This window comes from Coprococcus sp. OM04-5BH, assembly GCF_003482105.1.
Lineage (GTDB): Bacteria > Bacillota > Clostridia > Lachnospirales > Lachnospiraceae > Coprococcus.
Map to the genome: position 1 here is coordinate 115,343 of NZ_QULM01000005.1, position 57,671 is coordinate 173,013.

Here is a 57,671-nt window from a genome sequence, read left to right on the forward strand (position 1 = left end):
CATCCACATTTCCCTGGATGATCTCAGGAGTGATCTCATCTGCCGCAGTGCTTATTGAGTACTCGATATTCACGCCGGCATTGCCTGCGTCTGAATCCGTAAGAAGCTTTGAAAGTCCCATGGCTGTAGGTCCCTTTAATGCAGCAACACGGATGGTTACATCATCATTTGCCGCGTTGTCGTTCTCCTCTGTGGCTACTTCCTCACTTACAGTGTCAGCCTCATTGGTATCCGCCTCGCTCTGGGTGTCCTCTGTAGCTGTGGTCACCTCTGATGTTACCTCTGTAGTTGCAGTTTCTTTGCTTCCGCAGCCTGCAAGTGCCATAACTGACATTGCCACTGCAAGTGCTACTCCTAATATTTTCTTTTTCATTTCTGTCTCCTTTCTGTTTCATGGCACAAACCACCAAGTGATATTGTGCTATGTTTTACTACACAGCCCGCTGAATAATATTGTGCTATGTTTTACTACACAGTCACAAAGTAATGGCGTGCTATATTTTTATATGTCATCAGGCACTTCTCTTTCGGTGCTAATATACGCACTGCCTGAGTCCTTCCATGTCAAGTATCAGGATCTCGCCGCCCCTGTCCTCGATCAATTTCTTATCCTGGAACTCCGTGAGGGTTCTGAACAGGCTGGCTCTGCTGACATTTAAAAACTTTGCGAATTGCTCTTTGGACACTTCAAGCGCCACCCGCCCATCCACTGCATTGTGGAGCAGATAAAAGGCAAGCTTGCTGTTGCAGCCTGACATTCCCATAAGCTCGATCTTGTATGCAAGGTACATGATCTTCTTGTTACACAGGGTCAGATAACGCTCAAGCAATCTCGCATCCCTGCTTAACAATTTCCTGAAATCTGCCTTTGACATGAATGCCACCCGACACTTTACCTTGCAGATTAGCTTTGTGGGCATTGGTGTAGGACAATACACATTGCATATCCCGAAGATATTCCCCTCATGCTGGGTTGACACATTTACACTTCCCGTGCAGGCTTCCTCGTGCCGGGACAGGGCGTACACATCTGCCTCGCCGCTTCCTATGACTCCTATGCAATAGGTTTTCTCCTGCAGTTCAGATATCTCATCCCGACGCTTAAACTCCTTCACGAACAGGTCGATACCTGACAGATCTACCTCTGCAAATAACGGGTTCAACCGCAGGATTTCCTCTGCGGAAGCCGAATTTTTTATTTTTCTGTTATCTCCCGAAACGCTCTCCGTCATAATGTATCATCCCCATCGTTCTTATCATTTCTACCATTACAAGCAATTAAACTCATTACACATATATTCTCTTATCATCATTGTTCAACCATATATGAAGGAGTAATTATGATCATGAATTAACCAGCCAAGCATAAACTTATCCGGCATGTCCGGGCATAAGCAGGTGACTTATATTCGTCCAGCCTCAATACGCAAAAAACAGTATCATATGATACTGTTTTTTGCAAGTACTCTATTTGATTTTTTATCTCATTACCATAACATATCTTTGAATTTCAGCCATTACTGCTTGATCCTAAGCTCCGGCATGGATGACGCAGCCTTGGTATTTGCAGGGATAGATTTAATGACAAATGTATTACCTGCAACTACTGAATTCTCACCGATTACTGTCTCGCCACCTAAGACTGTGGTATTTGCATATATTACCACGTTGTCCTCAATGGTTGGGTGACGCTTGACACCTGCAAGCTCCTGTCCCTTTCTTGTGGAAAGTGCACCAAGGGTAACGCCCTGGTAGATCTTCACGTTATTTCCAATATTGGTTGTCTCTCCAACTACAATACCGGTTCCGTGATCTATGAAGAATGAAGAACCTATGGTTGCTCCCGGATTTATATCTATTCCTGTCTGACCATGGGCATACTCGGACATCATTCTCGGAATGAACGGAATGTTCATATCATAGAGCACATGAGCGTAACGATATACAAATATCGCATAGAGTCCCGGATAGGAAAGTATTATCTCCTCTTTGCTCTTGGCAGCCGGATCTCCGTTAAAGCCTGCCTCTACGTCTAACAGCAGAAGTGACTGAACCTTAGGGATCTCTTCAATAAACTTAAGGGTCTTCTCCTCTGCCTCAAGTCGTACCTTCTCGTACTCTCCCTGCTCTCTGCCGTAGTTAAGGGCTGTCTTTATCTGGTGATATAACTTGTCATATACCAGTGACAGCTCGTGTCCTGCGAAATTCTTCTTCTCCACATATCCCAGGTTCTCCGCACCGAAAAATCCCGGAAATGTAATCCTTCTCAGATCATCTATAATAGTGATCACAATGTCACGGTTCGGCAGCTTACGTCCAAGATCCACATCGAAGATCTTCTGCTCCTTGTAAAGTCCGCTGAGCTTCTTTGAAGTCTCCTTGATCACCGTCTTAATATTATTATCCATGTTTATGCCTCCAACTCTTGCTGCTATTATATATAGTATTCATCAATCTTCTCTTTTTGCCATTCCACCAGTGTAGCCAGTGTAAGATTATCCACCACATTGTTGATGGCATCACCGATCATGCCCCATATCCTCTGGGTTACGTGAAATGATGGCTTTTCTATACTTTCAAGGTCAGCATTCACCGCCGAACTTGTAGGTGCAAGGTTGCCCTCTGTAACTCTCAAGACCATTCCCACGGTACACGCCTCAGGCTTAAGTGCCAGAAGATATCCTCCCTGGGCACCACGGAAGCTTTTTATAAGCCCAGCCTTAGCAAGCATATTCATGATCTGCTCAGAATACTTCTCCGATATTCCCTGTCTTTTTGCAATATCCTTAAGACTTACCGGGATACCTGTATTATTACATGCAAGATCCAGCATAAGCTGTATGGCATAATCTCCTTTTGTAGATATCTTCATTACAGTTCCTCACCATTTGTCTCGATAACATGCTTATACCAGAAATAAGAGTCCTTCTTTATTCTGTTTAAGGTTCCTGAGTTCTCATCCTCTTCCCTGTCCACATACACAAATCCATATCTCTTCTGGTATCCGTTGAGCCAGCTTAACAGGTCAGTATATGACCATGTACAATATGCCAGAACTCTGCATCCGTCATCAATGGCATCTTTCAGTGCCTCTATGTGCTTCTTAAGATATTCTATACGATATGGGTCATGGATCTGACCATCCTCAAGCTTGTCAAATGCACCGAGACCATTCTCTGAGATCACTATCGGAAGGTCATATCTTGATGTGATCTCACGACAGCATATTCTTATTCCCATTGGATCAATGGTCCAATCCCAATCAGTTGTTGAAAGGAACTCATTCTGTGGGTTCTTGTAAAGTCCCGGAACTCCGGACACCTTGGCAGTCCCCTTCTTTCCTGTGGTGTTCATCTCCATGCTCATGCCTACACCATCAATAGGATTGTGCTCTACCACGCAGCTCTGATAGTAGTTGACTCCCATGAAGTCCACCTTAGCGGCAGCCTCCTTAAGCACCTGCTTGTCTCCTGGAGCAAATTCCGGTGCAACGCCCTTACTCTCAAGATATTTGATAGCAGCTCTTGGATATCTGCCAAGAGCATATATATCCATCCAGTAGAAATTCTTCAGATCATTGTAGTCCTCCAGTGCCATGGCATTTTCAGGGTGTCTGTCATATGCATAGCCAGGAGTATAAGCGAAGCTTGAGCCGACCTTTGCGTCAGGGTACAATGCCTTAAGGGCAAGCACCGACTTGGCAAACGCTATATTTGCATGGTGGTTTACCTGATAGAACAGCTTCTCCTCATTCTTCTTTCCAGGTGGATGCATACCGTTCATCCAGCCAAATGTAGTGAACACATTCTGCTCATTCATGATGATCCAGTACTTAACCCTGTCACCAAGCTTCTTGAACAGAACCGTTGCATAGTTCACAAAATCATCTATGATCCTGCGATCCTCAAATCCATGATACTGATCCTCAAGTGCCTGTGGCATATCCCAGTGGTATACTGTTACCATCGGCTCAATGCCGTACTTGAGAAGTTCATTTACAAGGTCATCATAAAACTGAAGTCCCTTTTCGTTTACAGGACCGTTTCCGTCAGGAATAACTCTTGACCATGCTATGGAAAATCTGTAGGTCTTAAGGCCCATCTCTGCCATAAGCTTCACGTCTTCCTTATATCTGTGATAATGATCAACTGCCTTATCTCCTGTTGTCGCCTTAAAAGTCTTGCCCGGTATCCTTACGAACTTATCCCAGTTTGAAGGTCCCTTACCGTCAACATCCCAGGCACCCTCTACCTGATATGCTGCCGAAGCTGATCCCCAGAGAAAATTCTTTGGAAATCCCTGTGTCTTTTCAAAATACATAGCCTTCCTCCATTCTTATAATTTAACATTCTTATAATTTAACATTCTTATAATTTAACATTCTTAATAAATTGTCATTTTTGATAATCACACTGCAAGTTATATATATGTCTACACATGTATCTGATCCAGTACGGATCCGATCTTGTCAGTTATAAGCAGATCGGCTTCTCTGTCAGACTGTGTTGGGGACATATTTATGACCACCAGATGTCTGCCACGGAAATATCTTATTAAGCCTGCCGCCGGATATACCACCAGAGAAGTCCCCCCTATTATAAGGGTATCTGCCTCTGATATATAATGTATGGCATCCTCTATATCCTGATTGTTAAGTCCTTCTTCATACAGAACAACATCAGGCTTTATGGTTCCGCCACAGGAGCACTTAGGAACTCCCGGAGCGTCGATCACATACCGGAGGTCATAGAACTTATGGCAGCGTTCACAATAATTTCTGTGTACCGAACCATGAAGCTCAATAACCCTTCTGCTTCCTGCCATCTGATGAAGCCCATCTATATTCTGTGTTATTACAGCCTTGAGCTTTCCTGCCGCCTCAAGCTCCGCAAGCTTCATGTGTGCCTTGTTGGGTTTTGCCTCAGGAAACAGCATTTTATCCTTATAAAACCTGTAGAATTCTTCCGGATTCCTGCGATAAAAGCTGTGGCTGATTATAGTCTCCGGCGGATATTTATATTTCTGGTTGTACAATCCGTCCACACTTCTGAAATCCGGTATTCCGCTTTCTGTAGAGACTCCGGCGCCTCCAAAGAACACAATATTGTCGGACTCATCTACGATACTCTGTAATTTATTTATCTCTTCCATACCCATGTCCTGAACACCTCCATATGAAACACACATATTTTTATATGCACAAGACCCATCCTGAAAATATCATCCGGGATGGGTCTCTATGTACAATTCCAAATATTTTATGGTATATCTGTTACAGTTATAAGTACCTTACATACTGATTTTACTGTATATTTCTCTCCATCCGAAACGGTAAGCTCCACTGTATTCTCGCCCATTGAGAGACTGTCAGCATCTATTTTTATCTTAAGGTCACTGCCCTTAACCTTGCTTATGTCGTCTCCAAGACCTACTATCTCAACAACATTCCCGTCAGGGAAGGAAATCTCATAATTCTTGTCCTCATTCTTGTTAAGGATAGTAATATCACCGGCATTCAGCGAAATGCTTCTGGTTATGTTATGTTCAATAAGTACTCTTACGTTTATCATGTTGTTGCTCTTGTCTGCCAGTACAACATTATCCGGCAGGTAAGGAGTTATATCAATATTCGTCTCGTAATTCTCTGTAGCTCCGGAAATGTCTACATCCGATATAACTATCTCATCTAACGCCTCAAGTTCATCATTAGGTGCACCCACCACAACCGTCTCAGGACCATATTCAATGCTACCTATAAGATATCCCTCTCCCGGAGTACCTGTAGTGGAAACCCTCACCGGAACAGCTTTAGTCTTGTAGATTGGTATCTTCACCGCAATGGTATCATTGTCACAGGTAATCTTACTATCTGCAACCGCCTGTCCGTCCTTATCATAAAATACAAGCTTGCCGGTTGTATTGACCTCCCTTGTGCTTCCGCTTACATCTACAACCACCTGGGCTGTTGCTATACTGTCCACAACACTGACCGCCCCTGTAATATTCACAAGGTTTGGAGTTGTCACCGGTTCACCTGCGGTATATCCCGACTCAGCTTCACCCTCAACCTTAACAGTTACAGGTACAGAGGATGTCTCCTCCTTCTCAAGTTCCACTGTAACCACACTGTCCGTCATGGAAACAGATACTGATGATGCTATATTCTTATTAACCGCCTCCACCTTGATAGGTACCGAGTTTGTGATAGAAAGCTGTGAAAGATCTGCAGATGCCTTGAAATCATCGGCATTAAGCTCCGCAATCACCGAACGTCTTCCTTTAACTATTATATTCACGGTATCACCGGATTTAACATAATAAAGCTGTCCCTGACTTGTGATGGCATCCTCATTCAGCATCTGTACCGGAATCCCCGATATCTGCTTGGACACCACATAGTCGTCAAGATTAAGTACAATGACCCACACGATAAAGGCGAAGACCACAGCTAACAGCTTCAACCCTATATTGGAGAAAAGTTTGTCCTTCATCTGTGACTACCTCCTTTTCCGCCCTTGTGCTTTCTTATCTTTATAACCTTCTTATCTTCTTTGGTACGTTTGCCTTCCTCGCGATGCAGGGTAAACAGGAACTTTCTCAGAGCTTCGGCATCGAGATTTCTGTATATCTGACCATCCTTAGCCACTGCAATAGAGCCTGTCTCCTCAGATACAATAACGGTTATGCTGTCAGACATTTCACTGACACCGATACCTGCTCTGTGTCTTGTGCCAAGTTCCTTGTTGATGTCGTTATTTGCCGAGAGGGGAAGATAGCAGGTTGCAGCCTCAACCCTGTTATTTCTGATTATGACGGCACCATCATGAAGAGGCGTATTATGCTCAAATATATTCACCAGAAGCTGGTTGGTAACTATGGCGTCAACACTGATACCTGTATCAACAAAATCCTGGAGAGATATCTCATTCTCGATAACAATAAGTGCACCTGTCCTGGTAGCGGAAAGAGCCGTGGCGGTCTTAACTATCTCATAGATAGTCTTGTCGGTAAGTCCGTGCGGGTTTTCCGTATCCCTTATACTCAGATAACTGGACAGCTTCTTCTTACCTAATTCCTCAAGTCCCCTTCTGAACTCCGGCTGGAACAATATGATAATGGCAATAATACCTACACTGAAGGCGTTCTTCAATATATACAGTATGGTATTAAGCTGCAGAACCGCTGCAAATACCATGAACAACAGAATGATGACGACACCCTTAAGTAATGTCCACGCTCTGCTATTCATGAACCACTGCATAACCTTGTATATGGCAAGGCTCAATATTGCTATCTCAATAATGTCTCTTATGCCGGGCACTGCTATATAAAATTTTTCAAAATAGCTTCTGAAATAAGCGAAAATATTCTCCATATCCAACCCCAACAATCTATAGGCTTAATACTCAAACGCCACCCGCTTAGGAACTGTCATGCAGTTTTTAATGGGTGGCGTGATGGTACTAAATCCTAATAATCTTATTTTTTAGTATCTGTATTTGAAAATGCGCTGTCTGTCTGCCCAACAAATGCACTGTCAGCTTGTGGTCTCGGGCGTCTGTTCTGTGCCTGCTGACGCTGTGGCACATTACCTGCAGGTCTTCCATTCTGGTTCTGTCCCGCCTGTCTGTTATGTGGAGCCGCATTTCTGTTCTGTGCATTATGTGCTGTACCTGCTGATGGTCTTCCACTCTGTGATGCACCTGCTGATGACCTTCCATTCTGTGCTGTGCCTGCTGATGGCCTTCCATTCTGTGGTCTGCCGGCTGCCCCTCTGTTCTGTGGCTGTCTTCCTGCATTTACAGAATTTCTTGCAGGCTGTCTGTTCTGCTCCTGACCTGCCTGTGGTCTTGGACGTCTGTTCTGTGAAGGAGCCTGTCTTCTTGCAGGGCTCTCATCCTCTGTAAGATACTCATCAAGTTCCTCATCATTATATGATGTAACAGTTCTAAGGTTCTGTGGCTTCTTTCTGTCAAGGAACTTAGGAACTGCCTTAACATAATAATAATACTCATCATCCTCAAACTGTGTCTTCTCAACCTTTGAATAGTCAACAACCGTCTTCCAGAACTGCACAACTGCCGCTACAATAACAGAAACAAGACTTCCTATCACTACTGATGTAAGTGACATATCTGCACCTGTTGTAACATTTCCCACTAAAAACAGTATTATCTCAAATACGCCACCAATAGCAATGGCAACATACCATGAATAATCAAATGACAACTTATAGATTATAGCTACAATAAGTACTATCACAGCGAATACCACCACTGTAAGCACAAGCTCTTTATTTCCCTTTAATGCTTCAAATATAAACTTGTAGCTGGCTGCGATCTCTGCTCCGCCTGCCGATGCAAGGGCATCCACATAATCTCCTGCTGCAATCATAAAATAATAAATTATGCATCCTATACCTACGCTGAACATTGCTGCCGGTCCAACCAGCATACCTGCCAGTATAGGCAGAAGGAACTGCAGCTTAACCAGGAAAAACACCGGTGCAAATAATACAATCCATATTGTCTTAGGGAAAAATCTTATATATGCACAATAAAGCACCAAAAACAGCAGGATGAATACAGCACCGATCTCAACATTCGCCGAGAACAACTGTCCTGTAAGAAGAAGTGCGCCAAGCCCCAATCCGATACCATCTGACGTAACAGCACTGATAACAGCCATGAGCACTGCAACCTTAGCACTTCCAAACGCCGTACTGTATCCGGTCATACTGTTTAATGTCATATACATAATAAGATATAATATAAATCTTACTACAGGCGTTATGATCATGTCATACTTGCTGCAGAATTCTTTCACTGACTGACGAAACTTTAATATTTCCTTCATAACTATCTCTTCCTCCCGGAGTTCTTAATGGTATGCCCATCTTCATCATAGAAGTCTATGAGCGCCTTTAGATTCTGATTATACCTGATCAGTCCCGGCTTCGCCTTACTGTAGCGGTATGTGTAAACCAGCCACGCAATAATAAAATACACAACGCAGACTGCCACATACGCTAACAGCACATTTCTTGCCAACTTGCCGTAATCATATGTAGTAAGGTTCTCTATAACCTTTGCAAGGTTATAATACACATACATAGCTGCAACTCCCCAGAAGAGAATCGTAGTCGATACCAATGTCTTGAGGCAGTTCAGTCTCACATAATCGCTCTGAAAAAACCTCGCTTTATTCAAATCTTCTTTTCCTGTGGATTCCTCGTAAGTACTGAGCTTAGTCATAAGAATCACTTTTTCTTCATTGATCATTTTGTTTCCTCGCCTTATAGTGCCCAATAACAGCTCTAAACATTATATCAAAGTGTCATGAATTAAGCAATAAAGTAATTATGAATTTATTGTGGTGTCTTCCTTAAGATATTCCTTGCATATTCCTTGAACATCCCTTGAAACTCTTCACGAAATAATTCTTGATAAATTCATCTTGAAAAATTCACTATGAATTAGCCTGGGCTTTAAGCTCCTCAAGCATCTGCGGAAGTCTGGTGTCCATCTCGTCATCCTTAAACTGGCAGGTGCCGACCTTCCTGTGTCCGCCACCGCCGTACTTAAGCATAAGACTTCCAACATCCATGGTGGCTGTGCGGTTCAGTATACTATAACCGACTGCTGCCGAACATCCCTGTCCACCTTTTCCGCTTACTATCCAGGCTGACACGTTCTGTTCAGGGTACATGCTGTATATCATGAAACGGTTTCCTGTGTAGATCGGGTCAACGCCTCTCAAATCACTTATGATAAGGTTTCCGTCAACGATGGTGTGGGCCTTGACCATTTCCTTAAACTTCTCTGTCTGCTCATTGTAGAGTACTATTCTTTCCTGAATATCAGGCATTGCAAGAATTTCGTCTGTAGTCATCGTCCTGCAGGCGTCTATAAGCCTCTCCATGAGCTGATAATTTGATATAGTGAAATTTCTGAATCTTCCGAGCCCTGTCCTTGGATCCATAAGGAAGCCTATAAGTATCCACCCCTTAGGATTCTGTACTTCATCTATTGTAAGGTTTCCTGAGTCCACCTTATCTACAGCCTCCATCATATCATCAAACTGAGGAAATCTTTCCTTTCCTCCATAATATTCATATATTATCCTTGCACAGGATGGTGTTATACGGCTCTCACCCTTGTACCTGCCTTCAAGTGCAAGTCTCTCGTGCTCACTTGAGTGGTGGTCGAACCACAATCCGCAGCCCTCTACAAACGGAACATTTGCAAGACAGTCATCCTCTGTGATATCAATAAGTCCATCCTGGAGATCCTTTGGATGTGCAAATTTCCAATGGTCTATTATACCCGCCTCCTTAAGAAGCGCACCACATGCAAGTCCGTCAAAATCCGATCTGGTAACTAATCTCATAAAGTACTCCTCCCTATTTCAAAAGCCTTCTCTTTTGATTATATAAAATGCTCCTTGGCTTTTCAAGTAATTGTTGGTGCATGCCACATATGGCAGAGCCCTGCTTACTCTAATCCAGCTTCACCACAAGCTTAAGTGGATTGTGGTCTGTGTTCTTAAAGCCCTCATTCAACGTCTCCAGGGACTCTACAGTCACATTATCCGATACAATAAAGCCATCAATTACATAGTACTGGAAATCCGAACCCTCATATGTGTCTAAAGGCTGATCAAGAGATCTGCAGGTAGGATTTGCCGGGTCTGTCAGACAGGAGAGATGCTCCCCAAATGCCTCTGTATCAATAAGTCCCGGTGCCCACAGGTCATCCCGCTGTAATGGATAGTCAGATATATCTACATTGGAAAACGCCTGATTGAAATCCCCACCGGCAATAACGTAATTCCCGGCCTCCTGCTCCTTCTTAAGAAGCTCTGCGAGCATCTTTGTCTGGGCCTCCTTGCCCTCGCCCGAGTCATATGCCTCAAGATGAACATTCACTATCACAAGCTCCTTGTCACTTCCTGCCACAGGTATCCTGGAAACCAGAAGACACCGTTTAAGATTGCACAATCTCACCGGGTATGAAAACGGACACGGCAGCTTTATCCTCACTGCACTGTCCACCGAATATGCTGAAAGGGTCATTATTCCCGACGCCACCTTCCCTATAGGTGGCAGAGGATACGGCACCATAAGAGTCTTATAATTATACGCAAATGATGTGTAATACCCTGCAAATGCTTCCTCGTAGCTTTCTCTCTCATTTATCCCATAACTTCTTGTTGAATTCTCATCAACCTCCTGGAGCATGATAATGTCAGGATCTATGTCCTTTATGGTGTCCGTTATCCCTGTAACATTGGCAAGTACACGATCCTTGTCAGCGGTCTTCACCATCTCGCCGCCATCCATGAAGAAATCCGCATTGTCACCTAAGGCTCCGTAGCCGGTATTCCATGTCAGGACTGTAAGTGAGTCTCCCTGATGTATTTCATTTGTCCCGTTGTTATCTTCCGATGAAGCCTCATTATCTGCAGATGTATTTGGATTACCGCTTGTCTGCCCTGATCCGCCTCTCACTTCAAGAGTCTCAACATCCTCCGGACGATACTCGGTTACGGTGAGTACTCCTACAAATATCAGTACAAGTGCCACTATCACAGCAAGCACTATCAAGATTATTTTCATAGCTTTTTTCACAAGATATATCTCCTATCTTTGTTTTAATTTTTTTTGCTGTATCTCGCCAAACCAGAGAGAGGTTTTTCTGCCGGCCTGATTTTATTTTCTACGTAAGAACCGGTTCCTATCATTTTAGTGTTTCAAGCTTTCAATATCTCGGACAGATTTTTCTGGATTCCATAAGCAACATCAGGCTTATTCATTGAATATACATGGACGTGCTTCACTCCGTTTGCCATAAGATCTATAATCTGGTCTGTGGCGTATGCTATTCCTGCCTGACGCATTGCCGCTTCGGTGTCACCAAAGGCGTCCACAATGCTCTTAAATCTCTCAGGCACGTTGCAGCCTGAAAGCTTAACCGCATTCTTAACCTGGACACGCTTTGTAATAGGCATGATACCCGGAATTACAGGAACCATAACTCCTGCTGTCCTGAGTCTGTACATGAAGTTAAAGAAAATAGTATTATCAAAAAACATCTGGGTTGTGAGATATTCACAGCCTGCCTCAACCTTTTTCTTAAGTCCCTCTATGTCAGCCTTCTTGTTTGCCGAATCCGGATGAACCTCCGGATAGCAGGCTCCGCCTACGCAGAAATCACCTGTCTCCTTTATTAACCTAACCAGTTCCGAGGCATGCACAAAATCTGTAAACACCTCTCCCTCATAATTCTTTGGAACGTCGCCGCGAAGTGCAAGTATGTTCTCAATTCCTGCGTCCTTCATCTCTGTCAGTGCCTTTCTTATGGTCTCTTTGTCTGCACATACGCAGGTAAGATGAGCAATGGTTGGCACATTGTACTTTTCCTGTATTTCCTTTGCAAGTCTTATGGTATGTCCCTTTGTGCTACCTCCTGCGCCATAGGTCACACTCATATAATCCGGCTTGTAAGCTGCAATACTGCAGGCTGCCGCTTCTACATCTGCAAAGTCTGTATCCTTCTTAGGTGGGAACACCTCGAATGAAAGAGTGGGTCTGTCCTGATTTATTATGTCTATTATCTTCATGTAATGCCTTCCTGTTTTCCTTTGATTTTGTATTATCACTATAAGATTTTATAAGATATGTGTTCGTAAATAGTGTAACCGTACCTTTTATTATATACCCTGTGGGGATTATTTACAATTATCTGATACGGCTGAGTGTTTATATTTTGTTTGTTTTGATGGATTATAAGTTGTTTGTTTTGAGGCTTTGTTAGGAACGACTAACCATGTGGTTTTTAAAAATCGTGTGGCACATATGTAATGCACCACACGATCCTGTAATCTTATGCCTTACCTACCTTATACTGCATACGTCCATTCTTAACATACCACAGTGAGCCTTTATACTTAACATTACCTGTGTACTTGAAATCAGCCTTTCCGTTATTCACATAATACCAGCTGCCTCCATATTTGACGAGGGTCTGAGACTTGTCAATCTTGCCGCCCTTGATATAGTACCATGTGCTTCCGTATTTGCACAGAGTCTCTGCTGTCTTATCCCATTTGCCGTTTTGTACGAAATACCAGGCATTGTTGTACTTGCAGAGGGTTCTGGTCTTGTTTATCTTGCCGTCCTTTATGTAGTACCATGAGCCATTGTATTTGCACAGGGTCTCTGATGTTTTATCTACCTTACCATTCTGCACGAAATAGTATACGCCGTTATATCTGCAAAGGGTTCTGGCATCATAATCCACATGTCCCTCATTTATGTAATAGTAACTATTGTTGTATTTTACCAGGATATCTGATGCATTGAAATCAACCATGCCCTTCACAATATACCACCAGGTGCCATCGAATTTGACAAGTGTTGTTGCTGTCATGTCCCTTTTGCCGTACTTTGTGTAATACCACTTATTATCGCTTTCCTTGTCAATACCCTCTATCGGATTCTGCGGAGTCACAATAAATGTCTTCATATTATCAGCGTCCAGATATTCAAATTTTGTATCCACCAGATAATTTCCAGCACAGATAAGAGCATTAAGTTTTTTATTATTTTCCAAATCAAGTTTCCTTAAGCTATTGTCCGAACAATAAAGCCTCTTCAACTCTGTGTTTCCTGACACATCTAATGTCTCCAGGCCGCAGGCAGTACAAGCCAGCTCCTCTAACTTAAGATTATTGCTCACATCAATAGAGCCCAAATTGTTGTTGCTCACTATAAGGTATGTCAGTTCAGAGTTACCGCTCACATCAATGGACGTAAGCTGGTTCTTATTAACTTCAATTCGTCTGAGTTTCAGATTCTTACTTACATCAATCTCCTTCAGTCCACAATCATAAGCATACAAATATACCAGTTCCCCATTTCCGATTATATCAAGATCATTAATATTATTCTCGCTACACTCAAATGTGGTCAATGCAGTGTTAACCGAAACATCAATATCTGTAAGTTTATTAGCATTACACCTAAGAATCTGCAGTGCCGGATTTTTGCTGACATTCAGTTTATCCAGCTTGTTATAGCTTACATCAACAGTTTCTAATTTTGTATTATTGCTCAGATCAAGGCTTGTCAGATTATTATTGTAACACCTAAGCACAATAAGCTCTTTGTTATTACTTATATCAAGGCTTGAAATATTACACTTGCCACAGTTTAACTCTATAAGTTTCGTATTATTGCTAATGTCAAGTGACTCAAGCAAGGTCCCGCTACATGTAAGTGACTCAAGATTCTTAAACAGTTCTATTCCTTTTAGAGTAGTCAGTTTTTTATTATTTATGGATATTTTTGTCACTTTGTCCGCGTTTATTGACCCTGTATTTTTTCTGTCATAGTTTTCAGAAAGATACGCCCTTAAAATAGCGTCCGGGAAATTCTTCTCATTTATCGCAACTAAAGTACCTGTTTCATCCATAATGGATGTATCCTCTGACTGGCCTGAGACTGTCTCATCTATGTCTTCACCATCTGCCTGAACCAGGACCGTCTCTTTGCCGTCTTCACCATCTGTCATTTCTGTTGTCTCGTAAGCAGTCTGCTGATCCTCTGTAGCCGCCTCAGCATTTGCCGGTATAGCTGTCATAAGTCCGCTTAATCCCATAGTTACCGCCAGGGCAACTGCAACCCCTTTTCTTCTCATATAATTTTCTCCTCCCATTGAACATCCATTGAACATCAGCCCATTTAAAGTTTGCCTGTTAAACCATAGACACTTTGTACATATATGATGCGATTATATCTTATACCATCATAATTTTCAACCTGTCTCCTACTCTTTGATCCCGTCACACAGATTGATCTCAATATGCTTTCCTAATGCCCCGCATACTTCTGCAATACTATGATTGTAGGCACCCTGGTTCCTGTTTCAAACCTGGCTATATTAGAGGTTGCCATGCCGGTGATCTCGGCAATATCAGCATTAATTTTCATACTTTATATTATTTATAAAATCGTATGATAAGCCCTTGAAAAAATAGGAACTGAGGGTAACATACTCATAGAGGGTGCTACCGATATGCGGCTAGCCCGGAATATTTTGATATCTTTCCTTATACCACTCTATAGTTTCCCTGATCCCAGCTTCAAAATCCACTTCCGGATGCCATCCCAACTCGTTACGCAGCTTAGAGCTGTCTATTGCGTACCTCAGATCATGCCCCTTTCTGTCGGGCACAAATGTTATCAGGCTCTCCGGCTTTCCAAGTGTCCTGCAAATAAGCTTCACAATATCAATATTTGCCACCTCATTGCTGCCACCAACATTATAGATCTCTCCGTCCCTGCCATGATGGATTATCATATCCACCGCCCGGCAATGGTCATCTACATGGATCCAATCGCGAACATTTATTCCCTGTCCGTATACAGGTAACGTCTTGTCCGAAATGGTATTAAACACCATAAGGGGAATCAGCTTCTCCGGGAACTGGCGTGGTCCGTAATTATTCGAACATCTGCTGATAGTCACCGGTAAACCATAGGTTCTGTGATATGCCATGACCAACAGGTCTGCAGCCGCCTTGGAGCTGCTGTATGGCGAGCTGGGTCTAAGAGGCGTCTCCTCTGTAAATAGCAGCTCCGGCCTGTCCACAGGCAGATCTCCGTACACCTCATCGGTACTTATCTGATGAAACCTCTTAATTCCGTACTTTATACATGCGTCCATCAGCACCGCTGTTCCCTTGATATTCGTGTCCAGGAAAACTTCGGGATTTTCAATGGATCGATCCACGTGGGACTCCGCAGCGAAATTCACAACAATATCCGGCTTCTCCGACTCAAATATTTTGAAAATATTCTCCCTATCGCAAATATCAGCCTTGTAAAACTGAAAATTTTCCTTATCCGCAACCGCGTTCAGATTATCCATGCTTCCCGCATAGGTAAGCTTGTCCACGCAGACTACCCGGTAGTCCGGATGTACCCCCATTATGTAAGATATAAAATTGCTTCCGATAAAGCCGGCTCCACCGGTTATCAGAATGGTCTCAATCTTGTAATCGTCTCTGTCTGCCATACAACACCTCCGCTTTGAACGTCAGTTCATTTACAATTTGCTTATGACAAATGGCTGACGCTGCATGTGAAGTTTTTCACATAAAACTTGACACATCACATACCATCATTTACATAGCCCCAAGTGTGCTTCCTGGTCAAGCCCCGCAATATATGTTTCACCCTTTTTTCCGTCTCTGTAATCTGGTTTCTGGCCTCATTTATCCTGTTTTGGGCATAATAGTCCACCAGAAGTCCGTCCCAGAATACATCTGCAAACGACACAAACTCACTTACTTCCAGCTTAACTTCTGTAGGCACATCTGTGTTCCTAAGCCCCCACTGAAAGTGTCTCAATGCCTTTTCCGCGTCTTCCATATATCCCCTGGCGTCATTCATCCGCGAACGCTTCAACAAAGACGGCAGCATGCCGCCTCCAAATATATCCCACCTGCCATATCCTGCTGCCTGCTCCAGTTCTTCATTTGCAGCTTGAAGGCTGGCAAGTGCCTGTTCTCCAGCTCTTATGGCGTCATTTATCTGTCTCTGAGTTTCATTTGTCCCCATGTTTTTCTCTGTTCCTCCAGCTTACCAGCTTCCTGCATGCCCCAAATATCAGGGCAGCCACAACATACCCTATGGCGTCAAGCACCAGATCAAACGCGTCAAAATGACGTCCCACAATAAATATCCTTATGGACTGATCCACAAATGACACCGCCATACATGTAAACAACGCTGCTGCCATCATGCTCCAGGTATGCTTCGTTATAAAAATATATAACACAGAAAAGCCTATGCCTACAATAAAAAATTCAAATACATGTGCCCACTGACGCACCGACCAGCTCACATAAGCTCCCATCCGCTCCAGGAATGCTGATACAACCGGCAAATGTGCCACTCTGTTTGAAAGCTCAACCGTATCCTCCGGTTTCTGAAAGGTCAGATAAAATAGGGAAGCCAGGATGATCAATATTGCAGCTGACGGTATAAGCAGGGATTTTTTCATTTTAAAACGCCACCTTTGTCTAGTTATGACTAATATTATAGCTTAATACGCCAGATTTTTCCAATAGTCATAAGTAAGCTTAAGCACTTATTTTTATCGTTCACAGGTACAAAAACGATTTCATTCACTTGTTGAGCAGACTTACCAGGCGTAACCTAGCCTCATATGTGATTTCTGTCCGTCGGACCAAGAGTTTGCTTACAGCTTCCTTCAGATTCTACCATACGATAGACACCCTTGCTGTTCAGCTATACACTTCCCCACAAACCTAAAAATACCCTGCCAGTCTTCACCGGCAGGGTTGCCCGCATTGTTTACCTGTAGAGATCCTCCAGCGTTATCAGCCAAACTTCACCTCGCTCCTGTGCTTGAAGAAGTCCATCCGTGAATCCGCCTTTCGAGAAGATATAATAATGATAGTTGTTGCCTTTTCCAAATACCGATGCATAATCCCGAATCAAATCGAGTTCATCCACACCAATTTTTTCATTTCTGTACTTGCACGAGCCGATGATATAGTCCTTACCCTCAACAGGTGTTCCAACAATATCAATCTGTATCTGCTTTTTCTTTTTGGGATCTGTACCCCACCACTGACCGATTTCGCTCAGTTCAATGGGGAGATTATCCGAATAATAGAGCAGATAATCCTGACACATCTTCTCAAAAATCAGGCCCATGTAATCCGGAAGATACTGTTTTACAGCATGCGGATAGGACCTTGCGATTCTTCCAGAATCAATGGCACTCATATTGACCGGAACAAACCGATACCAGAACCGGAAGAAATTATCAGCCAGTAAATAGATCGTTTTCTTACCCGATTTCTCTGTAATCGGTGTTTCCTTTTTGACAATGCCAAGGTTAATCAGTGTGTTCAGATACTTCGATACGACTGAATTCTCCTCACCGACTTTCATCTTGATATCGTTCATTCGGGAAGCACCTTCTGCAATCGCTTTGATGATTGCATTATAAATGGCCGGCTCCCGAAGTTCCTGTTTCAGCAGATTCCCCGGCTCCTCATACAGATAGCTGGAACGGTCAAAGAAATTATCCAACAAGGCTTCATCCACACTGTCTCTCACATCCAACTTGTTGATATAATGAGGAACTCCACCCGTAATTCCATAAATCAGAGAGTTATCCTCTGCAGACAGATTCGGATGGAATACAACCGTTTCCTTATAGTCCAGTGGTTCGATTTTGAACTGGCCTGTTCGTCTGCCATACAGCGGACTTTCTTTTCCAAGCACCTGACTCTCCATAAAGCTCATAGATGAACCGCAAAGAATCAGGTACATCCTGGACTCTGTCCATTTGTGGTCGATGATGTGCTGCAGCATCGCTGAAATAGCTGGTTTTGCTTTTGCAAGATAAGGATACTCATCAATGACAAAGACAATCCTTTTTTCCTTTGAAAGCACTGTCAGCTCATCCAAAGCTGCATCATAGGACCTGAACTCCGGTGCAGACTCCATATCCGGCCGCTCATAACTCATGATCGACTTTGAGAGAGCTGCCAGATTTTCCTTTCCTGTCGTGTTCAATGCAGAAAAGAAAATGGTAGGCTTATCTTTGCAGAACTCGTTGATCAGTGCCGTTTTACCAACACGCCGTCTGCCATAGATGACAATGCACTCAAACTTATCATCTGCGTATCGTTTATTCAGTTTCCGCAGCTCATCCTCACGGCAATAAAACTGACTCATCCGCCCGCCTCCAATAATTATACTCGTAAGTTAGTAACTCGTAAGTTACTTTCTTACAAGTATAATAAATTAGATAATTTGCAAAGTCAAGTAAAACAAGTCGAGCTATTGTATGATGCGGGGTAATCTCACCATTGACAAGCTGCTGATTGGTCTGCTGTGCGGCAGTCTTCAGAGCTGCCAGCTTTTCCTTAGTGGCTTCAATGGCATCCTTGAGCATCTTCTTGAAGCTGTCCTTTACTGCCGCGATATCTTCATGGCAGGTCATACCATACCATGTATCGTTGGTTTTCAGAACCTTCACTGACATCTTTCCCTGCTACGGCAGTTCACCAATGAAGATAGGGATCAGATACTCTGCCTTCATAGGATTGCCGGGTACTTCTTTCTCAAAGAACGCCTTGAAGCCTTCTTACAACACACCCAGAAAATCAGGAGTCAGCCCCCACATATTCATGGAAACCAGAGAATCAACATCAATCACTTTTCCAGATTTGTCTGGCTAGCTTTTTCTAGTATTGTTATATTCAATTTATCAATCAGTTGCTCTCTATCATCAGCTATCTTCTTGTGAATCTTCTTCATGTCTTTAGCCTTTATATAATCATCCGTCAATTTTCTGCCGTCCATAATAGAAAATGAACCAAAATATTCATGTCTTACATCTACATGAACATGTGGTTCATTATGTTTTCCATCTGCTCTTCTTAGTACCTCAAGACATCAAACTCCGGCTTCAGCTTCTTCCTGACACCACCGAGCTTACGTGCTTTATTTCTTTTCTCTCCCCTGATTATTCGTGCAGTTCCAGTGGCAGACCGTCCGGATCATGGAAGAAAGTCATCTTCTTACCGGTATAATCGTCAACCCGGATCGGCTCACTTTCAATTCCGATCGCTGCCAGTTCTTTCACCGTCTGCTCCACACTCTCTACGCAGAAAGCAAGGTGACGCAGACCGCAGGCCTCCGGGCGATTCACACGCCTCGGCGGGTTTTCCTCAGCGAAAATCTCCAGTTCCGTGTATTCATTGACACGAAGATCCAGCTTCCAGTCCTTACGCTCCGGGCGGTAGTTTTCTCTGATGACAGAGAATCCCAGCTTGTTCACATAGAAATCCTTTGCTGCTTCGTAGTCAGATACGATGATTGCAATATGATGTATTTTTGATAAATTCATTTTTCTCGCACTCCATTTCTTTTATTTTAGTTTTTCGAGGATCTCATCTGCACTTGTACCATGTAGAATTCTACACAATTCGCCAATGGGAAAATCTTTATTTTAACAGATCTGATAAACTATATGAATATTCTTGTGCGGCAGAGCCGCCTGTCCAGTATTGAGCGAGCCACCTGCCCAGATGAAATGAGCCACTTTCAAATTTTCATATCAGTTTAATTGTGCATGCATCTTTTAATCCCAAAATTCACTAGATGGTATATAATTCACCTTAAAAAACTTTTCTATTTTTTCAACACTCATTGCATGCTTCAACATATTGAATGCCTTATCATTATAATAATACACATCCCACACTGTTTTTTTATCCACATTTTCTCGAATTTTTCTAAGATATGGTAGATCAACATCTCCTGCACTCCATCCTATTACCACAACATGGTCAACTCTATTCAACGCTCTCCAAAAATGAGTGTTATACAATATCATTTCTGTTGTATCCTTGTAAACAGATGACAAATACCATGCAATAGCTCTGTGTATACTGGCATTCCCCTCATCCATCTCTTCATCTGCCAGTTTTGCCAGTTCTATATGCTTATCTATATCTTTTTTATTACAGTGTCCCATGATTGGAGCAATATCCGTAACTGATTTCACCCCACCATGTATATGCAAAACATCTTCTATCTTGTAAACATTCTCCAAAGTATCGGTATAGTTAAAATTCAAAAAATAATCCGAACTATTAACTATCTTTTTACATCTTGGTTTAACTTTACTTGTATCTATTTTTTCAATCCATTCTTGTACATATTGCTGAAACATACTCATATATCCATATTGTTCTTTCCAATATTCATCCATTGTATCCTCAATATTTATGAGTCCTCCATCCAAATCCATATCTTCAAGTAAGCAATCAGAAAAATTCATCATCTCAACAATATCCGGCATACCCATTTTATACTCAAATTCCCGCCACAAAGTTTCATCAATAAAATCCGACCATTTCTTTTTAGATACTTAAGATATTCTTGGATCTTCCAAATCAACTTGTGCAATGTTGTAAAGATGTTCAAACTCAATCAAAATATCCAGATATTTTTCCTCTAAATATTCTCGAAAATCTCGATACGACGTCTTCAATCCATGTTGCATCTCAAAGCCATTACCAACTATATATAATGTTTTTATGATACCACTCCTCTATTTCAAATAAATTGTTCTATATCTATTTGCTCCTGCCCCCATTTCTGGTTCATCATATTCTTCAACAATCTCATCGTACTCTAACAAATCATATTGAACCGCCATTTCAATACACGTCCATAAATCGCCAAAATCAATTTCTTTATCATCAAATTGCCAATATATACACTCAGCATAATCGTATGTTGTATCTCCATGTTCAGGAACTGCATGTCCATTTATAAGCCCCTTGAGCTTCTGATAAAATTCCGATTGCACAACCGCTTTCTTATAAGAAAAAGACTTCAGTTCTTTGTTTTTTAATTTATATCTCACAAATTCTCCAAACTCTTCTCCCCAATACGGAAGTAAAGAATAATAGTGGAGTATTCTACCAAAAACAATCATAAAATTATGGAGCTTTTCAAACTCTATATCCACAAGAAATCCTATTTTTCCAATATAAAAATGAGCTTCATCATTTCGTAATCTTCCCAACAATAAAAGAGCTTGATCAACAATATTTTTATCCTTTTGATGTTCTCCATAGTATTCTTTAAAGAGCTCCTTAGTCAATTCACGTATTTGATTATACTCTACAGAGTAAAACTGCCTCATTTCATCATCAGGTATATGTTCAAAGAAATAATTTAAGTCGTCTGCATCAAAAAAATCTACTAATGGATGTCCCTCTGGATCCTTTATATTTTTTACCCGGCACACTCTATGATCATTATTATCTAACATCAACTGCTTTACAAATAATTCAACAGCATTATGTAATGATGAAACAAATTGCTTTCTATACTGTAAAGTGGCTTTCCCCGCCAATATATAATTGCGATACTTTATAGCCATCGCCCATGCTTCGAGAGCATTGTCCCGCAGTATATGTTTCATGTATACTCCTCCCTCAAAATATATCACCAACTATTATAATTATAACTCCTTTCTAAATTATAAGGTCAATAAGCCGTTCGACATATTTCGACGCCTGTGTTTTATCTGTTTTTTTACCTGCAAGTGTTTATAAAGACACCTTTCCAACAATTCTTTTACACTCCCCTATATAAGTATCGCTAATAATGTATCAATTCCCACTTCTGATTCAGATCAACAGTCAGCCCATCCGTGTGCAAATTCCAGAACTCGATAAGTGGCCCTCTATTATCAGCTATCTTCTTCTGAATTTTCTTTATGTCTTTAGCCTTTATATAATCATCCGTCAATTTCCTGCCGTCCAAAATAGAAAATGAGCCAAAATATTCATGTCTTACATCTACATGAACATGTGGTTCATTATGTTTGCCACGCTCTCTTGAATGCATATAATATCGTATTCCATCATCACGGAAAACGTCACCGGCATTTTCACTTAATAGAATTTGGACGTCTACGACATTCTCAGGATTGAAGCTCATTCTATCCAAATAATATTTCAATGGCAACTTTATATCCTCTACAATATATCTCACATTATCGAACACCAGATATTTCCCGAGTGAAAATACCATTGAATCCCCATATACTTTGTGATCTATCCAGTGCCATAAGTCTTCTACCGTAAATTCCTCAGACACGTCTCTGATACAATACTCCATGCCATTAACTTTTCTCAATGGCTCGATTATTTCCTTACCATTAATCCCATATTGACTGTTATGTGGTTTCAAAACCTCTATATCCATATGTTCATCCACATAAACTCGTACTGTTAAATATATTTTGTAATCCATCTTCATCCCCCTGATACATAATGGCACGCCCAACAAAATGCTGGCGTGCTTCCCCGTTTTTATATGTCATTTGACACATTCTACATAATATCTACTACATTAACTTGCATACAAAGCATCTATCCCCTAATACACTGGTAGCAGCGAACACATTTGTTTTCATCTATCTACGGATATCAAAGCCTTCTTCATCCGCTACCATAGAAATAGCTTCTTTCAGACAGATTGCATAACAGGCTGAATACCCACAGCATTCTTCTTTTTATTGTATAAAGTTGGTATTATCTTCATGCTCCATTACCTCTAAAATTCTATTTCTGTTCTACCTCCTCATTTCAACGTCATCTTACTAAACCGTCTTATTCCGTTTCTTATAAATATATCTAGGAATATACTTTAACAATCCAGCAATATGCATATCATATGCAACTCTTACCAACAAATTTTTTAGCCTTCCCTTAGGGGTATTATTTCCAATCCAACTCTGTACCTTTAAATACTCATATTTTAAATATGTATCTCAAAATTCTTCTCGACATTTTGGTCTATCGCTCGGATGATCCATATTAGGCTGTGCAACTTCAGATTTTGTGCTTTCCTATACCCCTTCTACACAAATCAAGTTAAGCTGTTCACTCTTTTAGTATTACTAACAATAAAAGAGTAAGCTTCGTCATCCCGGAAAACCCAGCAATCTGATACTGATAATTCCGAATACCTTTCATTTTTTGCAAATTGACATTCGTAACAGCTTGGTTAAAGAATTAAATTCTGCAAATAGGCTAAATAAAACTAATCGTATTTTGTTGACGATGCATGATATTCTCTTCCATTATTAAACAAGACTTCCATATCATGTTTTTGTCCTTTATGATGCTACGCTCTAAAGTTGACTTTTACCGCCTTGCTTTCATATTTATTTTCAAGGCATTTAATATAATTGTTGAAAAATGTTTTACTCCCTACGCCATGACAAATCACTTCCATTCTCCATAAATTATCCGTATTTGTCTTTAATCCATTTAGATACTTCGTAATTACGTAGCATTGGCAAGGAGTCCCTGTAAAAGCACTATATTTCCAGCACTCAAGTCGTTATCTATTTGTGAAAATGTACCTTTCAAATCACTTGTTATATACTTTGACCCTCTCATATTATTTCGTTTTTTTTATCAACTGCCCGAATATTCTTTACATTAAAATTGTCATCCATCGCACAACCATACACAATTCCACCCTTTTCAAAGATTAAAACACTGATTAGTGTAAAAGCTAAAACACGGTTGTCATTTACTTAACGGACAGTCCTTGTAATCACTTTATCCATTAATTAGCCACTTTTCTTATTACAGCGTTCCACGTTTTCTGTACCAGTTTTCTATTTATGACAACTGCATACAATACTGCAATCATTACTCCTGCTGTAATCATCAACCAATTGTCATAATCGTTTAATATCCAAATAACTCCGCCAAAGACACATTCAAGAACTATTTTTTTGAAATTAAGTTTGATTTTTACGAATTTTTGAATATACCTTCTTCTCAATTCAACCATAATGAAATCAGCAATTAGTGTTGATAATGCTGCCGCATAAAGCCCACACCTAGAAATCAAAAATAAATTAATGCCAGCATTCACAACTGCAGCTACAACTGTTGTTGTAGCCATTATTCCCGTTTGTTTTACAGCCGTAAAAACCCCAGAATAAAATTTTCCAAGACAATCAAAATACATGGCAAGCATTAATATGGGAACATATGCAAAACCACTTGTATAATCGCCTCTAATAAATATTCTAAACAAAATTGGCATACTTGCTGTAAGCACCAATATTACGGAAAACATCACATCATCTATTAATTGATAAAGTGACTGATAATAATTATGTGCCTTCTCCTGTCCGTATCCAATAACTCTTGATGCACTTTCGCTCCATGCCGTATAAAAGAAATGAAAAACCGTCTCGATAATATTAGGGAATTTATATGATATAGAATAAACTCCATTCGGCCCGGCACCAAGGAACCCACTGATTATAAGACGATCTGAAATATTGATTATTTGGGCGCAAACTGCATCTGGCACCAATGGAAGTGAATATGTGATCATACTCCTGAATGTTTCAACAGAGAATGTTTTAAGTTTAATATACTTCCACAGTTTGCTTTTTAATGCAGTCACTAAAAACGCAAGCATCTCTGATACACACATTGAAGCAATCAAACCCACAAATCCTAATCGAAGGATAGCAACTGCAACAATATTAAGGATGATTTGTAATATATTTTTGCAACTAGAAATAATCGCATATGCCTGCATTTCTCCTTTTCCACGCAGGAGATTGACAGAAAAAGTATATAAAATCCCAGCAATTAAGTATAACAAAAGATAGTTTCCGTAAGAAATAGGATGCCATATATTGACTAAGGCAACTATACCGCATAATAGAATAACGCCTGATAAAACAACTAGGAAAGCATGTGAAATTATTGACGTAAATCCACTCTCGTCATCCCCTTTTTCTATAATAAACCGAAACATAGCTTCATGCATACATAATGTTACAACTGGTAGGAGAAAGGCACACACTGCAACTATGTAATCATATGTTCCATATTCCTCAGTTGAAAGAATTGACGTATACATGGGAAGAAGAATAAATGCAATAACCTTTGCCCCCATATTTCCTATAGCTATTAGACCAGTATTTTTTAACAATCTTTTTTTTTCGTTCATTTTACCATTCTCTTTAACTATTTATAATATTTTTCAGATATTTCATCGAATCTCGTCTGTTATCTTCTACCATCTTATCAACAGCCTCATATTCAATCTTTTTATCATCAATAGAGCAGCCATATTCTATTACCCTGTCCGTTAATCCCAATAATTTCAAAAGTCCCCCAACTCTATAGTTAAACCCACTTACACCAGTACATTCAACATAAAATTCTTTATGATAAATGATAGAAAGTGCCGTTCCATGAAAAGAATTGGTAACAATATATTCAGCATTATTTATCCATGATAAAAAATCTTCTGGTTTACAATGGCGCATAAAATCGCCACTTTTTTTACTGCTGATAATTTTATATCCTGTTTCCTTACTCAGTTTCTGTGCAAATTCTTCCAAGCCAACCGGGTTTCCAATTAAGTATACAAATATATATTTATCTTTAATGCACCGCTTTCCACAGATTTTTTTCCATTCGTTTCTTGAAAGTAAAAACACTGGATCAATATCATATCGCACATTTGTTGAAAGTAACTCCAAGACCCTATCATCATCTATATGTTCGCGTAGCGATACATCGGCGAAATCATCAAGTAGTTTCTTATGATCCTTAATAATCGCAAGTGCTTCCTCACCTTTCAGACCAATACTCGCAGCATAACTATATTTTTTTTGTTTATCCTGAATAAAATCAAGAAAATATGTCCTATCATCACCTGTACAATGTGGATTCCAAATTTGATCGCTTCCTACAACATACGCATCATAAAAACTATTCTTAATAGATTTTTTATTATAGGCAGGGCTTAGTCTTATATTATTTTTTACAAATTGTGTACACCAATATTTTTTCCATGCCTTATAAACATTTTTTAACAACGCCTTAACCGTCGAGCATTTTACATAGTTTGCTCTTGCTATTGCGGAACAGTTATAATTAATTGTTTCACAGTCTGAGCCAAGATTATTCAATGCCTTATTCAATGCATAGGCTTGCATTATAGCTCCATAATTTGATGATTGTTGAAAGGTCAACACGCCTATTCTTTTTTTCATACCTATTCTTATAGCTCCTTACTAATAACTTTTTCAAAATAGGATTGCCTTATGTCATCTGGAACACAAAATTTGTTAGACAATTTATGTACCGATGTCATTGAAGTAAGTGATTTCCAAAACTTTTTTTCATATGGTCTAAAAATAATTCTAGCAAGTGTTTCCGGCAGTTCATCTGTGACATAATTAATTTGTACAGCATCCCCTGGATATTTCTCTGTTGCCATAGTCATAAACAAGTGCCACATGAAATACTCTCTTACAACATTTTCCTGCTTCCAATACTCGTAAAGAAGATCTCTTGTAACCCGTAGCAATCTACTATTTCCATCTGAGTAAATTAGCCAGTTATTAAATACCATGGTCACATCATCTGGATACGAATGAGTATACATAAAAAGCTTTTTTTCAAAAACATATTCCGGAACTGGCGCAGTTAATAAAACTGTAGCATCCAGCCATAGACCACCGTATTGAACCAGTAATTCTGTTCTAATCAAATCTGACATTAGTGTATTAGAAATTATCCTGTTATGCCATTTTTCTAGAATATACTGAGGAAACCGAATATAGTTCTCCATATTCTCAAAAGTAATAATACGGATATTATAGTCACTCATATATTTTCTGACCGAACCAATACAAGCTTTAACAAGCTCTGGTGCATTTTCTTCGCCTTGTAGCCAACAAATCCATATATCTCTGCTATTTTTCTTTTTACAATCCTCTGGATAATCGATCTTTTCGATGTATTTACCATATTTTTTCTTCAAATACGAATAATTCTTATACCTTACTTGCAAGGCTTGCAACATTCGATTTGATAAGTTTATCTTTCCCAACAGAAAGCATATGATTTTAGGGAAAAGCGTCTTACTCTTTATTGCTTTTTCAATTTCTGCCTTCATATAAATCAAACCTTTCTAGAAGAACAAAAAGAATCGTTCTTGTACAGTGCTAAAATAACGCCAAAAATCACAAAAAGAAATGTCCCTTCCATACTTGTTAATAACGCCGACCCTAGAGAATGTGCCATTACATACATGACATTAGTAATCATAATAGCTCTCACTCTTCTATTGCTACATTTTCCTTGTGCATTATGAAAAAGCAAATAGCAGGCAAACAGCAAAAATATAGTGCCAATAAATCCGAACTGTCCCATGGCCATTGGCCAGTAGTTGTCATTCAAAAACATTCCATCATATTCTCCCATTCCCCATATATTATTAAATCCATACTGATAATATAGTTTCGAATAATACACTTTCGCCATATCCGAACCATACGTTGCAAATCCCGCCCCAAGTGGAAAATATCGTCTCGCAGTTTCAATCCCATACTTTAAAAGTAATGCCCGAGGAGCAGAAGCATTCATAAAGTAATTTGTGATTTGGTAACCTCCTGCCAAGATTCCTACTGCAGCTATAAGAATAATAAGCCATAGTTTAATTTTCCTGTTATGCACGTAATATTTAAACATAAAGAAAATCATAATACTCCATACAATCGACGGTCCTTTTGTAGTCAGCAACTGACAAACACACGTCAAAATTGTATAGAAGTACAACTTCTTTTGAGTAATTTCATTAGAAGCAATAATCGCCAATGCAGAAATACTCGTGATTGCAAGAATATGCGCATGACCAAAGATGAAAGAATATGCCCGTAAGCCATACCTTACTTCTCCACCCATACCAATATCAGTAAATATCGAAGCAACACCAAAAATAACTGCCACCCAAAGAAAAAGCTTTGCCGGTTTATAAAGCAAAGCCACAACCTGTTTCGCTTCATTCTCACTTAGGTATGTATATACAAATATGACACAGACAAACACTTTTACCATGCCCAAACAATCTACCGCAGCAGCAAAATAGCTACGAGCCACACTGTTTATTATATTTCCGGCAAATCCAAAGGCAGCCACTATACAAATCACCAGTAATATTTTCTTATATTCTTTTTCAACTTTACCCTTATAGCTCAAAATCCAAACAGCTAAACTCATGATTGAAATTATAGCTGTCACCTCATCTGCATACTTCAGGAAGGGAACCATCCCGTAAAAGATAAGTTCAACAAACAGCACCATCACTATAATTATTACAAATAGTGTCTTTTTGTAAATTTTCAAATTAGTCTCCTTCCCTTTATTAACATCAAATCATTTTTTCACATATCAGCCTATGAAGCTATTCAATATATGTATGTGCTAAAATCCCAAAAATCTTTTTCATCATTTTAGTCTCCACTTAAAATAAATAAATGTTGCTGGAATTATACACGCAATATACAATGCTCTATTTGAAACATCCCTATAAAGTTCTTTGCATGATTTCTTTGCAAATTTCCCATAAATTTGGTATTGAAGCATTGATTTGACTTTTATCCTGATACAGGCATCTGAATCTAAAAATACTTCAGCCCTTGCAACACATCCATTTGGTGACTTTATATTGTGTTTTCTACGGTTATTGGTCAGGCCATCTTCAAGATAGTCCGAAATATAAATCACTCGATTAAAAAAACGCATTTTATACTTTTCGGACATTCTAACCCAAACAATGTCTTCACCAAGAAACTTTTCGCCCCGAAACTCAGGAAACGGATATTCTTTTAGACAATGAGTATACCACACTTCCGCCATATCTCCACCGATGCCTCTATTAATTCGGCATTCGACATAAGATTCCTTTATTCCCTCCTGCGGCACGCCTGATGTACTTAGATATCCGCCATCCGGCTTTCCTCGCAAAAAACTAAAACCACAAAGATCATTTTCATCTTTATACTTTTTATAAATATCATTAACACAGACAATTGCATCTTCTGTAAGAGAATCATCACTATCAACAATAAATGTTAATGGTGTCTTTATAAACTGATATGCATAATTCAGTGCTGTATGTTTTCCGCCATTCTCTTTTTTATAATAAGAAATCGAGAAATCTGCTGTCTGTTTCATTTGTTCCACACGTTCACACGTATCATCCGTACTACCATCATCTATAATAAGCCATTCAAAGTCTTTACAACTCTGAGTACGCAAAGATTTATATAATTTTTCTAGAAATTTTCCTCTATTATAGGCAGGTGTAAGAACCGTTATATTATTCATTTCTATTTTCTCCCCTATCCTTTCTAATAAATTTATTCGGATACATGGAGAATTCCAACCACTTCATTTTTTTCATAATCCATGCAGCTATAACCGGACCCACAAAACTAATTCCAAGTCCCAGCACCACATGTGCCACAGCATTCGTAATACCAATTTTCAACAGAACAGCCCTCAGCGGTGCTGCAAACAACGTATGCATCAAAAAAATCGGCATTGTATATTTTGCAAGAAAATCCATAACTCTGCCGAATTTTCCCTCTAAATCCACCGTCAGAAGTATCACTGCCGCACAAGCTAACAAACCCAATGCAAAAGAAACCGCTTCGTTGCGGATTTCCATTATGTATACTATGACACTTAGGATTATGAATAATAAGCCGCCTATCGTTCCTTGTGCTTTTTTCCCTCTCAGTTCTAACTTAAACGTGCAAATACTCATACCCAGAACAAACCAGATTTCGTTCAAGAATACTGTTGATACTGCGTAAACACTGCATTCTCTCCCAGTCAAAACCAGCCCTTTCACAACCAGTGCAACTATCAATCCTACTACAGTCGCTTTCACATTGCTAAACGTGGGGGTGACAAGAAAAATAAAGAACAACGCATACAAATACCAATACGGTGCTGTCGGATGAAGGAACAGTGTATCACCGAGACCACCAATTGGGTCATTAACCCTACTCGAAAACAACTTTTTTAGTGCCCATGTAGCAGCCGTAAACGTCACATAAGGTACACCGAGTGCCAATGCTTTTTTCGCCACATTTCTACACCAACTACCCATACTATTTACATTGCTGTATTTTTGATACAGGTATCCGCTACAAACAAAGAACAGCGGCACATGAAAATAGTAAATCGTCGTGTTAAACCATTTATACAAAACATTTTCTGGCAAAATATTTGACTTTGTCATGCTTTGAAAGAAATGGCCTAAAACAACCAATACACAGGCAATAACTTTTACATCATCAACCCATTTTTCTCTTGTCCTTACCGCTGCCTGTTCATTCATCACTTCTTCTCCATCTGCTTCGCAATATCCGCGTCAACAATTTCCTCACCGGTCTTGCCAACCAACTGAGCTTTGCTGGCAGCACTGAGACCATCATTTATTGTTGCACATATATCGCAGGTACTGCACTTATCAAGCTGTTCTTTTGTAACCTTGCCGTCACGATAATCACGGCAGATCTTCAATTCATACATGCTGTATGGATGTTTGCTAAACAATGCTTTGAACTTGTGCTTAAGTACCCAGAAGCCAGGCTTCCAGATATACTTATGCATAGCCGGACTTACTGAACCGATCATCCAGCAATCTCGGTCACAGCAACGAACCTTCTTACGAACAGCCTCTGCTTCCCTGCTGTTCCACAGTTCGTCCCAGCTCTGTTCATTGAGGTTACCCATTACCTCCTTGTCCTTTGTACCATTACATGGCATTACATCTCCATATGGATCTATGAAGAATGTGTCGAAGCTCATGTCACATGGAAGTAATCGTTTTTGTCCATATATGTAATTTATCAAGCCATGGTTGAAATAAGCTCTGAACCATTTCTTTGGGCTGTTGCTTCTGAGAAGTTCATTTACCAGAGCTTCAAAATTCTTTGCAACCATAGGTCTGTCTTTTATTATATTCTTTGCCTCTACGAAGTAAAAGCTGTTATGAAGGGAAGCCGTAGCAAATTCCATTCCCATTTTATCAGATATTTTGTATAAAGGAACCAAGTCAGGTGCATTTTTGTCCTGAACCGTCATGCCAAAGCCTACGTCTTTCATGCCCATCTTTCTAAGAGTTTTGAGTGTCTTGTATCCTCTCTGGTATCCGTCCTGAAGACCTCTTATCTCGTTATTCGTCTGCTCAAGTCCTTCTATAGAAATACGGATTCCTATCTGTGGGAACTCCTTGCACAGGTCAACTATTCTGTCTGTGAAGAAACCATTTGTAGATATAACTATTCTGTCTGACTTCTTATAAAGCTCACGCACAATATCCTTAAGATCTGTCCTGATAAATGGTTCTCCACCGGTTATATTTGTGAAGTACATATTTGGGAGCTTTCTTATAGTCTCAATAGAAATCTCTTCCTCCGGTTTTGAAGGTGCTTTATACCTGTTACACATGGAACAACGTGCATTACAGCGATATGTAACTATCACAGTACCATTTAATTTCTTTTCACCAGTTTTTGCCATCTTTCCATTACCTTTCTTAGGTGATATCCCTTTGTCATGTTTTTTCTTTCTTCCATTGTAAATGCGAATGAGTTTTTTACAATACTCATCGATAGTGCTGAATTTTATGTCCTTACAATTCTCACTGTACCCATCGAGTAATTGTTTATCATTCCACATTGCCTGAATTTTGTTCTTAAGGTCGACAGCATTTCCACTTTCAAACAGCTCACCTGTTCTGCCGACCTGGATAAGCTCAGGAATTCCGCCGATATTGGCACCCAATACAGGCGTTCCGTACATCTGTGATTCCATTACTGAAAATGGGCAATTCTCATACCATTCGGAAGGATATACTGAAAATCTCGCCTCACGGATCAACTTCTCAAGTTCCTCTCCGGTCTTAAATCCTACATTCTCTATATTAGGTATGTTTTTTATACTATCCTCAAGTGGACCTGTACCTGCAAATATAAATTTCACATCAGGAAGTTCCCTGCACACCTTAATAAGAGTTCCTATTCCTTTCTCCTCAGAAAACCTACCAAAGTAAAGTACATAATCCTTCTTCTGAGTTTCTTTCCACTCAACCTTATCTATGAAATTATGCATTGCAACTGTCTTTTTTGCAAATAATGGATTGCTGTCCAGTTTGCTCTTCATAAATTTTGAGCAACATATCATGGTATCTATGTATTTGTAAGTACCCTTTAATTTCCAGAATTCTGCTTCCATCGTACCTACAGCAGATTTTGCTGTTGAACCATGGATACATTTTCCCTTAGTACAATTAATAAACTTGCCACCAAGACATTTCTCGCAATTCTCATGGGTATTGGGGTTGTTGCACATGTGGTTTGGGCATACCAACTGGTAATCGTGAGCTGTAAATACAATCCTGCAATCCCTTCCTGTGTCCTTACGCCATTTTACAATCTCCAAGATCATAGATGGAGTCAACTGATAATTAAAATTGTTCAGGTGACACACATCCGGTTTAAAATCATCAAGAACTTTGCGAAGCTGTACTCTTGCCTCTTTACTGTAAATTGTCTTTATAGGATATGTAAGCTTTGCAAGTTTCGAGCCACCATGGAAATCCATGTCAGATGTGTATGCGTTTACTGAATTTCCAACACACCTTCCTTCATGCTCCATGCCAAAATACTGAACCTCATGCCCCTGGTTTTCAAGATATTTTCCTAATTTGAATATGTAAGTCTCGCTACCTCCATTTGGATATAAAAACTTATTGATCATTAATACTCTCATATTATTTATCACTCCATCTATTTTGCCTCTGTAATCAGCTTGTTAGACAAACGCTTTATTATATTCTTCATAACAACAGCAAAGACCGACGCCCCCACCAATACTAAAATCACAGTAACTATATACTGTAACCATCCATTTCCCAATGCAGCAGTCACGCCAATTTTTTCTAGCACTCTGAATATAACCATATGAGATAAATAAATTTCCATACTTATCCCACTAAAAAATCCTGTAATTCTATTATCGAGCAAACCGCCATTCCTCAAAAGTGCATACATGAGGAGTGCCCCAGACATAAGCATACACACATATACATTTTCATCCATCACATAATACATTACAATCATCGCAACTGATACAATTGCCATATAATAGACACTTATCTTAGCAATCTGCTCTCTATAAAGATATATCAAACCTCCTGCAATAAAGAAACATCCACTGTATAAAATATTTGTTCTGGAAATATTAAAATATACAGAACCGATGTAGTTGTATAATATGCTTACAAAAAATGCAATCCACGCTCTGCGTTTGGTTTCAATCATCACGCAGAAAAAAGGAAATATAAGGTAGAACACAAAAGTCAATCCCAGAAACCATCCTACCCCTATTACAGTTATATTACCACAATCAGGTAACAGTCCAAACATAAGTGTCATGTCAGCAAAGCCTTCGTATAAACTTGCTAACGAATGATCCAAAACAACATCTAATAATACTAACACTGCGAAGAATGGCAACACTTTTAAAAATCTTTTTTTGTAAAACTCTGTCATAGAAATTGTATTATTAAGTATCTTTTCATAGTACCCACAACACATTCCAAATGCCGATATAACCATAAATAAAAATACAAAATTTGTAAACGATGGGATCATAGTATCATACACAAACCCACTAACAGCATTTACATTAGTACTATTCGCACGAACATGCATCATAACTATCCCAAAGGCTGCAATCATTCTCAGTCCATCTATTGCACCATAATGTTTTCTTTCCATAATCATCTTTCCCTGCGATATAACTTAACAGTCTTTTCAGCAATCTCGTCCCAGTTATATTTCCTGCAAATATAATCTGCTGCCTGTTCTTTATATCTGCTCACCAACATCTCATCATTACACAATCTCTGCAGCTTATCCTGCAGATCCTTCACATCAGATTTCCTGAACAAAACTGCCTTATCTTCCACAACCTCTGCACATTCTTTTATGTCTGAGGTAAGGCAGCAATTTCCATAGCTCATTGCCTCAAGAAGACTAAGTGGCATGCCCTCAAGATCACTGGGGAGGACATATATATATGCATTGCTATATAATTCCTGCAACAACTGTCCCTGGACAAATCCTGTAAATATTATCCTTTCATCTCCTGCCGCCATGGTTTTCAGCTTATCCATATACTCATCTGTGTCTGATGATCCACCGGCGATAACCAGCTTCTTATCTGTGTCTGTATTCTTAAAAGCTTCTATTAAATAGTGTTCTCCCTTTTCAGGCACTATTCTTCCAAGATACAATATGTATGAATTTTTATCTAAATTGTATTTCTTCTTAATTATATCTGCAGCTTTAAGCTCCGGCTTGTTTACACCATTTGGAATGTATCTGGTCTTTCTGCCATATGTTTCCTTGAAATACTTTTGTACCTCTTGGCTTAACACTATTATCTCATTTGCATGCTTCACAGCCATCTTCTCACCAAAGTGTATGTACTTCGCACCGAAACCTGACTTCCATTTCGCCCGCTGCCAATCGAGGCCATGAACAGTAACCACAACCTTTTTCCCAAACAGCTTAGGTATAAAACAAAATGCCGCCGGTCCTTCTGCATGTATATGAACCACGTCATACCTTCCAAATGCACTGCACAAAGCAGCAAAGAAAGAGGATGACACAGCCGCCAGCCCCTTTTTTTCTATAGTAGGAACAGTTTTTATCCGTATTCCCTTGTATTCTTTTCCTGTATCTGTATCATATTCAGAACCGCTTACATGGTGTCCTTTCCGGTTATAGCAGGTCACTTTATTCCCTGCACTAGCCATTCGGGTGGCAAGTTCTTCAACAACTATTTCCACTCCACCTTCTCTTGACGGTATTCTCTTATGACCATACATCGCAATCTTCATAAACTATTTTCCTTATTATAAGGTCAATGTCAAATAAGCTTTCCTCTTTCCTCTTACATCGCCCCATCATTCTTAAGCACAACCTTGATCGTCTTAAGCAGTATCCTCACATCATTTCCAAGGCTCCACTCGGCTATGTACTGTCTGTCCAGCTTAACGACCTCGTCGAAGTCTGTTATCTTGCTTCTGCCGCTGACCTGCCACAGTCCTGTGATTCCGGGCTTGATGGTCAGTCTTGATCTGTGATGAGGGGTATATTTCTCCCACTCGTCTATTGTTGGAGGTCTGGTGCCTACCAGACTCATGTCTCCCTTAAGGACGTTGAAGAACTGTGGGAACTCGTCCAGCGACCAGTCACGGATACGATTTCCGATTCCCTTCTTGATGGTGCCGTCAGGCAGCTTTTTCGCACCGATTATCCTCGGGTCGAAGTCCAGCTTGAACATCATGCCGTCCTGTATACGGTTCTCTGCCATAAGCCCGGCTTTACGCTCCTCGGCGTCCATGTACATGCTCCTGAATTTATATATCTTGAACTTCTTTCCGTTCTTGCCCACACGAGTCTGTGAGAAGAATATAGGTCCCGGCGATTTTATGAATATTATAGGACCAATTATCACAGTTAGCAAGAGTGTGAATACAGAACCCACAAGTCCCCCTGCTATATCTGTGGCTCTCTTGATAAATGCCTGTTTGAAGGTCAGGTAATTATTGGAACTGGTGACTGTGTTGTGTCCGGCGAATTTCTCCAGGAAATACTTCTGCTCCTTCATTGCCTGTGGCAGTCTCACTCTAAGATGGAAGGTGATTCCCATGTCAGCAAGCTGCTCCAGAGTTTCATTTGCAATGTAATTGCTGTCTGCCATGTCAAAGTATATCTCATCCACCCAGCCCCGAAGGATTCTGTTGTAAGCCTCATCGCCGTAGGATAACACATTCAGATCCGAGTCAAAATCATCTGCCGCTTCTATCTCCGCCTTTACCTTTTCTATATCCGTATCATCAACGAATACCAGTCCCTGTATGTGACTGCCCACATATCTGTAGTCCCTTATGTCCTCAAGTATGCTCTTATATGTATCTGCCGAGGTAAATATAACCAACGTCTGCCTTATGTTATTCCTGTTCTTGAGCCATCTCTTCCACAGCTCCCGCACGATAAATGAAATGACACAGAATACTCCTGCGGTCATAACTGTGGTAAGTCTCGAGTACGCCGCCCCTTTCTTAAGGGCAAATAGCACAAAAACAGAGAACACCAATACGAAGCTTGCCAGCTTAAATGCTGACAACAGCTCCCTAAGATGTCCCCTGCGCAATATATCTTTATATGGATTTATAGTAAAGAATCCTATGAATAACACCACAAGCAGCAGAAGTGCCGCGTTAATACTTACTGAATTTTTGAACAGCTTATCTGCACCATGACGCACTATATAGGCAATGCTATATGAGCATATAAGCGCAACCATATCCAATACAGCAAAATCCCAATGTTTGAATATTCCCTGTGGCTTCCTTTGATACATACTGTCTCTGTCTCCCTTGCTGCCGGCTCACACTCATCCGTTCAATTCTCTGCGAAACTGAAACCAGGGCTTCACAAGCCAGCCTTTATCACTGTCAACCTTAATATTTCCTTAAGAAAATACAACGATATTGGTGATTCGTCAAGGCTTCCCGGGGTATTTGACAATATATTCCACTTTTTCGTCATAATTTGTTATGACACTTTTATTTTCGCACTTGAGTCATTGAGGCAATGTCTTCACTTAGTCCCTGTTTATATTTGTTCATGCGGATCTTTAGTCCAGGTCTTCTCTGTAGAATTTCACCAGCTCTGCGAATTCCTTCCTATATTCGTCTTCATGGGGATTCCCTTCTTCTGCCCAGCTTATAATGTCCTCCGGAGTTGCGTCACCGGCACAGGCACTGTGCTTGAGCTTCATTCCAAATGCTGCAACTGCTGTAATGAATTTCATGTCAGCGGTCATTTCTTTATTATAGGAAGTTACAGCCACATCCCGCTGCCATAATGTACTCTTGTCCTTGTCCGGCTCCTTGTATCTTATGTTGATTGTGGCGAGACGACCGGGGGCAGTTGTATCAGATGGCACGATCTCGTAGATGGCTGTCACGTTATGACCGGCTCCGATCTCGCCGCCGTCTACCATATCATTTGCGAATTCATGATCTGCCACGTCCCGGTTTTCATAGCCTATAAGCCTGTAGCTTTCCACTGTTTCGGCGTTGAAGTCCACCTGGATCTTCACATCCTTGGCAACTGTAACAAGGGTGCCGCCCATGTCATCAACCAACACCTTCTTCGCCTCATACACCGAATCTATAAATGCGTAATTGCCATCGCCATTGTCTGCCAGTGCCTCCAGCTTGTTATCCTTCAGGTTGTCATTTCCAAATCCAAGGACGCTAAGGCTTATGCCTGCCGCCTTTTCTTCGGTTATAAGTCCTGTAAGTGCCTCCTCTGAGGTGAGCCCCACGTTCATGTCTCCGTCTGTGGCAAGAATGACCCGGTTATTTCCACCCTCTATGAAGTACTTCTCCGCCTGCTCATAGGCTGATATGATCCCACCACTGCCATTTGTGTAACCATAAGCCTTAAGCCCTTCAAGGGTGTCTATGATCTCCTTCCTGTGGTCTCCGGCAACCCCATCTAAAGCTATAAGGTCACTGCCGGCGTATGTTACGATACTTACTGTATCCGTCTCGTCAAGCTCATCTGCCAGCAGCTTGAAGGCCTTGACCGCCAGGGGAAGCTTGTTCTCATCGTACATGGAACCGGAGGTGTCTACAAGAAACACAAGATTATTCTTATTCTGCTGCTTCCATGCAATCGGCTCGGTACTCATGGTGATCCTGAGAAGATTATTTTCCTCGTTCCATGGGCAGGTTGTATATTCCGTGGTCACATTGAATTTATCACCATTTTCCGGTGGGGTTGCATCATAGTGGAAGTAATTTATCATTTCTTCTATCCTCACTGCATCCGCAGGAATGTTGCTTCCATAACCACTATATATGTAGCTTCTTATGTTGCTGTAGGACGCCGTGTCCACATCTGCTGCCCAGGTGGACAGATTATCCTCCGAAGTATAGACAAATGCATTCTCATCCACATGCTTATACTCTCTTGTGTCGCTGCCGGGAACTCCTGTATCTATGCAATATCCGTAGCCATAATTATAATTAGTATTGCCGTAATCCCTGCCCCCGCTGTTTGAACTTCCATTGTAGTTCGTGCCGCCATTGTAATCTGTGCCTGCACTATAGTCTATACCGTCTTCCGCTACCGTCTCACAACTTTCTGCCACCACCATATCTCCGTTATCATAAATATTTTCTGTTGCCCGTTCCCCTTCTGCGATTTTTCTGTATTTGGCGGCAATTCCGGTGGGTTTGCCTGTGCTCTTGTTTGTTTTTGAACTACCTGTATTGATACCTGCCTCTGTTCCTGAACCTGTTCCTGTATTAATTCTTGCACTACAGCCTGCGAGGCCTGCCATACTTGTGGTAAGCATAGCCCCTATTGTCAGGGCAGCCGCCATTTTTCTAACATTCCAGGATTTTTTGTTACAGCTTTGAGTTTTGATATACCTTTCATTTTCTGTCCTTCTTCCCATAATTTTCATTCTCCTCTTCTTGATATTTATTGCCTTCACATTTTAAATGTCTTTTCGACACATGGCACCGGCAAAGGGCTGTGGATTCTATATCTTATATACGATGGGGAATGATGTATTTATGGGAGATTATCGAATTTTTTTCAGCAAAAAAAGAACCCCAGAGCTGGCACTCCAGAGTTCTTTTATCTATATTACTAATGCAACTATATTATACATAATTTTTATGTGCTACTCCACGACTTTAAATCCCCCATCTCCCCACGGAACAATAACGCAGCTTATTTCCATTCCCTCTGTTGGCATGCTTCCATAGACAGTCTCTATTCTATCCAACTGTGCTTCGTCGATAGTTATGGTTATTTCATCCCCTTCAACAGGAACCTTTGTGTCATCTGTAGCCGAAGAAGCTCCTGAGGCTTCAATGATTCTCACGATCTTCTTGACCTCTGCCTTATAGTTTCCGTTATCACACTCTGCAAATACTAACCGGCATTCTATTCTCCAGCCGTTCGCAGACTGATCTGCATCGGTGATAATCCCTCCGTTTGTGGTGGCATCAGCCCGGGGTGCGGACTCTGCTGCTTCTGCCTGCTGCTCCTCCGCCTGTGCCCCATCGCTCATTGCACCGTCCTCATGCTCCCCCGCTGACTCTGTTTCACTGGCAGACTCGTCAACCATGTCGATATTATTTTCAGCCTTGTCAGATATACGCCTTTTTTTCTTTGATCTGTCTCCCATAAGCGGAGCCACGATCACGCAGATTATTATCAACGCTGCAATGGTTGTTACCGCTACAGATACTCTTCTTCCCGAAAACCTTGAAGTTCTGACCGGCTTATCTGTTGTCTTACGGGCTTCAACCTCATCTATACCTGTCACGATCCTGTCCCACAGATCCGGCGTTTCAACCTTCATTTCTCCGGCATACAGATCCAATATATCCTGTTCTGACAGCTCTGCGGTCTGTTCCACATTTTCATCAGACGCACCGGCTGCCGGAGTCTCACCGCATGTGGTCTGTTTTGTTTCGGATTTTTTTCTGCTATTTATATCAACGACATTATAATTTTCCTTATATGTCCTCATCTGTCATGCCTCCTTTCTTATACTTCTTCCGCAGCTTCTTGATGGCACTGTTATACAGCCAGGTCACCGTCCCCATTGGCTTTTCAAGGATTTCCGATATCTCCTTGAATGTAAGCTCACCGCCGCATTTCATGTCCAGGACTTCCTTTTCTGCAGGTGTCAACTCATTTACCATGCTCTTTAGCGTCTCTCGGTCTGCAACCCGCTCCGAGAAATCCTCTCCGTCGCCTCCCGGTTCCGGCAGCTCGTCCGCAACTATTTCCCGGTCAAGCTTTCTTATTCTGTCTATGGTCATGTTCCTGGCAATGACCGTCAGCCATTTGCGGTGCCCGTTCCCGGATCTGTAGGATGCCGCCAGACCGTACAGCTTGATAAAGAATTCCGACGTCAGGTCCTCCGCCTCTTCCCTCTGCCTTATGGTGTTGTATATCACTGCAAATATCAGGTTCAGATAGGCGTCATATATCTCCCTTAACGCCTGCCTGTCGCCATTTGCCATGCGAAGCATGCAGCTTTCAAATTGTTCGTCTGTCATATTATTTTCCCTTTATTATTCAACATCAAGTTTCCATACAAAACTTGACACAATCTGTAACCCATCTATGATATGTCTGCTTACTATGTTGATCTTATTTATTTCACTTAGTCTGCCTGTTTTCTTATTCCACATATTTTCCCATATAGGACGTTCTATACATTGTACGGATCAGGTGGTGGAATTTATGGATACTTTTAAATATTTGCAGATAAATTTTTCTTACACCTTACTCCATCGGTTCTGCCGCAAGAAGCTGCATGACATAACGCTTTTCTGGCATGTGCCATCTGAACGGCCAGATCAGTATATCCTCTGCCGTGACTTTCATGTCATATCCGTTATGAAGTGCAATGTCCCGTTCAAGCTGCAGCGCTCCCTCAACCCTTGAGATCTGCCTTATGGCGTTCCTGTCTCTGCTTTCAAGTACCTCAAGTACATGCTGCTGCTCCCGGTCATTCTCCACCGCTGTGATCTCGTAGCCCCAGATAATCTTCCGTTTGGTGAGCTTATACATCAGGTCGTTCAGCCTGGTGACCGCCGCGTCATTCATGGCTCTTATTGCCGACTCTATTTCCATAAGCTCTTCTTCATCGTAATTTCTTTTGTATGCGTACAACAGCCCTGCGAATCTGGCATTCAACTGACTGTGCAGCCCCACCCCTGCGGTATAGTCGAATTTCATGGATACGGCTTTTTGTGTTGTCTCCTCTGTCAATTTGAAACTATTTGCCTGAACTATATCCTGAAGGTGCTCCACTACTATCTCCGGCTCTATTCCATCCCGCAGCAGCTCTTCAAATATATGTGCGTCCTCATGGCTGTGCTGCCAGAATGGTATGTCCGCCACCACGGCTTCTTTCACACCATATCTGTCAATGGCGCGCTTCACGCCATCAATATCCCGGTCTATAAGTATCAATCGGTAGTGCTCGGACAGCCTTCTGAGATCAAGATCCCACGCCTCTCCCACACCAAATATTGCGAGAGTTGGCAAGTCCGAGTGATTGGTTAAGACTTCTCCTTGTACAAGCTTTTTTCTACAACCTTCTGAGTTTTCTGGGTTCTCCTGCACTTTCCTTTCCCGACAGTTGGCGATTATGAAATCAGTCAGTGCTTCCCTGTACTCCGCCCAGGGTTCATCCGCACCATATATTCTTTCAGACTCTATCATTTTATCTAAAATGTTCATTTTTTATGTCCGTAAGGCTTCCGCCTTTTTCCTTTTTATTTTTTACACTTATTTCATTGTTATAATACATGAATTTGGTATATAATTGGTGTGTCGCTTATGTACTAATATATCAAAAGGACAATATATATTGCAATGCCTATGCTTGCTTAAAAAAATATAAAACCTATCATACTTTAAAGGATATTAACAAGATAGCAAGACCCAATATCCAATAAGAATACCGATAAAAATAAAAGCTACTATATTCAGGAAAATACTGATAAAGCTAACCTATTATTCAGAAAGGCTATATTATTATGTACGAAACAAATACAACCCATTTTGACAAGAAATTTATAGATGAATTAAGTGCAGACACAGGTCACCCTTTTATTAATGATATTACAAGCTTTGAGGAATTAATGATGATGTACAGCTGTGCCATTAAGGAGGTACAGACCAAGCTTGAGGTTCTGAACATGGACTTTGGAGTCCGCTACAGAAGAAATCCTATTGAATTCATCAAGACCAGACTCAAGCGTCCGGACAGTATCGCCAAGAAGCTCAAACAGAAGGGCTGTCCCATAACTGTTTCTGCCATTGGACCAAACCTGAATGATGTGGCAGGTATCAGAGTCATATGTTCATTTATTGATGATATCTATGCGGTTGCCGAACAGCTCATCGGTCAGGATGACATCACACTTATCGAGGCAAAGGACTATATATCCCACCCTAAAGAAAATGGTTACAGAAGCCTCCATCTTATTGTTCAGGTTCCGGTTTTCTTTGCTGACTACACAAGGGACATGAATGTTGAAGTTCAGATCCGTACTATTGCCATGGACTTCTGGGCCAGCCTTGACCACAAGCTCAAATACAAACATTCACTGTCAAACCCTGAGGAAATTTCCAAGGAACTCAAGGAATGTGCAGAAAGCATTGCGGTAAATGATGAACGTATGCAGCTTATCAAAAATAAGATTTATGGTGAGTCCATACAACCTAAGAAAAAGCGGGAGGATTTCGAAGGGAAATTATAAAATACGGCTTAAGTGCAATTTTGTATTTATACTACAATTTCCATTTGACAAATGCAGGATAATAGTATAAAATATGGTCTGTTGTAGGGATTTAATCCTTATATGTGTGTATGTAGCTCAGCTGGATAGAGCACTTGGCTACGGACCAAGGTGTCGGGGGTTCGAATCCTCTCATACACGTAAAAAAGCACAAATCGAATGATTTGTGCTTTTTTTATTTTTATGCAACCGGTTAAGTGCGACATGCCTGCATGATCAGAACTATAGGGCAAAATGTGTTCATAAAAAACCGTCTTCACCCTTGATAAATAAAGGGCTGAAGGCGGTTTAATCTTTCACATCAACATCAGCATTATTAATAGTTATCAACTCATCATGGTATACTCAATATCCCTATAAAGACTTATGCCGTTATTGACAAATTCATAGGTTCCGTTCTTAAGGGTAATATGCCTGTCCTCAGTTGCCATGTCGCTGCCGGCGGAGTTACGCACATCCGTGTGGACGGCGGATTCGTTACAGCGGATTACAGCATTTCTTGAAGCATTTCCCATGGCAAATGCTGCCGAGCCTTGAAGGGTCGCCCTGTAGTCTGCATGGTCAATGGTTATATTGGTATCTGTTCCGCCGCCCATTCCGTAGAAATTGCTGGTCAGGGACTCTACACACACACTGGATGTAGCAACAGCCACATTACATCTACTGCCGTTCATGGTTCCCACACCCACGCACTCGGTTCCACCACACTCAAGCTTAAGGGCAGTATTCGCAATGGTTATATCTGTATTGCCACTTATAGCTCCTATGGCAACCCCTGTGGTATTCATGAATATGCAGCTTAAGTTGCACTTCATTATGCTTATGCTCCTGTCTCCCGACAGTGAACCGATACCCACACCATACTGACCGCGGAGCTCAAGCTCGTAGCTACCCCGGTTGATAAATATATTCCCTCCACGACCCGAGCCAATACCTACGCCCCTTAATCCACTGGCGGATATTGTCACTCTTCCGTCCTGTTCAAATATCAGATCTCCATGTTTCTCATTAATGGCATTGCCTATTCCGAAGTATTTGCCGTTGTTTACATCTATGTCTATGTCGCCATTGCCCCTGACTGTAAGGACTGAGCTCTCAGGTACCCTTATTCCGCCGGTTCTTAACAGGTTGTCCTGGGCAAGCACCAGTGTCACATTGCAATTCTCACCTATATTAATACATGGTTTTTCACGCTCACTGGCAAGATTTACATTGCTCAGCTTGATACCGCAGGTCTGGCCATCCTCTACATCTATTGAAATGTTGGACTTGAAGCCGTCGGCTCCAATTATCTCCAGAATATCCCCCTGATTGTAGCCTGCCACCCTTATCTGAGTGTATTTGTCCGTTGCAAGAGTAACCAGTGAAAGCTTGCTCTCGCCATTTGTAATATATATCTTGCTGCCATATCTGTTGAGAGTTGTCTGGTTGTACTGGACAATCTCATTCTTGATTGTTGTGGCTATCCCCTCTACTATCCTTGCTTCAGGGCGTCCGGTATAAAAGCCCTGGATGAGGTCTACCCCGAGTCTTATCACTTCCTTAAGCTCGTTGGTATTCTCAACCCCCTCCGCCAGAGCCAGGATATCATTGTCATGGGCATATTCTATGATATTTCTCACAAAATGCTGCTTCTGTGTGCTCTTATGGATGTCCTTCATCAGCACTCTGTCAATCTTAACATACTTCGGCATATACCGCATCAGATTGTCTACATTTGAGTAGCCGGTTCCGTAATCGTCTATGGCTGTCTCTACCCTCATCTGGGAGTAGCTGTCCTTAAGCTGCTGGAGCTCGCTGTCTTTCATCTGTGTTTCTTCAGTGAACTCAACCACTACCTGTTCGTTTACCCCTTTTAGAAGCCTTGTAAGAATACTCCGTCGTCTTTGGTCAAGTCCACAGCCAGGTATACTGTTTATGAATATCTTCTTACCATTAAACAGATACGTATACTTCTTCAGGTGGGATATTACATTGTTAAATGTTGCGTACTCCACATCCGCAAGTCTGCCTAACTTCTCAGCACTTTCAAGGAAGTCCATTGGGGAAAGCTTCTCATTTATATTAAACCGCATAAGTGCCTCATAGGCGTAGATTATTCCTGTCCTTGCATTGACGATAGGCTGGAAATAATAAATTATACGGTTCTCATCAAGGATCTGATTTACAAGGCGGTTCCAGCCGGCATCTCCACCACCTTGCTTGCTTATGACAGCCATTGCCGTATCCTTCTTCTTATTCTTAATGCCGATGGCTTCGTTTACTGCTTCTTCAAGCTCATCCTGATCTGCAACTTCACGGACTGACAGTCCCGTCATTATATTTATATTGTAGCTGTCATTCTGTCTGTTCAGATCCTTCAAACGTTCATCAAGGTTGCTACAGAATATCTTACCTCTCATACCCACCAGATCCTCTGATGGTGCTGCGAATAAAAATTCGTCGTTGCACATTCTTGAACAGATTTCCGAGTCAAGAGTAATATCCTGTATTATCCTTGAAAGACTGCAGATAACCTGATCTCCCGTGCGCCTTCCAAAATTAGAATTTATCTCTTTTATCCTGAAGATATCCACTGCCACAATGACTACCTTCCGCTTCTCTCCGTTAAGCTGAAACCTGGCAGTTGCTTTTTCAATAAAGCCTTTATAATTGTATAAACCGGTAAGCTGATCTCTTACCTGGGTTGCCTCAAGTTTTTTCAGGAGACTGGCATAGCTTGCCTGTCTGTAGAATGCCATCATGCCTTGTGATACATTCGTAACCCAATTTCTGAAATCCTCGTTCAATGCCTTATGCTCGTCCCCATAGGATATAACCACATAACCGTAGCTCTTCTCATTGAAATGTATCGGTGTAAAGAAATAAGTCTGTGGCTTCTCATGGGGTGCCCACATATCAGGTATCATGAGCTTACTGTCAAATTCATCATCAAAATCTATTACATTTCCCGAGTCAGGATCAGATCCGCACCTGATGACTCTGTGCATTTTCGTGGTGTACCCGGTAGTTACATAAGCATCACTGTTAACCTTGACCGGATCATTCCAGCCATCATTCATACAGATACTTAAGCTCTCAAAATCTCTTATCTGATACACATACTGGAATATTGTTCCGAAGAAATCATTCATATCAGATGTAGACAAAAGATCGTCCATAAAGTGATTATAGTTTGATTTGTAGCTGTTCACCGATACATCTGTAGTCCAGTTATTACGTCTTATAGAATCAGTTATAACCTTGGTATCATCACAGCCACAGCTGCTCCCGAAGAATTCCGGCGACGAGCTCTTAAACTCCCCTATATGAGTTCCGTCAAGCCGGGCCTTAACCCATCGGGCAGTATACTCACCACATGGTGCGGACGGCTTCTCCGCAGAGGTTATAGACTTAGGACACGCCCTACCCTCATCTGTCATGTCAAAGCCGATCAGTGCCACATCCTCGGGTATCCTGTAGCCATGGGCTGTAAGCTTCGCCGCAACCCCCATTGCCATCTCGTCATTTGCACAGGCAATAGCTTCCGGCATATGATTTCCGCGACGTTTCATAAGAAATTCTGCTGCCTCCGTACCTGAACGATATATGTACTTCCCATAAAAAATATCGTCCTCGGGCACAGTAATGCCATGATCTCTCAAGGCATCTCTGTAAGCCTTTTCACGCTGCATGGAATGAGGATGATTTTTAATCCCATTTACAAATGTTATATCCCTGTACCCGTGATGTTCTATAAGATGGCTCACCAGATCGTAATACGGTGTATAATTATCCATCATAATGGTTGGGAAATTCTCACTTTCCTTGTCAACAACAACCACCGGTCCCTTAAATACATCCTTGATACGTTTCTCAAGCTTAAGCGCAACACCGGCAGTCTGTATGGTGTCCTTCAATATTACAATAGCGTCAAAGGATGAATAATTAATAAGATTATATATATTGGAATCCCCCACGCCCCTCGGCTGGGTCTCCTGAAATTTAAGAAGCATAGAAAAAACGCATACATCATAATTCTGTGTGTATGCCTGCTTTAAAAAACCACTTAGGAACGCATGCTGCATTTTATCTTCCGTCTGGGCAACTAACACCGCTATTTTTTTACGTCCCATACCCGCACTCCTTTCAAGTAACCCTTAATAAATCTGAAGTCTGTCCTGAAACAGCTTTCAAATCCCATTTCCCGTCTGACTATCAAGTATATATTAACACAATGTTGATTTTTTGTATAGTTTACCGTCAAAGTTTGTGCATAATCACCAAAGGGAGAGCCCCTGAATTCAGGTTTTCTCCCTTCCTGGCAGTATATATTTGTGAATAATTGCAACAGTGTTATGACACCTGCTCGAACTGTGAATTATACAGGTCAGCGTAGAAACCGCCCTTCGCCATGAGCTCTTCATGGTTACCCTGTTCGATGATATCTCCATCCTTTAATACAAGGATGATATCTGCATTTTTTATGGTAGACAGTCTGTGGGCAATAACAAAGCTTGTTCTGCCCTTCATCATATTGTCCATACCCTTCTGTATGCTGTGCTCTGTTCTAGTATCTACAGATGAGGTTGCCTCATCTAAGATAAGCACAGGATTATTTGCAAGGATTGCTCTTGCTATGGTTATAAGCTGCTTCTGTCCCTGGGATACATTGGTTATCTCCTCGTTAAGCTCCATGTTGTAGCCGCCCGGAAGCGTGGTTATGAACCTGTGGGCATGTGCTGCCTTGGCTGCCGCTATAACCTCATCATCCGTTGCATCAAGACGTCCGTATCTGATGTTCTCCATAATGGTACCCTTAAAGAGCCATGTATCCTGAAGAACCATTCCGAACACATTCCTCAGCTCTCTTCTGTTGAAGTCCCTTATGTCGTGCCCGTCAAGCTTGATAGATCCACCGTTTACATCGTAAAATCTCAGAAGAAGCTTTACTATGGTGGTCTTTCCTGCTCCGGTCGGACCTACGATAGCAACCTGCTGCCCCGCCTTCACATGAGCCGAGAAGTCCTTGATGATGATCTTATCCTCATCATATCCAAACTTCACATGGTCAAATGTAACATCACCTTTTATTCCCTCTATGGATACAGGGTTTTCTACTATCTGCTGTTCCTCGTCTTCCTCAAGGATCTCAAATACTCGCTCTGCTGCCGCAGCCATCTGCTGCATAAGGTTAGTAACCTGGGCTACCTGCTGTATAGGCTGTGTGAAATTCTTCACATATTGTATGAATGCCTGAATATCACCGATCTGGATAACTCCCTTTATGGCAAGGGCTGCACCGGAGATGGCAACGCCAACATATCCGAGATTTCCCACGAACATCATTACAGGCTGCATAAGTCCAGAGAAGAACTGTGCCTTCCATGCTGACTTGTACAGGGTCTGGTTTGCATCTGCGAATTCCTTCTTAACTGTCTCTTCCTTATTAAAGGCCTTTATTACTGTATGTCCTCCGTACACCTCTTCAACCTGACCGTTTATATGTCCCAAATATTCCTGCTGGGTCTTGAAGAACCTCTGTGATTTCTTAATAACAATACTCATAAGGATTATACTCACAGGCAGTATCAGTACTGCTATAAGAGTCATTAACGGGCTTATGGTAAGCATCATTATAAATACACCTACAACTGTGGTGATTGATGTTATAAGCTGTGTAATGCTCTGATTTAAGCCATTTCCCATGGTATCAATATCGTTGGTGATCCTTGAAAGCACCTCACCATAGGTTCTGCTCTCAAAATACTTAAGAGGCATTCTGTTGATCTTCTCTGACACATCCCTACGAAGCCTGTAGCATATCTTCTGGGTCACGCCTGTCATGATGATACCCTGAACGAAGTTAAACAGAGCACTGACACCATACATGGCAAGGACTATAAGAAGTATCCTGCCGATCTTATCGAAATTAATACCGCCGTTTCCGCTTATTTTATTCATGATACCACTTGCAAGCTCTGTGGTAGCCTTACCAAGTATCTTAGGGCATACTACATTAAATATTGTTGATCCCAGGGCAAATATCATTACTGTAAATACTGCAATCTTGTATCTGCCCATATATTTGATTATCTTGCCTATGGTACCCTTAAAGTTCTTGGCCTTCTCGCCGCCACCCATTGGGCCTCCGTGGCGTCTCTGGCGGTACTGATTATTCTGAGGCTGTGTATTGTTATTTTCTGCCATAATCTACACCTCCTCCTTATCATCTTTCATGCTTGCTTCTATCTCAGCTTCTGACAGCTGTGACTGGGCAATCTGTCTGTATTCCTCACAGTTTCTCATAAGCTCCCTGTGGGTTCCTATGCCTGCGATCTTTCCTTCATCTATAACAAGTATCTGGTCTGCATGTAATATGGTACTTACACGCTGTGCCACTATAAATACTGTACTGTCTGATACATTCTCAGATAATGCTTTTCTTACGGCTACATCAGTCTTGAAATCCAGAGCTGAGAAGCTGTCGTCGAATATAAGTATCCTAGGCTTTCTTGCTATGGCTCTTGCTATGGCAAGTCTCTGCTTCTGTCCACCGGATACATTGGTTCCGCCCTGGGCTATCGGTGCCTTAAAGCTCTCCGGCTTCTCATTTATAAAGTCTGTTGCCTGGGCTATGTCTGCGGCAAGCTTTACATCATCCTCACCGGCTGTCTCTGCACCGAACTTAATATTCGACTCTATGGTTCCTGAGAACAGAGCACCCTTCTGAGGAACATAGCCTATATTACGTCTTACGCTGTCCATGGAGGCGTCTCTTACATCTGTTCCATCTATTGTAATGCTGCCCTCGGTAACGTCATAAAATCTCGGTATAAGGTTCACCAGTGTTGACTTTCCACATCCGGTACTGCCGATTATAGCAGTTGTCTGTCCCGGCTTCGCAATAAAATTAACATCCTTAAGTACATAATCCTCGCCATCCGGATATTTGAAGGATACATTGTCGTATCTTACAATGCCCTTAACATCCTTAAGCTCTACAGGATCTTTTCTGTCATTTATGATAATCTCGGTGTCAAGAACCTCTTTAATTCTGTCCGCGGCCACACCTGCTCTCGGAAGCATAATAGACATCATTGAAAGCATAAGGAAGGACATGATGATGAGCATTGTATATGTGATAAATGCTGTCATGGCACCAACCTGTAATGTACCCTCGTCAATTCTGTGGGCTGCAACCCACTCAATAAGTATGCTCACGCAGAACATAAGGAGCATAAGGAGCGGCATCATAAAGGTCATGACTCTGTTTACGAAGAGCATGGTCTTTGTAAGATCCTTGTTCGCCTCGTCAAATCTTTCCTCTTCCTTCTTCTCTCTGCCGAAGGCTCTTATTACGGGAATACCTGTAAGTATCTCTCTGGACACAAGGTTTACCCGGTCCACAAGCTTCTGCATGGACTTAAACTTAGGCATTGCAATGACCATAAGCGTTCCTATAAGTACAATTATCGCAATGACTGCTATAACAATTATCCATCCCATATGCGCCCCGGTATTTATTACTTTTATTATTCCTCCCACAGCAAGGATAGGGGCGTAAAGCACCATTCTAAGGAGCATTACCGTAACCATCTGGATCTGCTGAACGTCATTTGTAGATCTTGTGATAAGTGACGCTGTGGAGAATTTATTTATCTCATTATCGGAGAAGGATATGACCTTGGTAAATATCTGCTCTCTCAAGCTGCAGCCAACGCCCGCACCTACTCTTGAGGCAAGAAGGCCTACCAATACCATTGAAGCCACCATTAAGAGGGTCATACCAAGCATCTTCACACCTGTCTTGACAAGGTATGCTATCTGATCATGCTTGTAATCATACTCTGACATTTCATAACAGGTAACCGTACAGGTCTTGGCAGATGACTGGAAGTTCTCGTCTCCCATTTTATCCTTCATGGACTCCATAAGGCTTTTTAGAGTCATTCCTGAGCCGTCTGTATCCTGAGCTGTTCCCGGTATCTGTGTTCCATCTATGCTCTGATCCGATCCCGGTATCCGTGTTCCATCTATGCTCTGATCCAATCCCGGCATCTGTTTTTCTTCTGTATTCTGACCATCTCCCGGCACCTGGCTTCCCAGGGCTGACAGATCCATCTGAGACAATGCTGTCCACTGCTCTACTGTCAGATCATCAAGATCAATTCCTGTAACCTGAAGCATAGACTTCAACTGATTATCCTCCGTAGCAGTTGCCATCTTATATGGATAGAAATACATCATCATAGGTATCTGGCATGCTTCGTCTATCTCATCGATATGCTCCTTACCCTCGTCTGTCATGTAATAACAGCCGTCCTGTCCCTGTTCATAATATCTCTCCCATATGTCAGCATCTTCATCATTCATGAAGCCGTCTATGACTGTATATGCTTTCTCATTGATCTTATAGGGGCTCACATGTTCAACACCATAATTCTGTATACCTGTATCTATAAGTGATGAGGTATAGGAGGGAAGTGCCAGATCGCATACCGCCTGTATGATCAACAGGACAAATATAACTATGACTGACTTCCAATATGTCTTTAAATTCTTAAAAATCTGCAGCATAGCTTTCTCCTTATTATTGTAATAGCCTTCATTAGCATTTCACCTGGTGATGGAATATATACACTCATATACACTCATATACATTCATATACACCCAGATATCACAGCTACGATTCTTCATTCTATCACCCGCTTTTTATACCGTCAATTAAATAAGAATAAACTTCTTATAAAATAATCCCACAGAAATAACAAAAGGGAAAAGGGTGTAAGCTACACCATTTTCCCTGTCATTGTAAATATATTTTATTGCTTATCTGCAAATACTGATTACATGATCTCCTTGATCCAGCCTTCAGGTCCTTCAATACGACCCATCTGGATACCTGTAAGAGTATCATAAAGCTTCTTGGTTACAGGACCCATATCTTCCATTCCGCTTGGGAAGCAGATCTCCTTACCATGATCATAAATCTTACCTACCGGTGAGATAACTGCTGCTGTTCCGCAGAGACCACACTCAGCGAAATCCTTAACTTCGTCGAAGTATACCTCACGATGTTCTACCTTCATACCAAGGATCTTGCTTGCAACATCTACAAGTGAACGTCTTGTGATTGATGGAAGGATACTGTCTGACTTAGGTGTTACGAGAGTACCATCCTTTGTGATGAAGATAAAGTTTGCTCCACCTGTCTCCTCAACCTTTGTTCTTGTAGCTGCGTCAAGATACATGTTCTCATCAAAGCCCTCTGCATGTGCTGTAACAATAGCATGCAAGCTCATTGCGTAGTTAAGGCCGGCCTTGATATGACCTGTTCCATGAGGTGCCGCTCTATCGAAATCCGAAACCTTGATAGTAATTGGCTTTGCGCCGCCCTTGAAGTATGGTCCAACAGGTGTACAGAACATTCTGAACTGATACTCGTTTGCAGGCTTAACTCCGATTACAGGGTTGCTGCCGAACATATATGGTCTTATGTAAAGTGTTGCACCTGATCCGTAAGGTGGAACATATGCTGCATTAGCCTTTACTGTTTCTACTACAGCCTCTACAAATCTATCTTCAGGGAAAGCAGGCATCTCAAGTCTCTTAGCTGAGTCTACCATTCTTGCAGCGTTTAAGTCAGGTCTGAAGCACACGATTCTGCCGTCCTCTGTTGTATAAGCCTTGAGTCCTTCAAATACTGTCTGGGCATACTGAAGAACACCTGCACATTCGTTGAGTACAATATTAGCATCCTCTGTAAGACAGCCTTCATCCCATGAACCGTCTTTATAATTTGATACATATCTCTTGTCTGTCTTTACATAGCCAAATCCAAGATTTGACCAGTCGATATCTTTCTTCTCCATGTCGATACTTCCTTTCAATTAAATACTTAAAATAGGATTAAATATGTTATATCACATTTATCTTGCATTTTCCATATAAGTATTAAAATTTCTATATTTTTTGTCAGATTTTTTTACATTCACTTTGTATTCTGAATTTCTTATTCATAAAAAGAAATCCCTGTCAGACTTTTTTGCCAAAGTCCGACAGGGATCCGCTTTTATATACATTGGTGTTTTTATCCGACTGATCAGGTTATTACTCCTCTGTTCTTAATTTGCCCTCTTCGAATGTCTTAACAACCTCTTCTGATGGTGCCTTTGTTATAAGACTTACCAGTACTGTTACTAAGAGACCTGCGAAGAATCCGGGAACGATCTCGTAGAGGCCTGTTGATGAAGCAAAGAACTTAAACCATACCATATCAACTGCAAATCCTGCAACGATACCAGCCAGTGCTCCCTGGTAGTTAAGTCTCTTCCAGTAAAGTGAAAGAAGTATTACAGGACCGAATGCGGAACCGAAAGCTCCCCATGCATTACTTACAAGGTCCATGATACTGCTGCAGCTTGGGCTATTGGCAATTATAAATGCCACAACGGAAATTATGATAACAACGATACGGCCTGCCCAGAGCATTTCCTTGTCTGAAGCATTCTTTCTGAACATTGGCTTGTATACGTCTGAGGCAAATGCTGATGATGAAGCAAGGAGCTGTGAATCAGCAGTACTCATTGAAGCAGCAAGGATAGCTGAAAGAAGTATTCCGGCAATAAGTGCAGGGAATATGGCTCTTACCATGCTGATGAATGCCTGTGATGAATCTGCCATAAGAGTTGGATCTGCACCGAAATATCTACGGGCTACAATACCTACTACAGAAGCCATTGCCACGATTATAATTGTCCATGTGCTTCCGATGATTCTTGATTTTTTCATTTCCTTCTCTGACTTGATGGATATGTAACGAACAAGAATGTGAGGCATACCCATGTATCCAAGTCCCCATCCAAGTCCTGATATTATTGTAATGATACTTGCCTTATCAAATGCTCCTGATGAAAGGAAGCTGTAATAATTAGAAGGAAGTACGTCCTCCGGTGTCACAAAGCCTGCTGCATTCATTGCAAACAATGCAATAATAGGTGCTATAAGGAGTGCTGCCAGCATAAGAAGCCCCTGGAAGAAGTCTGTCCAGCATACGGCGTTGAAGCCTCCGAGGAATGTATAAACAACAATAATAACTGAAGCACCGATCATGGCATATGACTCTTTTATCCCCATTACTGTGTTAAACAATGTTCCGCATGCCTTTATACTTGACGCTGCATATATGCAGTAAGCTATCATGAAAATAATTGCACATGCCAGCTGAAGCACATGGTTTGTAGTCATAAATCTGTTTGTGAGATACTGTGGTATTGTTATTGAATCTCCGAACTTTATTGAAAGTCTCCTAAGTCTCGGTGCTATGAATACCCACGCACATACAGTACCTATTGCAAGACCTATTGATATCCAGGTCTGTCCAAGCCCATATGCAAATATACTTCCGGGCAGTCCCATAAGAACCCAGGCACTCATATCTGAGGCTCCGGCAGAAAGTGCTGCCACCATACCGTTCATGTTTCGTCCGCCAAGGAAGTAATCCTTCTCTCCGGCTTCTCCCTTCGACTTGAAGAAGAAGTATACACCTACTCCTATTACAAGCACGAAGTACGCAATAAATGCGATCAATTCGTAATTACTCATTTTTTCTCTTCCCTTTCTCTTTTTCTCTCTATCACATTAAAGTAAAAATACACGAAGATAATTCTACACAAAACCCATAGAAAAATCAAGCCATATTAAATTTTAATATGGTTCTGACTGTATTTATAAAATTATATCAGCCAACCAAAAATTAGTGTTCACTTTTCACTGTTTGAGTGCTATTATATACAGAAACATATCTGAGAAGCATGCCTTCAGGCATGCTTTTCGTGCTTTATAGATGGTTAGTCCGGGCTTAGCATAATTGCACGGGACTCACTCATTTTGTGAGCCAGGCCACATGAAGCAATCAGAATTTTAACAGACTGATGTTTAACAGACTGATGTTCACTATCAGGAGGGGATTTTTATGAGCAGGTGCGAAAACAAAGAAAATAAAAGTGACATGGCTATAGCCATGCGAATCTCAACAGTAAGTATCATATGGAATGTGGTACTATCTCTTGCCAAGCTTCTTGCGGGAGTTATAGCAAGCTCCAGTGCCATGATCTCTGACGCAGTCCATTCTGCATCAGACGTACTGAGTACCATTATCGTTATAATAGGAATACGTATATCCGGAAGAGCTTCCGACAAGAAGCACCAGTATGGTCACGACCGATTTGAATGTGTTGCTTCTATAATACTTGCAGATCTGCTGTTCCTTACAGGCTGCGGTATCGGATATTCCGGTATTAAGATAATTGCCCATGGCAACTACGGCGACCTTAAAGTTCCCGGTATCCTGGCACTTATAGCTGCCATAGTCTCCATTGTGGTTAAGGAGGGCATGTTCTGGTATACAAGAGCCGGTGCGAAGAAGATAAACTCCGGTGCCCTCATGGCTGATGCATGGCACCATCGTTCCGATGCATTATCATCTGTCGGTGCATTTATAGGTATACTTGGTGCCCGGCTTGGCTTCCCGGTTCTTGATCCTATCGCCAGTATTGTGATCTGCCTGTTCATCCTTAAAGCTGCCTTTGATATATTCAAGGATGCCTTAGACAAAATGGTAGACAGCTCCTGTGATGAAAAGACCGTGAATGAAATAAGCTCAGCAATCTCAGAAATACCAGGTGTATGCCACACTGACTCTATTATGACAAGACAGTTCGGCAACAAGGCTTATGTGGATGTAGAGATTGCGGTGAACCCGGACATGTCCCTTGAAAAGGCTCACTCCATAGCTGAAAATGTACATCATACTATAGAAACTGATTTTCCGGCAGTCAAGCACTGCATGGTACATGTAAATCCATATCATGGAAACCAGCAGTAATTATATAATCACAAAACTCATATGTAGAAAACCGGGATAGACACTTTCGTGTCTATCCCGGTTTTTATAATTGGGTATCGCCCCCTCACATTCGATGGGTATCGCCCCCTCACATTCGTTCGGCGGCAGGTCGATTGTGCCATTCCGATATGCGTCTTCGACGCAGGGCACAATCTCTCGGCGGCAGGTCGGTTGCACCATTCCGATATGTGCTTCCAGCACATAGGTGCAACCTCTATCGTATCGCCCCCTCACATTCGTTCGGCGGCAGGTCGGTTGCACCATTCCGATATGTGCTTCCAGCACATAGGTGCAACCTCTATCGTATCGCCCCCTCACATTCGTTCGGCGGCAGGTCGGTTGCACCATTCCGATATGTGCTTCCAGCACATAGGTGCAACCTCTATCGTATCGCCCCCTCACATTCGTTCGGCGGCAGGTCGGTTGCACCATTCCGATATGTGCTTCCAGCACATAGGTGCAACCTCTAGAATCCCGTACCTCTGTTATCAATTATTCTCTTTGCCTTGCCCTCTGATCTTGGAATGGTCTTAGGTGGCACAAGCTCAACCCTGGCACTGATAAGAAGTGTCTGCTTGATCTGAGCCTTGATCTCTGCTGCCAATGTCTCAAGAGCCTTAGTGTCATTAAATTCAAAGTCCTCTGATACTTCAACTCTGATTGTAAGCTTATCCTGTGAATTTACACGATCAACAACAAGCATATAGTGGGCTGACACATCCTCAAATCCTAAAAGAACACCCTCTATCTGGCTAGGGAATACATTTACACCTCTGATTACTAACATGTCATCTGTACGTCCTGTGATACGGCTCATCTTAACAGTTGTTCTTCCACATGCACATGTGCCATGGTGAAGTGTACAGATATCATGTGTTCTATATCTTATCATAGGAGTACCTGTCTTGGTAAGGGTTGTGAATACCAGCTCACCCGGTGTATCATCAGGAAGTGCCTCACCAGTTACAGGATCTATGATCTCTGCAATGACATGATCCTCATTTATATGCATTCCATTCTTCTCCATACACTCAAATGCAACACCCGGACCTCCAATCTCTGTAAGTCCGTAGATATCCATTGCATCAAAATCAAGAAGCTCCTCAAGATGCTGTCGCATCTCCTCTGTCCAAGGCTCTGCACCGAAGCAGCCTGACTTAAGCTTAAGCTCCTCCGGCTTGATTCCCATTTCCCTGATAGTCTCGGCAAGGTATGTTGCATATGACGGTGTACAGCAAAGCATTGTTGATCCTAATTCCTTAAGCATCGTTATCTGTCTCTGGGTATTTCCTGATGACATAGGTAATACAATTGCACCAACCTTTGTTGCACCCTGATGTGCACCAAGTCCACCTGTGAAGAGTCCGTATCCGTATGCTATCTGAATTATATCATCCTTGCCACCGCCTGCGGCTGTAATTGCTCTGGCTACCATCTCTGTCCATACATCCACATCATGCTTTGTATATCCTGTTACAATAGGCTTACCTGTTGTACCTGACGATCCTTGGATTCTTACCATGTCCTTAAGGGGAGCAGCAAATAACCCATATGGAAAGTTATCTCTAAGATCTGTCTTCTGCATAAACGGCAGCTTGACAATATCATCTATTGTCTTTATATCTTCCGGCTTAACACCCGCCTTATCCATTCTCTTTCTGTAGGCAGGAACATTGTTATATTCAAGTTCGACTGTCTCTCTAAGCCTCTTACCCTGAAGTTCCCTTCTCTCTTCAAAATCCATACATTCCATCTCTCTGTTGTAGATGTAATGAATCTTCTTCTGTCTCATTTTTCATAGTCCTCCGTGTTTTATTACCAATACCCTATATCTGGGGCTGCATAAGCATATTTATATCAATTCA

General features: G+C 41.4%; 45 protein-coding genes, 1 tRNA gene and 4 pseudogenes (1 of these 50 cut by a window edge). 3 read left to right on the forward strand and 47 right to left on the reverse strand.

Annotated elements, in window-relative coordinates; all coding sequences use genetic code 11:
- The 41 genes and pseudogenes from DXB54_RS09860 to DXB54_RS10060 form a co-directional block, all read right to left on the reverse strand.
- Positions 1-373, reverse strand: partial view of an MqnA/MqnD/SBP family protein gene (locus DXB54_RS09860; protein WP_118695084.1) — the 5' end (the start) only. Its footprint begins 731 nt before the window's first position; 373 of the gene's 1,104 nt are visible here — the first part of the coding sequence; it begins with the start codon at positions 371-373; its stop codon lies beyond the left edge, outside the window.
- 160 nt (positions 374-533) lie between these two features.
- Positions 534-1,232 (reverse strand): Crp/Fnr family transcriptional regulator, encoded by a 699-nt coding sequence (locus DXB54_RS09865; RefSeq protein ID WP_118695085.1) that lies wholly within the window; start codon positions 1,230-1,232, stop codon positions 534-536.
- Positions 1,233-1,517: 285 nt separating this feature from the next.
- Complete coding sequence (gene epsC / locus DXB54_RS09870) at positions 1,518-2,408, reverse strand: serine O-acetyltransferase EpsC (protein ID WP_118695086.1); 891 nt, start codon at positions 2,406-2,408, stop codon at positions 1,518-1,520.
- A gap of 26 nt (positions 2,409-2,434) precedes the next feature.
- On the reverse strand, positions 2,435-2,872 hold the full coding sequence (locus tag DXB54_RS09875; protein WP_118695087.1) for an RrF2 family transcriptional regulator: 438 nt from the start codon (positions 2,870-2,872) through the stop codon (positions 2,435-2,437).
- A complete protein-coding gene (locus DXB54_RS09880; RefSeq protein WP_021938746.1) occupies positions 2,872-4,320 on the reverse strand; it encodes a glycoside hydrolase family 1 protein in 1,449 nt (482 codons plus the stop codon). Before DXB54_RS09880 ends, DXB54_RS09875 begins: the two co-directional genes overlap by 1 nt.
- 111 nt (positions 4,321-4,431) lie before the next feature.
- A complete protein-coding gene (locus tag DXB54_RS09885; protein ID WP_118695123.1) occupies positions 4,432-5,151 on the reverse strand; it encodes an NAD-dependent protein deacylase in 720 nt (239 codons plus the stop codon).
- Between the two features lie 107 nt (positions 5,152-5,258).
- The gene (locus DXB54_RS09890) at positions 5,259-6,491 is read right to left on the reverse strand and encodes a CdaR family protein (protein ID WP_021938744.1); all 1,233 of its coding nucleotides are present in this window, start codon (positions 6,489-6,491) and stop codon (positions 5,259-5,261) included.
- On the reverse strand, positions 6,488-7,375 hold the full coding sequence (cdaA, locus tag DXB54_RS09895; protein ID WP_118695088.1) for a diadenylate cyclase CdaA: 888 nt from the start codon (positions 7,373-7,375) through the stop codon (positions 6,488-6,490). Before cdaA ends, DXB54_RS09890 begins: the two co-directional genes overlap by 4 nt.
- 104 nt (positions 7,376-7,479) lie before the next feature.
- Complete coding sequence (locus DXB54_RS09900; RefSeq protein ID WP_021938742.1) at positions 7,480-8,856, reverse strand: hypothetical protein; 1,377 nt, start codon at positions 8,854-8,856, stop codon at positions 7,480-7,482.
- A gap of 2 nt (positions 8,857-8,858) precedes the next feature.
- Positions 8,859-9,281 (reverse strand): hypothetical protein, encoded by a 423-nt coding sequence (locus DXB54_RS09905; protein WP_021938741.1) that lies wholly within the window; start codon positions 9,279-9,281, stop codon positions 8,859-8,861.
- A gap of 187 nt (positions 9,282-9,468) precedes the next feature.
- Positions 9,469-10,389 carry a hypothetical protein gene (locus tag DXB54_RS09910; protein ID WP_021938740.1) on the reverse strand — a complete coding sequence of 307 codons (921 nt, stop codon included), beginning with the start codon at positions 10,387-10,389 and terminating at the stop codon, positions 9,469-9,471.
- A gap of 109 nt (positions 10,390-10,498) precedes the next feature.
- Complete coding sequence (locus tag DXB54_RS09915; protein ID WP_021938739.1) at positions 10,499-11,629, reverse strand: endonuclease/exonuclease/phosphatase family protein; 1,131 nt, start codon at positions 11,627-11,629, stop codon at positions 10,499-10,501.
- Positions 11,630-11,751: 122 nt separating this feature from the next.
- Positions 11,752-12,621, reverse strand: coding sequence for a methylenetetrahydrofolate reductase [NAD(P)H] (metF, locus tag DXB54_RS09920; RefSeq protein WP_021938738.1), 870 nt, complete (start codon positions 12,619-12,621; stop codon positions 11,752-11,754).
- A gap of 263 nt (positions 12,622-12,884) precedes the next feature.
- Complete coding sequence (locus DXB54_RS09925; protein WP_021938737.1) at positions 12,885-14,699, reverse strand: leucine-rich repeat domain-containing protein; 1,815 nt, start codon at positions 14,697-14,699, stop codon at positions 12,885-12,887.
- Between the two features lie 173 nt (positions 14,700-14,872).
- Positions 14,873-14,992 (reverse strand): helix-turn-helix domain-containing protein, encoded by a 120-nt coding sequence (locus tag DXB54_RS09930; protein ID WP_243104791.1) that lies wholly within the window; start codon positions 14,990-14,992, stop codon positions 14,873-14,875.
- 91 nt (positions 14,993-15,083) lie between these two features.
- Entirely contained in the window at positions 15,084-16,079 is a 996-nt protein-coding gene (gene rfbB / locus DXB54_RS09935) for a dTDP-glucose 4,6-dehydratase (protein WP_118695089.1), read from the reverse strand.
- A 95-nt stretch (positions 16,080-16,174) separates the two neighbouring features.
- On the reverse strand, positions 16,175-16,624 hold the full coding sequence (locus DXB54_RS09940; protein ID WP_118695090.1) for a hypothetical protein: 450 nt from the start codon (positions 16,622-16,624) through the stop codon (positions 16,175-16,177).
- Positions 16,611-17,069 carry a VanZ family protein gene (locus DXB54_RS09945; protein ID WP_118695091.1) on the reverse strand — a complete coding sequence of 153 codons (459 nt, stop codon included), beginning with the start codon at positions 17,067-17,069 and terminating at the stop codon, positions 16,611-16,613. The genes DXB54_RS09940 and DXB54_RS09945 overlap by 14 nt, the downstream gene beginning before the upstream one ends.
- 314 nt (positions 17,070-17,383) lie before the next feature.
- Positions 17,384-18,781 (reverse strand): ATP-binding protein, encoded by a 1,398-nt coding sequence (locus DXB54_RS09950; protein WP_118695092.1) that lies wholly within the window; start codon positions 18,779-18,781, stop codon positions 17,384-17,386.
- Positions 18,759-19,085 (reverse strand): hypothetical protein, encoded by a 327-nt coding sequence (locus DXB54_RS12100; protein ID WP_243104792.1) that lies wholly within the window; start codon positions 19,083-19,085, stop codon positions 18,759-18,761. The genes DXB54_RS09950 and DXB54_RS12100 overlap by 23 nt, the downstream gene beginning before the upstream one ends.
- Positions 19,086-19,261: 176 nt before the next feature.
- Positions 19,262-19,465 (reverse strand): annotated as a pseudogene (locus DXB54_RS12410) (DUF4160 domain-containing protein); the annotation flags it as partial.
- Positions 19,466-19,574: 109 nt separating this feature from the next.
- On the reverse strand, positions 19,575-19,958 hold the full coding sequence (gene gloA2 / locus DXB54_RS09965) for an SMU1112c/YaeR family gloxylase I-like metalloprotein (RefSeq protein WP_118695094.1): 384 nt from the start codon (positions 19,956-19,958) through the stop codon (positions 19,575-19,577).
- A gap of 234 nt (positions 19,959-20,192) precedes the next feature.
- Positions 20,193-21,158, reverse strand: a pseudogene (locus tag DXB54_RS09970) (bacteriophage abortive infection AbiH family protein).
- Positions 21,159-21,167: 9 nt separating this feature from the next.
- On the reverse strand, positions 21,168-22,049 hold the full coding sequence (locus DXB54_RS09980) for a hypothetical protein (protein ID WP_118695097.1): 882 nt from the start codon (positions 22,047-22,049) through the stop codon (positions 21,168-21,170).
- Between the two features lie 179 nt (positions 22,050-22,228).
- The gene (locus DXB54_RS09985; protein WP_158578232.1) at positions 22,229-22,885 is read right to left on the reverse strand and encodes a DUF4160 domain-containing protein; all 657 of its coding nucleotides are present in this window, start codon (positions 22,883-22,885) and stop codon (positions 22,229-22,231) included.
- 876 nt (positions 22,886-23,761) lie between these two features.
- Positions 23,762-23,944 (reverse strand): annotated as a pseudogene (locus DXB54_RS12415) (hypothetical protein); the annotation flags it as partial.
- Positions 23,945-24,211: 267 nt separating this feature from the next.
- Positions 24,212-25,624: a lipopolysaccharide biosynthesis protein gene (locus DXB54_RS09995; RefSeq protein WP_118695100.1), complete on the reverse strand. Its 1,413-nt coding sequence runs from the start codon at positions 25,622-25,624 to the stop codon at positions 24,212-24,214.
- Between the two features lie 13 nt (positions 25,625-25,637).
- Positions 25,638-26,678 (reverse strand): polysaccharide pyruvyl transferase family protein, encoded by a 1,041-nt coding sequence (locus DXB54_RS10000; protein ID WP_118695101.1) that lies wholly within the window; start codon positions 26,676-26,678, stop codon positions 25,638-25,640.
- An 8-nt stretch (positions 26,679-26,686) separates the two neighbouring features.
- On the reverse strand, positions 26,687-27,586 hold the full coding sequence (locus DXB54_RS10005) for a capsular polysaccharide synthesis protein (RefSeq protein WP_118695102.1): 900 nt from the start codon (positions 27,584-27,586) through the stop codon (positions 26,687-26,689).
- A 5-nt stretch (positions 27,587-27,591) separates the two neighbouring features.
- Positions 27,592-28,815 (reverse strand): hypothetical protein, encoded by a 1,224-nt coding sequence (locus DXB54_RS10010; protein WP_118695103.1) that lies wholly within the window; start codon positions 28,813-28,815, stop codon positions 27,592-27,594.
- A 102-nt stretch (positions 28,816-28,917) separates the two neighbouring features.
- Positions 28,918-29,799 (reverse strand): glycosyltransferase family A protein, encoded by an 882-nt coding sequence (locus DXB54_RS10015; RefSeq protein WP_118695104.1) that lies wholly within the window; start codon positions 29,797-29,799, stop codon positions 28,918-28,920.
- A complete protein-coding gene (locus DXB54_RS10020; protein ID WP_118695105.1) occupies positions 29,792-30,820 on the reverse strand; it encodes an acyltransferase family protein in 1,029 nt (342 codons plus the stop codon). Before DXB54_RS10020 ends, DXB54_RS10015 begins: the two co-directional genes overlap by 8 nt.
- The gene (locus DXB54_RS12340) at positions 30,820-32,007 is read right to left on the reverse strand and encodes a radical SAM protein (RefSeq protein ID WP_243104796.1); all 1,188 of its coding nucleotides are present in this window, start codon (positions 32,005-32,007) and stop codon (positions 30,820-30,822) included. Before DXB54_RS12340 ends, DXB54_RS10020 begins: the two co-directional genes overlap by 1 nt.
- 174 nt (positions 32,008-32,181) lie before the next feature.
- Positions 32,182-33,258 (reverse strand): annotated as a pseudogene (locus DXB54_RS12345) (glycosyltransferase); the annotation flags it as partial.
- A 17-nt stretch (positions 33,259-33,275) separates the two neighbouring features.
- A complete protein-coding gene (locus tag DXB54_RS10030) occupies positions 33,276-34,268 on the reverse strand; it encodes an acyltransferase family protein (RefSeq protein WP_158578233.1) in 993 nt (330 codons plus the stop codon).
- Positions 34,269-34,270: 2 nt separating this feature from the next.
- On the reverse strand, positions 34,271-35,395 hold the full coding sequence (locus DXB54_RS10035) for a glycosyltransferase family 4 protein (protein WP_118695108.1): 1,125 nt from the start codon (positions 35,393-35,395) through the stop codon (positions 34,271-34,273).
- A 53-nt stretch (positions 35,396-35,448) separates the two neighbouring features.
- Positions 35,449-36,924 (reverse strand): sugar transferase, encoded by a 1,476-nt coding sequence (locus DXB54_RS10040; RefSeq protein ID WP_118695109.1) that lies wholly within the window; start codon positions 36,922-36,924, stop codon positions 35,449-35,451.
- 276 nt (positions 36,925-37,200) lie between these two features.
- Positions 37,201-39,036: a vWA domain-containing protein gene (locus DXB54_RS10045; RefSeq protein WP_243104793.1), complete on the reverse strand. Its 1,836-nt coding sequence runs from the start codon at positions 39,034-39,036 to the stop codon at positions 37,201-37,203.
- A 231-nt stretch (positions 39,037-39,267) separates the two neighbouring features.
- Entirely contained in the window at positions 39,268-40,125 is an 858-nt protein-coding gene (locus DXB54_RS10050) for a hypothetical protein (protein ID WP_118695110.1), read from the reverse strand.
- A complete protein-coding gene (locus tag DXB54_RS10055; protein ID WP_118695111.1) occupies positions 40,112-40,660 on the reverse strand; it encodes an RNA polymerase sigma factor in 549 nt (182 codons plus the stop codon). Before DXB54_RS10055 ends, DXB54_RS10050 begins: the two co-directional genes overlap by 14 nt.
- A 229-nt stretch (positions 40,661-40,889) precedes the next feature.
- Positions 40,890-41,852, reverse strand: a complete 963-nt coding sequence (locus tag DXB54_RS10060; protein WP_118695112.1) for a hypothetical protein — start codon at positions 41,850-41,852, stop codon at positions 40,890-40,892.
- 299 nt (positions 41,853-42,151) lie between these two features.
- Between DXB54_RS10060 and DXB54_RS10065 the strand changes: the two genes are divergently transcribed.
- Entirely contained in the window at positions 42,152-42,877 is a 726-nt protein-coding gene (locus DXB54_RS10065) for a GTP pyrophosphokinase (protein WP_021938713.1), read from the forward strand.
- Between the two features lie 106 nt (positions 42,878-42,983).
- A tRNA-Arg gene (locus tag DXB54_RS10070) sits at positions 42,984-43,057 on the forward strand.
- A 185-nt stretch (positions 43,058-43,242) separates the two neighbouring features.
- Here DXB54_RS10070 and DXB54_RS10075 read toward each other — a convergent pair.
- From DXB54_RS10075 to putP, 5 genes are all read right to left on the reverse strand, one after another.
- The gene (locus tag DXB54_RS10075; RefSeq protein WP_118695113.1) at positions 43,243-47,031 is read right to left on the reverse strand and encodes an EAL domain-containing protein; all 3,789 of its coding nucleotides are present in this window, start codon (positions 47,029-47,031) and stop codon (positions 43,243-43,245) included.
- A 220-nt stretch (positions 47,032-47,251) separates the two neighbouring features.
- Positions 47,252-49,105, reverse strand: a complete 1,854-nt coding sequence (locus DXB54_RS10080) for an ABC transporter ATP-binding protein (protein ID WP_118695114.1) — start codon at positions 49,103-49,105, stop codon at positions 47,252-47,254.
- A gap of 3 nt (positions 49,106-49,108) precedes the next feature.
- A complete protein-coding gene (locus DXB54_RS10085) occupies positions 49,109-51,475 on the reverse strand; it encodes an ABC transporter ATP-binding protein (RefSeq protein ID WP_021938710.1) in 2,367 nt (788 codons plus the stop codon).
- Between the two features lie 270 nt (positions 51,476-51,745).
- Entirely contained in the window at positions 51,746-52,771 is a 1,026-nt protein-coding gene (locus DXB54_RS10090) for a branched-chain amino acid aminotransferase (RefSeq protein WP_021938709.1), read from the reverse strand.
- 238 nt (positions 52,772-53,009) lie between these two features.
- Entirely contained in the window at positions 53,010-54,503 is a 1,494-nt protein-coding gene (putP, locus tag DXB54_RS10095; protein WP_021938708.1) for a sodium/proline symporter PutP, read from the reverse strand.
- A 370-nt stretch (positions 54,504-54,873) separates the two neighbouring features.
- Here putP and DXB54_RS10100 point away from each other — a divergent pair, with 370 nt between their 5' ends.
- Positions 54,874-55,785 (forward strand): cation diffusion facilitator family transporter, encoded by a 912-nt coding sequence (locus DXB54_RS10100; protein ID WP_118695115.1) that lies wholly within the window; start codon positions 54,874-54,876, stop codon positions 55,783-55,785.
- A 487-nt stretch (positions 55,786-56,272) separates the two neighbouring features.
- On the opposite strand, the gene DXB54_RS10110 is transcribed toward DXB54_RS10100, so the two are convergent.
- A complete protein-coding gene (locus tag DXB54_RS10110; protein WP_118695117.1) occupies positions 56,273-57,598 on the reverse strand; it encodes a phenylacetate--CoA ligase family protein in 1,326 nt (441 codons plus the stop codon).
- Positions 57,599-57,671: the final 73 nt, after the last annotated feature.

Bases quoted from the DNA above. Each gene is read 5' to 3' on its own strand.
- DXB54_RS09865 (WP_118695085.1), bottom strand. From the start codon at position 1,232: ATGACGGAGAGCGTTTCGGGAGATAACAGAAAAATAAAAAATTCGGCT.
- epsC (WP_118695086.1), bottom strand. From the start codon at position 2,408: ATGGATAATAATATTAAGACGGTGATCAAGGAGACTTCAAAGAAGCTC.
- DXB54_RS09875 (WP_118695087.1), bottom strand. From the start codon at position 2,872: ATGAAGATATCTACAAAAGGAGATTATGCCATACAGCTTATGCTGGAT.
- DXB54_RS09880 (WP_021938746.1), bottom strand. From the start codon at position 4,320: ATGTATTTTGAAAAGACACAGGGATTTCCAAAGAATTTTCTCTGGGGA.
- DXB54_RS09885 (WP_118695123.1), bottom strand. From the start codon at position 5,151: ATGGAAGAGATAAATAAATTACAGAGTATCGTAGATGAGTCCGACAAT.
- DXB54_RS09890 (WP_021938744.1), bottom strand. From the start codon at position 6,491: ATGAAGGACAAACTTTTCTCCAATATAGGGTTGAAGCTGTTAGCTGTG.
- cdaA (WP_118695088.1), bottom strand. From the start codon at position 7,375: ATGGAGAATATTTTCGCTTATTTCAGAAGCTATTTTGAAAAATTTTAT.
- DXB54_RS09900 (WP_021938742.1), bottom strand. From the start codon at position 8,856: ATGAAGGAAATATTAAAGTTTCGTCAGTCAGTGAAAGAATTCTGCAGC.
- DXB54_RS09905 (WP_021938741.1), bottom strand. From the start codon at position 9,281: ATGATCAATGAAGAAAAAGTGATTCTTATGACTAAGCTCAGTACTTAC.
- DXB54_RS09910 (WP_021938740.1), bottom strand. From the start codon at position 10,389: ATGAGATTAGTTACCAGATCGGATTTTGACGGACTTGCATGTGGTGCG.
- metF (WP_021938738.1), bottom strand. From the start codon at position 12,621: ATGAAGATAATAGACATAATAAATCAGGACAGACCCACTCTTTCATTC.
- DXB54_RS09925 (WP_021938737.1), bottom strand. From the start codon at position 14,699: ATGAGAAGAAAAGGGGTTGCAGTTGCCCTGGCGGTAACTATGGGATTA.
- DXB54_RS09930 (WP_243104791.1), bottom strand. From the start codon at position 14,992: ATGAAAATTAATGCTGATATTGCCGAGATCACCGGCATGGCAACCTCT.
- rfbB (WP_118695089.1), bottom strand. From the start codon at position 16,079: ATGGCAGACAGAGACGATTACAAGATTGAGACCATTCTGATAACCGGT.
- DXB54_RS09940 (WP_118695090.1), bottom strand. From the start codon at position 16,624: ATGGGGACAAATGAAACTCAGAGACAGATAAATGACGCCATAAGAGCT.
- DXB54_RS09945 (WP_118695091.1), bottom strand. From the start codon at position 17,069: ATGAAAAAATCCCTGCTTATACCGTCAGCTGCAATATTGATCATCCTG.
- DXB54_RS09950 (WP_118695092.1), bottom strand. From the start codon at position 18,781: ATGAGTCAGTTTTATTGCCGTGAGGATGAGCTGCGGAAACTGAATAAA.
- gloA2 (WP_118695094.1), bottom strand. From the start codon at position 19,958: ATGAATTTATCAAAAATACATCATATTGCAATCATCGTATCTGACTAC.
- DXB54_RS09980 (WP_118695097.1), bottom strand. From the start codon at position 22,049: ATGAAACATATACTGCGGGACAATGCTCTCGAAGCATGGGCGATGGCT.
- DXB54_RS09985 (WP_158578232.1), bottom strand. From the start codon at position 22,885: ATGGATTACAAAATATATTTAACAGTACGAGTTTATGTGGATGAACAT.
- DXB54_RS09995 (WP_118695100.1), bottom strand. From the start codon at position 25,624: ATGAACGAAAAAAAAAGATTGTTAAAAAATACTGGTCTAATAGCTATA.
- DXB54_RS10000 (WP_118695101.1), bottom strand. From the start codon at position 26,678: ATGAAAAAAAGAATAGGCGTGTTGACCTTTCAACAATCATCAAATTAT.
- DXB54_RS10005 (WP_118695102.1), bottom strand. From the start codon at position 27,586: ATGAAGGCAGAAATTGAAAAAGCAATAAAGAGTAAGACGCTTTTCCCT.
- DXB54_RS10015 (WP_118695104.1), bottom strand. From the start codon at position 29,799: ATGAATAATATAACGGTTCTTACACCTGCCTATAATAGAGGAAAATTT.
- DXB54_RS10020 (WP_118695105.1), bottom strand. From the start codon at position 30,820: ATGAATGAACAGGCAGCGGTAAGGACAAGAGAAAAATGGGTTGATGAT.
- DXB54_RS12340 (WP_243104796.1), bottom strand. From the start codon at position 32,007: ATGGCAAAAACTGGTGAAAAGAAATTAAATGGTACTGTGATAGTTACA.
- DXB54_RS10030 (WP_158578233.1), bottom strand. From the start codon at position 34,268: ATGGAAAGAAAACATTATGGTGCAATAGATGGACTGAGAATGATTGCA.
- DXB54_RS10035 (WP_118695108.1), bottom strand. From the start codon at position 35,395: ATGAAGATTGCGATGTATGGTCATAAGAGAATACCGTCAAGAGAAGGT.
- DXB54_RS10040 (WP_118695109.1), bottom strand. From the start codon at position 36,924: ATGTATCAAAGGAAGCCACAGGGAATATTCAAACATTGGGATTTTGCT.
- DXB54_RS10045 (WP_243104793.1), bottom strand. From the start codon at position 39,036: ATGGGAAGAAGGACAGAAAATGAAAGGTATATCAAAACTCAAAGCTGT.
- DXB54_RS10050 (WP_118695110.1), bottom strand. From the start codon at position 40,125: ATGAGGACATATAAGGAAAATTATAATGTCGTTGATATAAATAGCAGA.
- DXB54_RS10055 (WP_118695111.1), bottom strand. From the start codon at position 40,660: ATGACAGACGAACAATTTGAAAGCTGCATGCTTCGCATGGCAAATGGC.
- DXB54_RS10060 (WP_118695112.1), bottom strand. From the start codon at position 41,852: ATGAACATTTTAGATAAAATGATAGAGTCTGAAAGAATATATGGTGCG.
- DXB54_RS10065 (WP_021938713.1), top strand. From the start codon at position 42,152: ATGTACGAAACAAATACAACCCATTTTGACAAGAAATTTATAGATGAA.
- DXB54_RS10075 (WP_118695113.1), bottom strand. From the start codon at position 47,031: ATGGGACGTAAAAAAATAGCGGTGTTAGTTGCCCAGACGGAAGATAAA.
- DXB54_RS10080 (WP_118695114.1), bottom strand. From the start codon at position 49,105: ATGGCAGAAAATAACAATACACAGCCTCAGAATAATCAGTACCGCCAG.
- DXB54_RS10085 (WP_021938710.1), bottom strand. From the start codon at position 51,475: ATGCTGCAGATTTTTAAGAATTTAAAGACATATTGGAAGTCAGTCATA.
- DXB54_RS10090 (WP_021938709.1), bottom strand. From the start codon at position 52,771: ATGGAGAAGAAAGATATCGACTGGTCAAATCTTGGATTTGGCTATGTA.
- putP (WP_021938708.1), bottom strand. From the start codon at position 54,503: ATGAGTAATTACGAATTGATCGCATTTATTGCGTACTTCGTGCTTGTA.
- DXB54_RS10100 (WP_118695115.1), top strand. From the start codon at position 54,874: ATGAGCAGGTGCGAAAACAAAGAAAATAAAAGTGACATGGCTATAGCC.
- DXB54_RS10110 (WP_118695117.1), bottom strand. From the start codon at position 57,598: ATGAGACAGAAGAAGATTCATTACATCTACAACAGAGAGATGGAATGT.